Annotated in this window: 51 protein-coding genes, 2 tRNA genes and 2 pseudogenes (1 of these 55 cut by a window edge); 18 read left to right on the forward strand and 37 right to left on the reverse strand. The window is 56.2% G+C overall.

Annotation, left to right across the window (positions count from 1 at the left end):
• The 3 genes from recJ to ACR0IP_RS07095 all read left to right on the forward strand — a co-directional run.
• A protein-coding gene (gene recJ, locus ACR0IP_RS07085; RefSeq protein WP_480524641.1) for a single-stranded-DNA-specific exonuclease RecJ crosses the window boundary here: on the forward strand, positions 1-667 show its 3' end. It extends 1,076 nt beyond the left edge of the window; the window shows 667 of its 1,743 coding nt (coding positions 1,077-1,743); its start codon lies off the left edge, out of view; its stop codon occupies positions 665-667.
• Positions 668-775: 108 nt separating this feature from the next.
• Positions 776-850 (forward strand) — tRNA-Glu (locus ACR0IP_RS07090).
• A 26-nt stretch (positions 851-876) separates the two neighbouring features.
• Positions 877-951: transfer RNA gene (locus tag ACR0IP_RS07095), tRNA-Glu, on the forward strand.
• Positions 952-1,221: 270 nt separating this feature from the next.
• Here ACR0IP_RS07095 and ACR0IP_RS07100 read toward each other — a convergent pair.
• Positions 1,222-2,625, reverse strand: a complete 1,404-nt coding sequence (locus ACR0IP_RS07100; RefSeq protein ID WP_480524643.1) for an MATE family efflux transporter — start codon at positions 2,623-2,625, stop codon at positions 1,222-1,224.
• A 314-nt stretch (positions 2,626-2,939) separates the two neighbouring features.
• Here ACR0IP_RS07100 and ACR0IP_RS07105 point away from each other — a divergent pair, with 314 nt between their 5' ends.
• The 4 genes from ACR0IP_RS07105 to ACR0IP_RS07120 all read left to right on the forward strand — a co-directional run bounded on the left by ACR0IP_RS07105 (position 2,940) and on the right by ACR0IP_RS07120 (position 6,466).
• Positions 2,940-3,500 (forward strand): TRAP transporter small permease subunit, encoded by a 561-nt coding sequence (locus tag ACR0IP_RS07105; RefSeq protein ID WP_480524645.1) that lies wholly within the window; start codon positions 2,940-2,942, stop codon positions 3,498-3,500.
• A complete protein-coding gene (locus tag ACR0IP_RS07110) occupies positions 3,497-4,825 on the forward strand; it encodes a TRAP transporter large permease subunit (protein WP_170470302.1) in 1,329 nt (442 codons plus the stop codon). The genes ACR0IP_RS07105 and ACR0IP_RS07110 overlap by 4 nt, the downstream gene beginning before the upstream one ends.
• Before the next feature lie 65 nt (positions 4,826-4,890).
• Entirely contained in the window at positions 4,891-5,931 is a 1,041-nt protein-coding gene (locus tag ACR0IP_RS07115; RefSeq protein ID WP_480524647.1) for a TRAP transporter substrate-binding protein, read from the forward strand.
• Between the two features lie 112 nt (positions 5,932-6,043).
• Complete coding sequence (locus tag ACR0IP_RS07120) at positions 6,044-6,466, forward strand: VOC family protein (RefSeq protein WP_170487806.1); 423 nt, start codon at positions 6,044-6,046, stop codon at positions 6,464-6,466.
• A gap of 86 nt (positions 6,467-6,552) precedes the next feature.
• On the opposite strand, the gene xylA is transcribed toward ACR0IP_RS07120, so the two are convergent.
• The 4 genes from xylA to xylF all read right to left on the reverse strand — a co-directional run bounded on the left by xylA (position 6,553) and on the right by xylF (position 11,051).
• A complete protein-coding gene (xylA, locus tag ACR0IP_RS07125; protein WP_170689821.1) occupies positions 6,553-7,860 on the reverse strand; it encodes a xylose isomerase in 1,308 nt (435 codons plus the stop codon).
• Between the two features lie 9 nt (positions 7,861-7,869).
• Complete coding sequence (locus ACR0IP_RS07130) at positions 7,870-8,667, reverse strand: ATP-binding cassette domain-containing protein (RefSeq protein WP_480524650.1); 798 nt, start codon at positions 8,665-8,667, stop codon at positions 7,870-7,872.
• Positions 8,667-9,965 (reverse strand): sugar ABC transporter permease, encoded by a 1,299-nt coding sequence (locus tag ACR0IP_RS07135; RefSeq protein WP_170765774.1) that lies wholly within the window; start codon positions 9,963-9,965, stop codon positions 8,667-8,669. The genes ACR0IP_RS07130 and ACR0IP_RS07135 overlap by 1 nt, the downstream gene beginning before the upstream one ends.
• A 66-nt stretch (positions 9,966-10,031) precedes the next feature.
• Positions 10,032-11,051, reverse strand: coding sequence for a D-xylose ABC transporter substrate-binding protein (gene xylF / locus ACR0IP_RS07140; RefSeq protein WP_170376202.1), 1,020 nt, complete (start codon positions 11,049-11,051; stop codon positions 10,032-10,034).
• Between the two features lie 153 nt (positions 11,052-11,204).
• Here xylF and ACR0IP_RS07145 point away from each other — a divergent pair, with 153 nt between their 5' ends.
• Both ACR0IP_RS07145 and ACR0IP_RS07150 read left to right on the forward strand, forming a co-directional pair.
• Complete coding sequence (locus tag ACR0IP_RS07145; protein ID WP_480524652.1) at positions 11,205-12,422, forward strand: ROK family protein; 1,218 nt, start codon at positions 11,205-11,207, stop codon at positions 12,420-12,422.
• Positions 12,412-13,923 (forward strand): CRTAC1 family protein, encoded by a 1,512-nt coding sequence (locus ACR0IP_RS07150; protein WP_480524654.1) that lies wholly within the window; start codon positions 12,412-12,414, stop codon positions 13,921-13,923. The genes ACR0IP_RS07145 and ACR0IP_RS07150 overlap by 11 nt, the downstream gene beginning before the upstream one ends.
• Here the strand turns inward: ACR0IP_RS07150 and ACR0IP_RS07155 are convergent.
• From ACR0IP_RS07155 to ACR0IP_RS07170, 4 genes are all read right to left on the reverse strand, one after another.
• On the reverse strand, positions 13,917-15,200 hold the full coding sequence (locus ACR0IP_RS07155; RefSeq protein ID WP_480524656.1) for a cytochrome-c peroxidase: 1,284 nt from the start codon (positions 15,198-15,200) through the stop codon (positions 13,917-13,919). The genes ACR0IP_RS07150 and ACR0IP_RS07155 overlap by 7 nt on opposite strands.
• Before the next feature lie 2 nt (positions 15,201-15,202).
• Positions 15,203-16,243, reverse strand: a complete 1,041-nt coding sequence (locus ACR0IP_RS07160) for an aldose epimerase family protein (RefSeq protein WP_480524658.1) — start codon at positions 16,241-16,243, stop codon at positions 15,203-15,205.
• A 194-nt stretch (positions 16,244-16,437) separates the two neighbouring features.
• On the reverse strand, positions 16,438-17,364 hold the full coding sequence (locus ACR0IP_RS07165; protein ID WP_170376192.1) for an aminotransferase class IV: 927 nt from the start codon (positions 17,362-17,364) through the stop codon (positions 16,438-16,440).
• Positions 17,361-18,092 carry a sulfotransferase-like domain-containing protein gene (locus ACR0IP_RS07170; RefSeq protein ID WP_480524661.1) on the reverse strand — a complete coding sequence of 244 codons (732 nt, stop codon included), beginning with the start codon at positions 18,090-18,092 and terminating at the stop codon, positions 17,361-17,363. The genes ACR0IP_RS07165 and ACR0IP_RS07170 overlap by 4 nt, the downstream gene beginning before the upstream one ends.
• A 270-nt stretch (positions 18,093-18,362) precedes the next feature.
• Here ACR0IP_RS07170 and maiA point away from each other — a divergent pair, with 270 nt between their 5' ends.
• A complete protein-coding gene (maiA, locus tag ACR0IP_RS07175) occupies positions 18,363-18,911 on the forward strand; it encodes a maleylacetoacetate isomerase (RefSeq protein WP_480524663.1) in 549 nt (182 codons plus the stop codon).
• A gap of 121 nt (positions 18,912-19,032) precedes the next feature.
• On the opposite strand, the pseudogene ACR0IP_RS07180 reads toward maiA, so the two are convergent.
• The 3 genes and pseudogenes from ACR0IP_RS07180 to ACR0IP_RS07190 all read right to left on the reverse strand — a co-directional run.
• Positions 19,033-19,524 (reverse strand): annotated as a pseudogene (locus tag ACR0IP_RS07180) (DDE-type integrase/transposase/recombinase); the annotation flags it as partial.
• Between the two features lie 162 nt (positions 19,525-19,686).
• Positions 19,687-20,094 carry a universal stress protein gene (locus ACR0IP_RS07185; protein WP_170551754.1) on the reverse strand — a complete coding sequence of 136 codons (408 nt, stop codon included), beginning with the start codon at positions 20,092-20,094 and terminating at the stop codon, positions 19,687-19,689.
• Positions 20,095-20,151: 57 nt separating this feature from the next.
• Complete coding sequence (locus ACR0IP_RS07190; RefSeq protein WP_480524665.1) at positions 20,152-20,529, reverse strand: phasin family protein; 378 nt, start codon at positions 20,527-20,529, stop codon at positions 20,152-20,154.
• A gap of 272 nt (positions 20,530-20,801) precedes the next feature.
• Here ACR0IP_RS07190 and ACR0IP_RS07195 point away from each other — a divergent pair, with 272 nt between their 5' ends.
• On the forward strand, positions 20,802-21,959 hold the full coding sequence (locus tag ACR0IP_RS07195; RefSeq protein ID WP_480524667.1) for a cation:proton antiporter: 1,158 nt from the start codon (positions 20,802-20,804) through the stop codon (positions 21,957-21,959).
• 15 nt (positions 21,960-21,974) lie between these two features.
• Here the strand turns inward: ACR0IP_RS07195 and ACR0IP_RS07200 are convergent, their stop codons facing one another.
• Both ACR0IP_RS07200 and ACR0IP_RS07205 read right to left on the reverse strand, forming a co-directional pair.
• The gene (locus tag ACR0IP_RS07200; protein ID WP_480524669.1) at positions 21,975-22,382 is read right to left on the reverse strand and encodes a c-type cytochrome; all 408 of its coding nucleotides are present in this window, start codon (positions 22,380-22,382) and stop codon (positions 21,975-21,977) included.
• Positions 22,383-22,542: 160 nt separating this feature from the next.
• A complete protein-coding gene (locus ACR0IP_RS07205; RefSeq protein ID WP_480524671.1) occupies positions 22,543-24,147 on the reverse strand; it encodes a Na/Pi cotransporter family protein in 1,605 nt (534 codons plus the stop codon).
• 416 nt (positions 24,148-24,563) lie between these two features.
• On the opposite strand from ACR0IP_RS07205, the gene ACR0IP_RS07210 reads away from it, so the two are divergent.
• Both ACR0IP_RS07210 and ACR0IP_RS07215 read left to right on the forward strand, forming a co-directional pair.
• Positions 24,564-25,808 (forward strand): APC family permease, encoded by a 1,245-nt coding sequence (locus ACR0IP_RS07210; protein ID WP_480524673.1) that lies wholly within the window; start codon positions 24,564-24,566, stop codon positions 25,806-25,808.
• Positions 25,809-25,851: 43 nt separating this feature from the next.
• A complete protein-coding gene (locus tag ACR0IP_RS07215; protein ID WP_480524675.1) occupies positions 25,852-27,468 on the forward strand; it encodes an MFS transporter in 1,617 nt (538 codons plus the stop codon).
• On the opposite strand, the gene ACR0IP_RS07220 is transcribed toward ACR0IP_RS07215, so the two are convergent.
• Together ACR0IP_RS07220 and ACR0IP_RS07225 are read right to left on the reverse strand one after the other, a co-directional pair.
• Positions 27,469-29,037, reverse strand: coding sequence for a trypsin-like peptidase domain-containing protein (locus ACR0IP_RS07220; RefSeq protein WP_480524677.1), 1,569 nt, complete (start codon positions 29,035-29,037; stop codon positions 27,469-27,471).
• A gap of 243 nt (positions 29,038-29,280) precedes the next feature.
• Positions 29,281-29,784: an Hsp20/alpha crystallin family protein gene (locus ACR0IP_RS07225; RefSeq protein WP_170376171.1), complete on the reverse strand. Its 504-nt coding sequence runs from the start codon at positions 29,782-29,784 to the stop codon at positions 29,281-29,283.
• A gap of 278 nt (positions 29,785-30,062) precedes the next feature.
• Between ACR0IP_RS07225 and ACR0IP_RS07230 the strand changes: the two genes are divergently transcribed.
• Positions 30,063-31,367: a ferredoxin reductase family protein gene (locus ACR0IP_RS07230; RefSeq protein ID WP_170660520.1), complete on the forward strand. Its 1,305-nt coding sequence runs from the start codon at positions 30,063-30,065 to the stop codon at positions 31,365-31,367.
• 335 nt (positions 31,368-31,702) lie between these two features.
• Entirely contained in the window at positions 31,703-32,266 is a 564-nt protein-coding gene (locus ACR0IP_RS07235; RefSeq protein ID WP_170689795.1) for a flavodoxin domain-containing protein, read from the forward strand.
• Between the two features lie 79 nt (positions 32,267-32,345).
• On the opposite strand, the gene ACR0IP_RS07240 is transcribed toward ACR0IP_RS07235, so the two are convergent.
• The 20 genes and pseudogenes from ACR0IP_RS07240 to ACR0IP_RS07335 form a co-directional block, all read right to left on the reverse strand.
• Positions 32,346-33,191 carry a universal stress protein gene (locus ACR0IP_RS07240; RefSeq protein WP_170689793.1) on the reverse strand — a complete coding sequence of 282 codons (846 nt, stop codon included), beginning with the start codon at positions 33,189-33,191 and terminating at the stop codon, positions 32,346-32,348.
• Positions 33,192-33,279: 88 nt separating this feature from the next.
• Positions 33,280-33,657, reverse strand: coding sequence for a SnoaL-like domain-containing protein (locus ACR0IP_RS07245; RefSeq protein WP_170689791.1), 378 nt, complete (start codon positions 33,655-33,657; stop codon positions 33,280-33,282).
• Positions 33,658-33,742: 85 nt separating this feature from the next.
• Positions 33,743-33,878, reverse strand: a pseudogene (locus tag ACR0IP_RS07250) (IS6 family transposase); the annotation flags it as partial.
• A gap of 83 nt (positions 33,879-33,961) precedes the next feature.
• Positions 33,962-34,969: a LacI family DNA-binding transcriptional regulator gene (locus ACR0IP_RS07255; RefSeq protein WP_480524680.1), complete on the reverse strand. Its 1,008-nt coding sequence runs from the start codon at positions 34,967-34,969 to the stop codon at positions 33,962-33,964.
• Positions 34,970-34,974: 5 nt separating this feature from the next.
• Positions 34,975-36,144 carry a dihydrodipicolinate synthase family protein gene (locus ACR0IP_RS07260; protein WP_480524683.1) on the reverse strand — a complete coding sequence of 390 codons (1,170 nt, stop codon included), beginning with the start codon at positions 36,142-36,144 and terminating at the stop codon, positions 34,975-34,977.
• 4 nt (positions 36,145-36,148) lie between these two features.
• Complete coding sequence (locus ACR0IP_RS07265; protein ID WP_480524685.1) at positions 36,149-36,457, reverse strand: Dabb family protein; 309 nt, start codon at positions 36,455-36,457, stop codon at positions 36,149-36,151.
• Between the two features lie 2 nt (positions 36,458-36,459).
• The gene (locus ACR0IP_RS07270; RefSeq protein WP_480524687.1) at positions 36,460-38,046 is read right to left on the reverse strand and encodes a GMC family oxidoreductase; all 1,587 of its coding nucleotides are present in this window, start codon (positions 38,044-38,046) and stop codon (positions 36,460-36,462) included.
• A 16-nt stretch (positions 38,047-38,062) separates the two neighbouring features.
• Entirely contained in the window at positions 38,063-38,821 is a 759-nt protein-coding gene (locus tag ACR0IP_RS07275; protein ID WP_480524689.1) for a 3-ketoacyl-ACP reductase, read from the reverse strand.
• Positions 38,818-40,308: a GMC oxidoreductase gene (locus tag ACR0IP_RS07280; RefSeq protein ID WP_480524691.1), complete on the reverse strand. Its 1,491-nt coding sequence runs from the start codon at positions 40,306-40,308 to the stop codon at positions 38,818-38,820. Before ACR0IP_RS07280 ends, ACR0IP_RS07275 begins: the two co-directional genes overlap by 4 nt.
• Entirely contained in the window at positions 40,305-41,417 is a 1,113-nt protein-coding gene (locus ACR0IP_RS07285) for a sn-glycerol-3-phosphate ABC transporter ATP-binding protein UgpC (protein WP_170639052.1), read from the reverse strand. The genes ACR0IP_RS07280 and ACR0IP_RS07285 overlap by 4 nt, the downstream gene beginning before the upstream one ends.
• 6 nt (positions 41,418-41,423) lie before the next feature.
• Positions 41,424-42,305, reverse strand: a complete 882-nt coding sequence (locus ACR0IP_RS07290; RefSeq protein WP_068340098.1) for a carbohydrate ABC transporter permease — start codon at positions 42,303-42,305, stop codon at positions 41,424-41,426.
• The gene (locus tag ACR0IP_RS07295; protein WP_170376146.1) at positions 42,305-43,198 is read right to left on the reverse strand and encodes a carbohydrate ABC transporter permease; all 894 of its coding nucleotides are present in this window, start codon (positions 43,196-43,198) and stop codon (positions 42,305-42,307) included. The genes ACR0IP_RS07290 and ACR0IP_RS07295 overlap by 1 nt, the downstream gene beginning before the upstream one ends.
• Before the next feature lie 101 nt (positions 43,199-43,299).
• Positions 43,300-44,538, reverse strand: a complete 1,239-nt coding sequence (locus ACR0IP_RS07300; RefSeq protein ID WP_170677839.1) for an ABC transporter substrate-binding protein — start codon at positions 44,536-44,538, stop codon at positions 43,300-43,302.
• A 68-nt stretch (positions 44,539-44,606) separates the two neighbouring features.
• Positions 44,607-46,130 (reverse strand): aldehyde dehydrogenase family protein, encoded by a 1,524-nt coding sequence (locus ACR0IP_RS07305; protein WP_170689777.1) that lies wholly within the window; start codon positions 46,128-46,130, stop codon positions 44,607-44,609.
• A gap of 4 nt (positions 46,131-46,134) precedes the next feature.
• Entirely contained in the window at positions 46,135-46,902 is a 768-nt protein-coding gene (locus ACR0IP_RS07310; protein WP_170376140.1) for an enoyl-CoA hydratase/isomerase family protein, read from the reverse strand.
• Positions 46,899-48,470 (reverse strand): acyl CoA:acetate/3-ketoacid CoA transferase, encoded by a 1,572-nt coding sequence (locus ACR0IP_RS07315; protein WP_480524694.1) that lies wholly within the window; start codon positions 48,468-48,470, stop codon positions 46,899-46,901. The genes ACR0IP_RS07310 and ACR0IP_RS07315 overlap by 4 nt, the downstream gene beginning before the upstream one ends.
• Complete coding sequence (locus ACR0IP_RS07320) at positions 48,470-49,471, reverse strand: Gfo/Idh/MocA family protein (RefSeq protein WP_480524696.1); 1,002 nt, start codon at positions 49,469-49,471, stop codon at positions 48,470-48,472. Before ACR0IP_RS07320 ends, ACR0IP_RS07315 begins: the two co-directional genes overlap by 1 nt.
• A 212-nt stretch (positions 49,472-49,683) precedes the next feature.
• The gene (locus tag ACR0IP_RS07325) at positions 49,684-50,508 is read right to left on the reverse strand and encodes a TauD/TfdA dioxygenase family protein (RefSeq protein WP_480524697.1); all 825 of its coding nucleotides are present in this window, start codon (positions 50,506-50,508) and stop codon (positions 49,684-49,686) included.
• 43 nt (positions 50,509-50,551) lie between these two features.
• Entirely contained in the window at positions 50,552-50,959 is a 408-nt protein-coding gene (gene gloA2 / locus ACR0IP_RS07330; protein WP_480524699.1) for an SMU1112c/YaeR family gloxylase I-like metalloprotein, read from the reverse strand.
• A 612-nt stretch (positions 50,960-51,571) separates the two neighbouring features.
• Complete coding sequence (locus tag ACR0IP_RS07335; protein ID WP_480524750.1) at positions 51,572-52,549, reverse strand: serine hydrolase domain-containing protein; 978 nt, start codon at positions 52,547-52,549, stop codon at positions 51,572-51,574.
• Between the two features lie 205 nt (positions 52,550-52,754).
• Here ACR0IP_RS07335 and ACR0IP_RS07340 point away from each other — a divergent pair, with 205 nt between their 5' ends.
• Positions 52,755-53,735 (forward strand): hypothetical protein, encoded by a 981-nt coding sequence (locus tag ACR0IP_RS07340; RefSeq protein WP_480524701.1) that lies wholly within the window; start codon positions 52,755-52,757, stop codon positions 53,733-53,735.
• A 207-nt stretch (positions 53,736-53,942) separates the two neighbouring features.
• Here the strand turns inward: ACR0IP_RS07340 and ACR0IP_RS07345 are convergent, their stop codons facing one another.
• Positions 53,943-54,647 (reverse strand): helix-turn-helix transcriptional regulator, encoded by a 705-nt coding sequence (locus ACR0IP_RS07345; protein ID WP_170689770.1) that lies wholly within the window; start codon positions 54,645-54,647, stop codon positions 53,943-53,945.
• A 106-nt stretch (positions 54,648-54,753) separates the two neighbouring features.
• Between ACR0IP_RS07345 and ACR0IP_RS07350 the strand changes: the two genes are divergently transcribed.
• Both ACR0IP_RS07350 and ACR0IP_RS07355 read left to right on the forward strand, forming a co-directional pair.
• Positions 54,754-55,191 (forward strand): VOC family protein, encoded by a 438-nt coding sequence (locus ACR0IP_RS07350; protein ID WP_170689768.1) that lies wholly within the window; start codon positions 54,754-54,756, stop codon positions 55,189-55,191.
• 41 nt (positions 55,192-55,232) lie between these two features.
• Positions 55,233-55,589 carry a VOC family protein gene (locus ACR0IP_RS07355; protein ID WP_170376129.1) on the forward strand — a complete coding sequence of 119 codons (357 nt, stop codon included), beginning with the start codon at positions 55,233-55,235 and terminating at the stop codon, positions 55,587-55,589.
• Positions 55,590-56,464 lie beyond the last annotated feature (875 nt).

A 56,464-nucleotide genomic window follows, 5' to 3' on the forward strand; every position in this document is an offset into this window, starting at 1 on the left:
CTGGGCCGCTGGCGAGGGCTGGCATCCGGGCGTCGTCGGTATCGTCGCCTCGCGCCTGAAGGAAAACGCCAACCGACCAGCCATTGTGATCGGCTTTGACGGCGATGAAGGCAAGGGATCAGGGCGGTCGGTGTCGGGCGTTGATCTGGGGGCCTCGATCCAGCGGCTGGCGGCTGAGGGGTTGTTGGTCAAAGGCGGCGGTCACAAGATGGCGGCCGGGCTAACCGTGATGCGCGATCAGTTGGAACCGGCCATGAAGCGCCTGTCAGAACTTCTGGAAAAACAAGGCGCAGGGCAAGGTGGTCCGGCGGACATGAAGCTCGACGGGGCGTTGATGCCCGGCGCCGCGACAGTGGATCTGATTGAACAAATTGAGAAAGCCGGGCCTTTTGGGGCCAGCGCCCCTGCTCCGCGCTACGCCCTGCCCGACCTGCAGGTGCGTTTTGCCAAACGGGTGGGCGAGTCGCATTTGAAACTCTCGCTTGCGGATGGCCTTGGCGGCGGGCTGGACGCGATCGCATTCGGAGCCTTTGACGGGCCGATGGGTGAAAAGCTCTCAAATCACGGCGGCGCGCGCTTTCATTTCGCCGGTCGGCTTGAGGTTAACACATGGGGTGGTCGCCAAAACGTACAGCTTCGTCTTGAGGACGCGGCCGAGGCAAAATGACCGGTTTCAAGGCAACGGCGGGACAGGTCAAAAAACTTTCGCATCCCTGCATTTTTCGGCTTGCGGGGGTCGGGGTGAAACCGTAAAAGGCCCTCCACAAGCTAGCGTGGCCCGTTCGTCTATCGGTTAGGACGCCAGGTTTTCAACCTGGAAAGAGGGGTTCGATTCCCCTACGGGCTGCCATTTTTGCTTGTGAGCCAAGACTCAGTGGCCCGTTCGTCTATCGGTTAGGACGCCAGGTTTTCAACCTGGAAAGAGGGGTTCGATTCCCCTACGGGCTGCCACTTCACCAGTATTCAATTTTTAAAAGAAAATCAGAAGTCTGGCTTCAGTCTTAAGCTGCTTTCTCTTTGATGCTTCTCTCTTTGATTTCTATCGGCGCTTTTTCAGTTGTGGTTGCCACAGGTTTTTTCGTGCGGAACACTAAGGCAACCTTTCGTTCCAGAGCCCCAAACCTACGCCAGCGTGTCATGCCCCTCGAGCGTTTCGATCTCAAACAGATCGTTGCACCGACGGCAAGCGCGGCGCCATGGTTCACCCACAAACGCCTCGTGCTACCAGCCGCGACGGCCGAACAGAGAATGCAAGCGGTTCTGACCCGCAAACGGGTCGATCGCCTGCGAGCGCTCCAGACCAGAAACAACGCGACCGACCAGAATCCAACTGATCGCGGCGAAGATGATGCCCCCGAAAGCCTGCCCCAAAAGAACTCCGGACGCCCCGGCCAGTGCCGATCCAATTGAGGCGAAGACCCAAGTGCCCACAGTATGGCGACCCCAGTTGATCCATGTGGAATAGACCGGGTGGCCAAGGTTGTTGAAGCTGGCATTGGCGACAAAGATGACACCGTTGAAGAAAGACGCCAGCGCCAGAGGCCCGCAGAACAGGTAGATCAGCACGCGGGTTTCGCCCTCGGCCGCGAACAAATCCGCGATTGGTGCGCGCAACAGGAAAAGGACCGCCGCCATCCCAAGAACGTAGATCGCAGTAAATTTGATGCCGGCCAGAAAGGCTTCGCGCACGCGGGTGAACTGCTCGGCCCCCAAGTTTTGCCCGATGATGGGACCGATTGCCCCAGACAGCGCAAAGATGACCGAGAACGCCACGGGCAATAGCCGCCCGATCACAGCCATTCCGGCCACCGCATCCGTTCCGTACTCGGCGATTTCACGCACGACGATGGCATTGCCGATCGGCGTTGCCACATTGGTCAGCACAGCCGGGATCGCGATGGCCCGGACTGGTTTAAGATCGGATGCGACTTGCCGCAGCGATGGGCGGGAAAAGCCTCGGTGGACGCGCAGGGCGGGCCAAAGCGCAGCGGCGAGCATGCAAATCCGCGCCAGCACCGATGCAATCGCTGCACCGTCTAGCCCCAAACCAACCCCGAAGATCAGGATCGGGTCGAGAACCGCATTCACCACGCCGCCATAGATCGTGGCCATCATGGATCGCCGCGCATCCCCATGCGCCCGCAGAACCGCCATTGCAACCATTGCAATCGCCATCACCCACATGGTCGGCAAAATGATCGACACATAGCGTGTGGCGAGCCTCAACACCTCGCCTTCGGCCCCCAATAACGACAACAACGCGCTGAGGTTCCAAAGCACCAGAACCGGGGTTATCAGCCCGACGCACAGACCCAGCGTTGCAACGCTGGAGGCATATTTTCGCGCCTCCTCCGATCGCCCTGCTCCCAAGGCCCGTGCCGTTAACGCTCCGGCCGAGATCGACAGACCGATATTTATCGCATTGGTGAAGAACAGCAGCGTTCCGGCATATCCCACGGCGGCAGCCAACGCGTCATTGCCGAGCATCGAGATGAACACCATATCGACAAAATCGACTGCAAAGATCGCCATCAGACCGATGCTTGTGGTCAGAGACATGCGCGTAACATGTCGCATCAGACTGCCAGTCAGGAAAACGGCTTCGCCTTGGGATTGATTGGCCATGTCCTACCTGCTCTGCGACGGCGTTTTAGTTCTGTCACCTTCTCAGATGGCGGCGCTGCGTCAACTGTTTCGTTTCGCCCAAAAGGCAGGCCATTTCCGGGCGGTCACCACTGAGTCGGGTTTTGCAAGCCCTGAGCCGAAGCCGTGCTTGACAGAATCCAACCATCTCGTTCTGATACCAGCGTGAGCAAAAACACTGAATCAAACCAATGCATTGCCCGGATCACGCGCTGCTGTCAGCATCGCTCTCGGCATGGTTGCGTTCGGTCTGATGACCCCAAACGCCTGAAAGTCTACCTCTCGTGACAGGACCCATGATGACTTATGTGCGGTTCATCGACCGCGCCAACCGGATGCTGGGTCGCGTGATCATGTATGGCATCTTCGTGATGATGGCGATCCTGCTGTATTCCTCGGTTTCCAAGACATTCTTCGTGCCGTCCCTCTGGACGCTGGAAATGGCGCAGTTCGCGATGGTGGCCTATTACATGCTGGGCGGGCCCTACGCGATGCAGATGGGCGCGAACGTCCGGATGGACCTGCTCTATGGTGAATGGACGAACCGCAAGAAAAGCCAGATCGACGCGCTAACCGTGTTGTTTCTGATTACCTACCTCGGCTTTCTGCTTTGGGGCGGCTGGGACAGCCTGATGTATTCCTTCCAATATGGTGGAGAGCGCTCCTCCTCGGCCTGGCGGCCCTATATCTGGCCGATCAAGACCATCATGGTTATCGGCATCTTTCTGATGCTGCTTCAGGCGATCTCGGAACTCTGCAAGGACATCCTGCGCCTCAAAGGCTTTGACATGGGCAAAAAGGATGATGAGCCCGTCCACATGGCCCCGGAAGACCTTGAAGGAGGGCATCGCGGGTGAGCTACGAACTGATTGCCGCGCTCATGTTCTCGACCATGATGCTGATGCTGCTGACTGGTCAGCGGGTCTTTGGCGCTATTGGCTTTGTTGCTGTGGTTGCAGCATTCTTCCTATGGGGGGACCGCGGAGGATACGATCTCGGCTTTGCGGCGGCGATCAAGGTGATGCGCTGGTATCCCCTTCTGACCCTGCCGATGTTCATCTTCATGGGTTACATCCTGTCGGAGTCACGGATTGCCGATGACCTCTATCGGATGTTCCACGTCTGGATGGGCGGCCTGTCCGGAGGGCTGGCCATTGGCACAATCGGCCTGATGGTTCTGATCTCAGCCATGAACGGACTGTCTGTGGCTGGTATGGCGATCGGAGCCACCATCGCCCTGCCCGAGCTGCTACGCCGCAACTACGACAAGCTGATGGTCACCGGCGTGATACAGGCCGGATCGTCACTGGGCATTCTGGTCCCGCCGTCGGTTGTGCTCGTTCTCTATGCCATGATCGCACGTCAGCCCGTCGGGCAACTCTGGCTGGCCGGCGTGATCCCCGGACTGATGATGGCCACGATGTTCATCATCTACATCGCCATCCGCTGCCGCATAAATCCGGCACTTGGCCCCGTGATGAGCGCGGAGGAACGCGCAGAGGTTACATGGGGCGAAAAGATGCGTCTGCTTGGCGCTGGCCTGCTGCCGCTAGGCATCTTCGCGGTGATGATGGTGCCCTTTGTCAACGGCTGGACCTCCCTGGTGGAAAGCTCCGCCCTTGGTGCCATCGCCGCCTTTCTGGCAGCCGTTCTGAAGCGGCGCATGACTTGGCAGGTCTTTGAAACGTCGATCAAGCAGACGCTGGGCATTACCTGCATGTTCATGTGGATCATCCTCGCCGCACTCGCCTTTGGGGCCGTCTTCGACGGTCTGGGCGCGGTCAAAGCAATTGAGAACCTGTTTACCGTTCAACTCGGCCTGAACCCGTGGATCATCCTGATCCTGATGCAACTGAGCTTTCTGCTCATGGGAACGTTCCTTGATGACACGGCCATGCTGGTCATCGTCGCCCCCCTCTATGTGCCGCTGGTCGGCGCGCTTGGGTTTGACCTGATCTGGTATGGCGTGCTCTACACGATCACCTGCCAGATCGCCTATATGACACCGCCTTTCGGGTATAACCTGTTCCTGATGCGGGCCATGGCCCCGCCTGAGGTAACGATCAAAGACATTTACCGCTCAATCATCCCGTTTGTCTGCGTGATGGCTGTGGCACTGGGATTGGTGATGGCCTTCCCCGACATTGCATTGTGGCTTCCGGGCATCGTCTACGGAAACTGAGCATACAAGAGAAGAAGCCGGAAAAACTGGTTCGATTTCAACAAAAAGCACAGGAGAGGAAGACTATGACAACAACAAGACGCAGATTTTTGCGCACTGCTGCTTTGGCCGCGCCTGCGACACTGGCAGCGCCCTCAATCGTCAAAGCGCAGGCCCCGATCAAATGGCGCTTTCAGACCTACGCAGGGGGGGCGTTGGGTGAGCATGTGACCAAACCGGCCATCGATTACATCAACGCCAATGCCAATGGCGAGCTTGAGATCGAGCTGTTCTATGCCGACCAGATCGTCCCCACCGGAGAGCTGTTCCAGGCGCTTCAGCGCGGCACCATCGACGGCGTGCATTCGGACGATGACTCGATGGCCTCGCCCACGCCGCTGCGCGTGTTCGGAGGGTACTTCCCTTTCGCAACCAAGCACATCCTCGACGTTCCTGTCCTGTTCAACCAGTACGGTCTAGCCGATATCTGGCGGGACGAATACGCCAAGGTCGGTGTGCAATGGCTGTCCGCCGCAGGTCAGGACCCATGCAACTTTAACACCAAAAAGGAAATCACCTCGGTCGCCGACCTGGATGGGTTGAAGCTCTATACCTTCCCAACGGCTGGTCGCTTCCTTGCCAAGTTCGGCGTGGTTCCGGTGAACATCCCCTATGAAGACGCCGAAGTGGCCGTTCAGACGGGTGAGTTGGATGGCATGGCATGGTCTGGCATTACCGAGGATTACACGGTCGGCTGGGCTGATGTGACCGACTACTTCCTGACCAACAACATCTCGGGCGCGTGGATCGGATCGTGGTTCGCCAACCAAGAGCGTTGGAACGAGTTGCCGGATCACCTGAAATCTGTCGTGATGGCCGGGATCGAAGCCGGGCACACTTATCGGAACCAGTGGTACTGGGGTGGCGAAGCCGCGTTGCGGGCCAATGGTGACAAGCTGGAGTTGCGCTCGGTTCCACCCGGCGAATGGGCCGAAGTCGAGAACGCGGCCAAGGAATTCTGGGACGAGATTGCTCAGGAAGGCGAAGTCCACCAGAAGATCATCGGCATCTTCCAAGAATACAACAGCGTCATCAATCAGGCTGGCGTGCCCTACAACTTCGAATAAAGAAAACGGGCGACCCCGCGGAAAGGGGTCGCCTTTCCAATTTGTCATCCACAGAAACGAACCGACATGCTAGAGGTCCTGAGACACCGAATGTTCAGGGCAAGGGCAGAGTATGAAACTGGAATTCCATCACATCAACTTCGTCGCCGATGATGTTGATCGCATGCACGATTTCTACACCAACGTGCTGGGGCTGGATGACATCCCGCAGGACAATTTCCCGAGGACCGAGGCCGATGAGGACAGCGGTTATGACGGCAAGATCCGCTTTGCGACCGAGGGCCATATGCAGATGCATCTGGCTGAACGCGCCTTTGACGTCGCCTTCAAGAACGGGCAAGTGATCAACCCGGTGGAACGCGGCCATATCGCCTTTCGTACCGACGATCTGCCAGCGTTCCTGAAGCTGCTGGACGAGCGCGGCATCCCCTATTCTGACTACGGCACCACCTTCGCGAAAGAATGGCATCAGGTCTTCTTTCAAGACCCCGAGGGCAACGTGATCGAGGTTCATCAACAGGTCGACCCGAGCTAATAATCACAAAAAGGCCCGCGCACTCAGGTCGTGCAGCGGGCCTTTGAAAGAGTAGTTGGGCGGGAAGTCCGACCAAGCGTGGCGGTTCAGACGAATCTGTTGACGTAGTTCTCGAGAATTTCCTGACGACCGGAGCGAGGCTGCGGGTTAATATCCTCGGCCAAGACGCGGGCCGTGATTTCATCCAGACCAGAGGACAGCATGGATTGTGCAGTGTCCGACGACCATCCCGCGTATCTGTCCACCAGCGCGGCTTCTAACCCGCCATCTTCGATCATGGCGGCGGCCGCTTTCAATCCGCGCGCGCAGATATCCATACCACCCACATGTGCGGCGATCAGATCCTCGGCGTCGATCGACTGACGCCGGATCTTCGCGTCGAAATTGGTGCCGCCCGTGGTGAAGCCTCCGGCCTTGAGGATATGATAGTAGGCCAATGCGACCTCGGGCGTATTGTTAGGGAATTGGTCCGTATCCCAACCCGACTGATAGTCGTTGCGGTTCATATCTATGGAACCCAGCATGCCTTCGGCCGTCGCAGTTGCGATCTCATGCTCAAAGCTGTGACCGGCCAGAATGGCGTGCCCCTGTTCGAGGTTCAGCTTGACTTCGTCCTCAAGGCCGTACTTGCGAAGGAAGCCAATGCAAGTGGCAGCGTCGAAGTCATACTGATGCTTGGACGGCTCCTGCGGTTTGGGTTCAACCAGAATGGCGCCCTTAAAGCCGATCTTGTGCTTGTACTCGACCACCATGTTCAGGAACCGGCCCATGTGATCAAGCTCAGCCCCCATATCGGTGTTGAGCAACGTCTCATAGCCTTCACGCCCGCCCCATAGGACGTAGTTCTCGCCCCCCAGCTTGTGGGTCGCGTCGATGCAGGATTTCACCGTGGCGGCAGCAAAGGCAAACACGTCCGGATCAGGGTTCGTGCTGGCACCGCCCATCCAGCGGCGATGGCTGAACATATTGGCCGTTCCCCAAAGCAGCTTGGTTCCCGAGACCTGCATCTTCTCACCGATATAGTCAGTGATCTCTTCCAGAGTTCTCAGGTTATCAGCGTAGTTGCCCTGTTCAGGTCGGATGTCCGCATCGTGCCAGCAGAAATAGGGCTGCCCGAGAATGTCGAACATCTCGAACGCGATGTCGGCTTTCATCTTGGCCCGGCCCATATCATCCTGCGGATGCCAGGGACGCTCAAGCGTCGGGCCGCCAAATGGATCGCCGCCTTCCCAGGCAAACGAGTGCCACCACGCGACGGCGAAACGCAGGTGATCCTCCATGCGTTTGCCCATGATGACTTCATCCGGATCGTAGTGACGGAAGGCGAGCGGGTTCTTGCTGTCTTCGCCCTCGTACCGGATCTTTTCGATCTCTTGAAAAAAACCACTCGCCATTGTCTTCCCTCACTCAGTCTTTTCGCCGGGCTTTTTGCCCAGAATGATCATCGACAGCAGGTCATCATCGGTGACATCGGGGATGTCGACGGTTCCGACCAATTGACCGTTCTTCATGACCGAAGCCCGATCACACAGTTCCATCACAGCATGCACATCATGGTCGATCAGGAAAATCCCAATCCCCTGCGCCTTGAGCTTCTGGATCAGTTCCGCAACCATCTGGGTCTCATGCGGTCCCAATGCGGCTGTGGGTTCATCCATGATCAGGATGCGCGCGTTGAAATACACCGCCCGGGCAATCGCAACCGACTGACGCTGACCGCCAGACAGGGCCGAGACCGGGTCATTGAACTTCTGGAAATTCGGGTTCAGCTGGCCCATGATCTTGCGGCACTCGGCCTCCATCGCGGCATCGTCGACCAACCCCATCGGTGTCACCATCTCGCGCCCCAGAAACAGGTTCGAGCTGGCGTCGAGGTTATCGGCCAAAGCGAGCGTCTGATAGATCGTCTCGATATTGTTGGCCCGCGCGTCCCGAGGGTTGTTGATCTCGACCTTTTCACCGTCGATCCGGATCTCGCCGCTGTCCATCTGGTAGGCGCCGGACAGGACCTTGATCAGCGTGGACTTCCCTGCCCCGTTATGGCCCAGCAGGCCCACAACTTCGCCGGGGTAGAGGTCGACCGACACGTGATCCACCGCCTTGATGCCCCCGAAGGAAATCGAGATGTCGTTCATTTCGACCAGAGGCGGCTTGCCAGAGCCGCGACCCGAATTTGTGTTCTGCGTTTCTTCAGCTTGCATCATTTCGCTCCCAAACGTTTGCGATAGACGATGTCGATGTAGACAGCCAGGACGAGCACAGCACCGACGACGATGTTCTGGAACGGTGCATCCACACCGACCATCGCCATCCCCGATTGCAGCGCCTGCATGATCAGGGCCCCCAGGATCGCACCATAGATCGTCCCCAGACCACCGGACAGGGCGGTCCCGCCAATGACGGCTGCAGCAATTACACGAAGCTCATCCAGCGTACCAATGTCGTTCGAGTGGTTGGCCAGACGGGCGGAAGCCACAACAGCGGACAGCGCACACAAGAAACCCATCAAGGCAAAGATCTTAACGGTCATCATACGGGTGTTGATGCCAGAAAGCTCAGCCGCGTCGGGGTTGCCGCCAGTTGCAAAGATGTAGCGACCGAACCGGGTCTTGCGGGCCACGACGGTCAGTGTGACTGCCACCAGGATCAGGATCAGAACCGAGATCGGGATGCCGTAGCCGACGACCAGACCCTCGGGCATGATCTCACCACGCGCTTCGAACATACGCTCGAGCCGACGGGTCGGGATGGCGTAGCTGTTGACGATGAAGACATAGCCCATGATCGCGATGCCGATGATCCCGGCCAGCGTTGTTTCCGCCCAGACGGGCTTGACCGGGAAACCATGTGCGGCCTTGGACCGGCGCGCACTCCACAGCGCCCAGATCGCGGCGGCTGTGGCGGCAAGGCCGAACAGAAGACTGGCCGTGGTGCCAAGCGTTCCGTTGGTACCGCCAAACATCAGGAATGTGCTGTCCAGCGGGCCAATGGTCTGGCCATCGGTCATATACCAGGCGACGTTACGCCAAACCAGAAACCCACCGAGGGTCACGATGAAGGCGGGAATTGTCAGGTACCCGATCATCCAGCCTTGAAAGGCCCCGATAAGGGTTCCAACCGCAAGCCCAACGACCAGAGTGATCGCCCATGTGGCCGGGTTGTTCAAGCCCATGCCCAGCATGTTCGGCAGAAGCTCGGTCTGGGTCATAGCCATCACAGCGGACGTCGTCGCCAGCAAAGCGCCGACAGAAAGGTCGATGTGGCGCATCACGATGATGAACACCATGCCACAAGCCATGATCGCAACCGACACGGTCTGAATGGACAGGTTGAACAAGTTGCGGGGGGTCAGGAAACGCCCTTCCGTGACTATATTGAACCCGATGCAAAGGATGATAAACGCGCCGATCATACCCAATAGCCGCATATCCAGCTCAAGCTGCTGGAACAAGTTTTGCTTGCTTTTCTGGGGTACCGGCTGAGACGAAGTTTCGGTCATATCCGATCTTTCATGTTCAGCGATTGGGATCCCGGCCCGCCTGCGCAGGCCGGGAATTATGGTAGTTTAGTTACAGGGGGCTGGGCCGTTTTCCACGCCCTGGCACAGGTCTTCCAGCGGAATCCAGCCTGCGTCCACAACAACCGAGAGGTTGTCTTTTGTGATCGGAACCGGTGCCAGGAAGACCGAAGTCATCTCGGTGCCACCGGGCGACGTCCAGCTGACCGCGCCTTCAACATCTCCTGCAGCAGTGCCACCGCTCAGCGCGACTGCGATCTCGCCTGCGGCTTTGCCCAGTTCACGCGCGTCTTTCCAGACGGATACGGTTTGAGTGCCCAGTGCGACGCGGTTCAGCGCGGCATGGTCACCGTCCTGACCCGAGACAGGGATACCTTCCATGCCCTGCGCCGTCAGCGCAGCAACAACACCACCGGCAGTACCGTCATTCGAGGCAACCACGGCGTCCACGTTGTTTTCGTTTGCCGTCAGGATCTGCTCCATGTTGCGCTGTGCGTTCGCGGGCAGCCAGCCATCGGTATAGGCTTCGCCGACGATCACAACATCACCACTGTCGACAGCGGCCTGAATGATCTCTTGCTGACCGCCACGCAGGAAATCTGCGTTCGGATCAGTCGGAGAGCCTTTGATCATGACGTAGTTGCCCTTGGGCATCTCTTCGAACACCGCGCGGGCCTGCATGCGGCCAACTTCGACATTGTCGAAGGTCAGGTAGAATGCGCGGTCATCTTCGATCAGGCGGTCATATGCGATAACCGGGATACCCTCGTCTGCGGCGGCCTGAACAGCCGGGCCAATCGCCTGTGAGTCCTGCGCGAGGATGATCAGAGCGTCCACGCCCTGCGCGATCAGGCTTTCAATGTCCGACAGCTGTTTGGCAGAAGACGACTGCGCGTCGGCAGAGATATACTCGGCCCCACCTGCCTCAAGCGCGGATTTGATCGCGGCTTCGTCAGTCTTCCAACGCTCTTCCTGAAAGTTCGACCAGCTGACGCCGACGACGGTTTCAGCAAAGGCAGCAGTGCCCATAAGGGCCGCTGCGACTGAAATGCTTAGGAATTTCTTCATGCTTTCCTCCCGGTTGTTCGAGTCCCTTCGAAGTGATTCGAGGACTTCACCTACCTGAGTAGCACATTTATTTCAGTCGGCAAAATATTTATGCTATCGCTAACATGGGAATCTGACTAAGGTGAATGCCAAGATGAGATTCGCGAGGGCAAGATGCTGAAAAACAAAGCCTCTTCTATCTCTACCGAGCAGCGGAACGTAACGCGGCTGCGCGTGCTGGAGCATATCCGCCGCAAGGGGGCGATCTCGCGCATTGATATTGCCGGTGCTTTGCAGACCAGCCCCGCCACCGTCACCACCGCAACGGCAGACCTGTTGTCTGCAGGGCTGATCCACGAGGTTGAAGGCGACCCTCAATCCGGATCTGCGCGGCGCGGGCGGCCCCGTGTTTTGCTTAAATTGAACGGTGGATCATTGCTGATCGCGGGATTCAAAGTCACACGCCACTATGTCTCGGTTCTGATCGCAGATTTCGAAGGGCTCGAGATTGCGTCGATCAAATACCCTCTGGTCGAAGCCTGCATGACCCCGCTCGACTTTGCCCGAACCATCCGAAAAGCGCTGGAAAGCGCCTGCGCGGCTACGTCCGTTTCAATGTCGGATATCGCAGGGGTCTCGATCGGGATCGCGGGCCTGATTGATGCCGAGCATAACTTTGTCCATTGGTCCTCCTCGATCTCGGAACGGAACGTGCCACTTGGCCCGCTTCTGCAGCAAGAGGTTGATTGCCCAGTATTCATTGAAAACGACGCCAATCTCGTTGCAAAGGCGGAACAATTGTTCGGGCTCGGCAAAGGTTTGCGGAACTTCCTTGTCATTACGATAGAACACGGAGTCGGCCTAGGGATCGTGCTGGGCGGCAAGCTCTACCGGGGTGAGCGCGGATGCGGGGCTGAATTTGGACATACCAAGGTGCAACTGGATGGGGCGCTCTGCCAATGTGGACAGCGCGGGTGTCTTGAAGCCTATGTCGGGGAATATGCCCTGATCCGAGAGGCCTCTATTGCTGGTCAGGATCGCGACCAGATCACCATTGCCGATCTGCTTGACAACGCGCAGTCCGGTGATCAACACGCCTTGTCCGTGCTAGATCGGGCCGGTCAGATATTCGGCATGGGCGTTTCGAACCTGATTAATCTATTCGATCCCGAATGTATCATCATCTCGGGCAGTCAGGTCAGCTTTCAGCATCTCTATTCCGACAGCGTGATGGAGCGGATACGTAAGGGGGTCGTTCACGTCGATGCCCCCTTGCCCGACATCAAGGTCAACCAGTGGGATGACACCATGTGGGCCAAAGGCGCCATTGCCTATGCCATCGAGCAGGTCTCAACCTTGAAGATTCGCGAGATGCCGGCCCATGCATCGTGAATGCGTCCTCCTACTGGCAAGCACCACTGTTGTTGCGGCCGATCAGCCCGTACCAAGCTTTCAGCAGATCGTGGTTGCCGAACATGTCTATGACGGCGGTTGGGAACACTTCGTGGGCGGAGGAGTTGCGGTGTTCGACTGCAATGGCGACAGCCTCCCCGATTTCTTCACCGCTGGTGGGTCAAACCCGTCTCAACTGTTCCGCAACACCTCGGACGGCGACCTGTCTTTCCGCGTCGACACGCCAGAGGCCCTGTCCCTGACCGGTGTGACCGGGGCTTATCCTTTGGATGTCGACGGCGACGGCTTTCAGGATCTGGCGGTTCTGAGGGTTGGTGAAGACCTTTTGCTACAAGGCCAGCCTGACTGCCAATTTGCCCCTTTTGCCGATTTGAACTTCCAATCAGATGATCATTGGACCACTGGTTTCTCGGCCACGTGGGAGGACGGCGAGACGCTGCCAACGCTGGCCTTCGGAACCTATGTCGACCGTTTTGATCCTGAGGGGCCGTTCGAGACCTGCGGTCCGACGCTCCTCTATCGTCCCGAAGGATCAGGATACGGCGCACCAACGCCGCTGGAGCCCGGCTACTGCTCTTTGTCGATTTTATTCTCCGACTGGGCACGCACGGGTCGGGCGGACCTGCGGGTCAGCAATGATCGCCACTACTACGTGCGCGGCGGGCAGGAGCAGCTCTGGGCGATGGAGGCTGCACCGCGGCTGTACACCGAAGACGACGGATGGCTGCCCTACTCGATCTGGGGAATGGGGATCGCCTCGCGCGATCTGACGGGGGACGGGTTTTCCGATGTCTACCTAACGTCGATGGGCGACCAGAAGTTTCAAGTGTTTGACCCCTCAAACGACAGCCCGACCTGGCGCGATGCGACCTATGAGAAAGGCACCACCGCGCACAGACCGCATGTCGGCGGCGACGGGAGACCTTCGACCGGATGGCATGCGCAATTCGGAGACGCCAACAACGACGGGCTGGACGATATTTTCGTGACAAAAGGCAATGTCGAACAGATGCCTGTCGCGGCTTTAAACGACCCGAATAACCTGATGCTGCAACAGCCTGATGGCTCGTTTGTCGAAGCCGGCGCCGAGGCGCGCGTGGCCTCGATGGCCAAGTCGCGCGGCGGCGCTTTGGTTGATCTGAACAATGATGGCCAACTGGATCTGGTGGTCGTCAACCGGGGGGCGCCGTTGGAGGTTCACCAGAACACAACTACCGCTGGAAACTGGGTTCTAGTCGATGTCTCTCAGAACACCTCCAACCGTGCTGCGGTGGGCGGGTTTATCGAGATGCGAACGCCGTCGGGCTTGCAGACCCGCGAAATCACCATTGGCGGAGGCCATGCGGGGGGGACGTCAGGCCTGCATCATTTCGGATTGGGACCGGCTGAGGCAGTCGAACTTCGGATGATCTGGCCGGATGGTTCCACAAGCGACTGGCATGCGTATGACGCCAACCAGATCATCCGCCTCCATCACTGATCCACAGGCAGCCCACTGGGAACGGTTTCGGGAACACCAAGCCTCAGGGCTGGGTCTTCAAGGGTGTTCAGAAAACTGAGGATCGCGTCGACCTCATCATCGCTCAACGCAACCGGTTCAAGGCTGTTGGCGGCGGCGATTGCTTCGGTTGTTTCGTCCAAGGCACGCTGATCATTTGCACCCTGAAACGCGGGCAGACGTGCCTGTTCCAGCGAATACCGCTGCAACGACCCCACCGGATCAAGGTGGTGGCGCACCACATCCTCCAACTCGGCATAGGCACCGCTGTGACCATACGGGGCGGTCAGGGTCACATTGCGCAGTGACGGTGTACGGAAGGCAAAGGCATCGTCGGCCTCACCAGTCACCCGCATGCGACCATCGTCGCGCGAGTGATTTTCGAACCGCGCAGCTTTGCCCGGCCCGATCTGAGGCATCGCGATAGCATGGAACGCGTGATCCGTCTGGAGCCATCCGGAATGGCAGGAACTACACCCAGCCTCGCCATAAAACAGATCCAACCCTGCCTGCGCCTCGGGCGGCAGCTCGGCTTCTCCGCGCATCGCCTGATCAAAAAGGCTGTTGTCGGCCCGCCATTCGAAGGCAATGAAATCAGCTATGACGTTGGCAATCGTCGTGAAGGTGATCTCCTCCCCCGGCAGAACGTCTTCGAACCGCTCCTGATATTCGGGAATGGCCGCGACACGCGCGGCGATCAGGTCCCAGGCCCCGCCCTCTTGCGCCAGCAGACCCAGACGCACTGCTTTGCTGATTTCATTCTCGGAGTAATGCCCGGCCATCTCGTCCGGCGACAGCACCGGGAACATGGCCTGCGCCGCGAGGGCGGATTTGAACCCTGGCCGCATATGCGTGCCCAGCGGAGTGCGGATGCCGTTGGGACGGCTCGGGTCGGCCTCAAGCCGTCCGTCATGGAAAAAGACCGTGAACTCGTCCGCGCCGAGGTTCCACAAGGCCGGAGAGTTGCGGGGAATGCGCTGTTCCGGGCGGTTTTCGGGATCCAACGCACGTGTCACTCCCAGCCCGATGCCGCCCTCACCCACGCCCAGCGACAACCCGTCGGACGTGCCCAGACGCGGATGGTGACACGACCCGCAGCTGATGTTGCGATTTCCCGACAGGATCGGATCGTAAAACAGCAACTGCCCCAGCTCGACAACGGCGAGATCGGGTTCCGCGAATTCGGGAGGTGGGCCAAGCTCTAGCGCTTGTGCGGCCGAGGCCAATCCCATCATTCCAATCGCCGAAAATACCCTCATGCCTAAGTCCCTGTGAGTTTGAGTGTAAGTGTCTGATGATAGGGCCGCTCAGGTGAGAAAACCATGCTGGGGAACGCGTCGATATTGGGCGCGTTGGGATAGCCTGATGGCTCAATACACAGACCAGCGCCTGCGTGAAACGGTGCCCCCAGTGAACCAGCAGTATAGACCTGCGCCCCGATCTGATTAGAGAATACACGCACTCCAAGCCCATTTGCGGCGTCAATCGTAACGATTGGCTGCTGCGCATCGCGATTACTGTCGAACACGTAGAAATGATCGACCTTTTTGTCCGGGCCGCCCGGTTGCGTGAAATCCAGCGGCGTGTGTTGTACGTCTTGCATGTTGCCGGTCGGCACACCCTGCGCATCGGTCTCCAGCACATGCGCTGCATTCACCTGCAGGGTAAAATCCTCAACCCCCACAAGACTGCCCAGCGTATAGTAGTTATGCTGCGCAATGCTGATCGGCGTTGGCCGGTCCGGCTGGGCCGTAATGGTATAGGTCAGATTGGGAAAATTGAGCGAGACGTGCAGCACGAACCTGACCTCGCCCGGAAAGCCGCCTTCGCCATCGGGTGAAAGGTAACTCATCACCGCCTCACGATCCGAAAGCTGCTGCAGTGTCCAGATTTGGCGAGACAGGCCCTCGTCCCCACCATGCAGTGTGTTGGCACCCTCGTTCGGACCCAGCCGGTATCGCGCACCCGCGAGGTCAAAGCTCGCGCCCTTGATCCGGTTTGCCACCCGCCCAACAATCGCCCCGTGATAGAACGGATCTTCCAGATAGGCCTCAGGTTCGTCATAGCCGAGGATCAACGACGTATCACCAATCCACCACCCTTGGGTGATCGCGCCATAGTTAAGGAGGCTGACGGACATGTCTTTGTCTTGCAACCGCACCTGTTCAATCTGCAAATCGCCTCCCCTTTTCCCCAGCGGGTCGCGCAGTGTCGCGACAACTCCGGTCCTATCCAAAGGCAAACTTGAAGACCGACCCAAGTTACTGCGCTCATATGACCGCCGAACAGGTCCCAACTCCACCCAAGGCGGCGGATGCCTTAGCGTTTACGTCTGAATGGCGGCTGCTCGCGCCTCAAAGTTAGCGCTATCATAGATATTGTTGAACGCCTAGACCAGATGAAAATTGCTTTTTTATCCGCACTAAATGGCACTTACTTTCCTTGAGGCAGGGCACCCCAAACAGCGCGATCACGACCCCGCTGGTTGGCCAAGGATCACGTTTGCGCGGCCACGTTCCGGGCGACCAGTTCCTTGTAGAGCGCGCGAATCTGCAATGTCATCGGACCAGCCTTGCCCTCTCCGATCTGTTTGCCGTCGATCTCGGCCACTGGGGTTTGCGCGCCGAAGGTGCCGGTCAGAAACGCCTCATCCGCACCGTAGGCCTCGTAGAGTGAGTAGTTCTTTTCTAAAACCGGTATGTCATTGGCGCGGCACAGGTCGATCACCTTCTGCCGCGTCACCCCGTTCATGCAGTAGTCCCCGGTCGAGGTCCAAACCTCGCCCTTGCGCACGACAAAGAAATTGCAGGCGTTGGTGGTGTTCACAAACCCATGAGGGTCCAGCATCAGCCCCTCATCCGCGCCTGCCTGTTCCGCCTGCAAACAGGCGATGACACAGTTCAGTTTGGAGTGGCTGTTGAACTTCGCGTCCTGGCTGGTCGGCAACCCCCGTACCTGTGGCACGGTCGCCAAACGTATCCCCCGCGCGGTCAGCGCTTCGGCGGGTTTGGAGTGTTCGACGATGGCCACAATCGTCGGCCCCCAGCGCGAGAGCTTGGGATGCTGAAACGGCTTGGCCTTGCGACCGCGCGTGATCATCAGTCGCGCGTGAGCATCGGTTGTCGCACCATTGGCGGCAGCGGTGGCGTCCAGAATCTCGCGAATATCCTCACGCGTTTTGCCGATGTCCAGAGACACGGCCTTGCAGCTGTCAAACAGCCGGTCCATGTGTTCGTCAAAAAAGGCCCAGCATCTATCATAGAGCCTCAGCCCCTCCCACATGCCGTCGCCCAGCATGAAGCCGGAATCATAGACCGAAACCTTGGCCTCATCCTTGTGAACCAACGCGCCATCAACCCAGATTTTCAGGTCCTCGTTGCGGGCATCGTATTCCGCGTCGTGGGTTGAGAGTTCAGTTGTCATGCATCACCTTCCAGAACAAGTGCATCCGCTTTGAGCCGCTCATAATATGGCATCGCCGCATCGCAGACGGATTGCAGCGCAGGCGGCAAGGTCGGTAACTCCCCCTCAGCGCCCGCAAAACCGGTTGAGGCATGCACGGCCCCGTACCAGTGGCTGGCCCACACACCGTCCGACGGATGGCCGCCCACAGGCCACGACAACATGGCCGGGTCAAAGGGCAGATCAATTGCCGCACATAGTTTCCGCAACATCTGTTCGGGCGCCTGACGGATATCATAGCTGTCGACGACCACGCCTGCTCCGGTTCGCGCGCGGATCAGATTGTAGATCTCGGCCTGTTGCACAAAACCAATATCCTCTAGCGTCGGGTTTTCGCGTTTTGCGGCATAGCTGGCCAGCACACGCGCGGGGTGGCGGATCAGAAAGATATGTTTCAGCCCATCCATCCAGGGCTGATCCAAGCCCCAAACCATATGCTGGGTCATGTGTTTCTGGTAGATATGCGCCTTACCTTCGGGCGGCTGAGCTGCACAACCCCGCCCGACCTGAAGGGGGTCCGTTTCGCCCTCGGCGATGATCCGATCTCCCATCGGATGATGCAGCCCGGTCTCAGCCAGATAGGCCGCGTAGAACGGCTCATCCCAGACGGCGCAATCGGCGCGCGCGCCAAAGGCATACATCATCGCAGTGGACAGATTTCTGGGGCCAGACCAGCAGGCTATGTTCATTACTCAAGACCCCTCAATCGGCTTGACGGATGGTATCGCGGGCGGGCCGCAGCCCGAAGTTTTAGTATGCGCTACGGTTACATAAGGGCACAACTTCAAGTTCACACATGCCCCCTCTGCTTGTCACAGCAACACCCTGATTTTGTCAACATCGAGTATTCAGACGGACACTGAACCCGGCCTCAAGCAAACGCCAGGTTCACGTCACGGTTTTTCAGGTTGAATTTCGTTACAAATGTAACAATGCTGCAGCAACGACGGGACAATATCATGAAACTCTATTCCTACTGGCGCTCAACGACTTCGTTCCGAGTTCGCATCGCCTTGAATCTCAAGGGCCTCAGCTACGATTACTGCCCGGTCGATCTGGTCGCCGGAGAGCAAGGCTCGGTCCCATATACCGCGCTCAACCCCGGCAAGGGTGTTCCAACTCTGATTCTCGAAGACGGCACGGCCCTGACCCAGTCGCTTGCGATCATCGACTATCTGGAGGCCATCGCCCCAGAACCTCAGCTGCTGCCCGCCCAACCCCTGTTGCGCGCACGAGTCCAAGCCGCTGCGTACACCATCGCGATGGACATCCACCCGGTGAATAACCTGAGGGTTATGACCTACCTCAAATCTCAAATTGGAATGGACTCCGCCGGGCAGACCGCTTGGTTCGACCGTTGGATGACCGAAGGATTTGCCGCCTACCGGGCGCTGTTGCCGCAAAACACCTACTTCAGTTTCGCAGACACCCCAACCCTCGCCGATATCTGCCTTGTCCCCCAGCTCTATAACGCGCATCGCTGGGGGGGGGGGGGGGGGTGGACATGACACGCTTTCCGCGATTGCTCGAGATCGAAAACACGCGCTGTCCCTTACCGCTTTTGATCAGGCGCGCCTGGAAACCCAACCCAGCGCAAGCTGACAAGTTTAAGTAACGGCAATCGGATTATTGTCGTCGGAAAGGAAAGTGCGAATTCTCAACGCGGTTGTGGAGCCACCTGCTCGTTTGTTGTTTTCCCTTGGCACCAAGTTCCCTGAGAACTGTCCGAAATGATACGAAACGATCCGTGGCCACATTCTTCGCAACACCGTAGCGTTTCCAAAATTTCTCTATTAATTTCTATGCTTTCCGCCTGGTTCGGCGATTGGTAACGACAGTTTCGAACACCTCTCTTTCGTGATCAACGACGCTCCGCAGGTCTAGCCGCTTTCCATTGATCTAAACAAACACTTCGTCGACATGCCATTTCAATTTTGGGTATGCCCGCAACTGCTGGATCCGTTTTATCCGAATTTCCGATGCGAAAATCGGGCTAAACCAGTTCCACCACTACCGCACGGTCTTGTGGCTGACTTCGATGCCACGCTCATGCATCAGGTCTCCCACATTCCGAAGCAACAGAGGAAACCAAACACATAGAATCACCGCAAAGAGAATGATTTTTGGGCTGGTTCTAAAACACTTGAAGGGAGCTCGCCTTTAGTGAGCAGGAGCTACGAAAGCCCCTTGCCCGACCCTAGACTAGTTCCTCCTACAAGACCTTTATTTTGGTTCAGCAAGTAAGGGGCCACTACAAAAGAATCTCGTATCGCTAGCTTTGGATCACCGAATTACGTGAACCGAACACTTGGCATGATGCACGACTCTGTTCGCAGTGGAGCCTAGAAATATGTCCTCGAATCCTGGCTTGTGTGACGCTAAGACGATGCAATCAACGTCGTTCTGATTTGCGAAGTCGACAATAGCCCTACCCGCGTGCCCAGAGATGAGCTGTACCTTCGCGTCTGAAATTTCAGAGGCAGTCTGATGCAGGTTTTCCAATATCTCATGCCGCGTATGTGCCAGCACTTCGCTTGGAATCTGAGACCCTACATATGCCGGAATAGGTTCTTGGACGTGCACAACGGTGAAAACAGCGTCGGCATCAGCCAATTGGCGCGCGGCCTCAAACGATGCTTGTGTGTCGTGTTCTTTGTCCAGAGCAACCGGGATCAGGATATTCTTGTACATTTGACCTCCTATCTACTGCTCAGATGACTTCAGTTTGGTATTTCGGCAGCAGGAAACCTACACAGGCTCAGACTTTGAAGATTTCCCCGCACTCTTTGTAGCGGCTGCAACATCGCCAACTGTTTTCTCGACAGCTTCAGCTTCGGTTTCAGCGACATAAGATGCACAACGGGACACGGTTTCGAACCATTCCTGCGCGTCAGCAACCAACCGCTCAGCCGAATGGCGCTGCCATTCTGCCATGCTCTGAAAGGCTTTCGATGGATCGGACGGGTTTGCCGAAGACACATTGCGTGCAGCTTGCAAAGCCGTCCGAACCGCTTCATGACGCCGTTCGAACCAATGCTGCGCAAAGGCCTCTGTTTCCTCGAGCAATTTTTCTTGCGCGTCCCAAAATTGTTCGATCTGGGCTCCGAAGGCCGGATTGCCAGACATGGGTGGCTGCATTTGCCTGAAAACTTCCAATAGTGAGGTCGGGCTATTTGTGTTGGATTTCTTTGTCGGCATCGAAAGTTCCTCCTCATTTCCTGAATGAGTTATTGTGCCACTTGCGGCGCGCTTTCGCCTTAATACAGATCAATATCCCTTATTTTTCGGGTCTTCGGCTTAAGCTGCGACAAGACACTCGCATTCTCTCCGACATCGGTTCCTAGAAGGCAGGGTTGGGGTTAGAGTAGTTTAGACAAGAACTTAACGCTCGGATTTCTATGCACATTGCCGGCTTTCTGATTACTCTTGGCGTCCTCTTTCTAGCCGGATTGGCGGCCGACCAAGTAGGTCGGGCCACGCATCTTCCTCGTGTGACAACTCTACTGTTCCTCGGTCTGATCGCCGGGAACGCCGGAATAGGGTTGATCCCACTCGACGTTGCGATGTGGTTCGACGAGATTTCCATTGTGGCCTTGACGATGGTCGCGTTCCTTCTTGGAGGATCTTTGACCCGCGAGAACCTGGTTCGGCACGGCCGAGCCATTCTGACGATTTCGATTTCAATCGTGATTGCAACTCTTGTTATCGTGTCTGCTGGATTGACCGCAATCGGCGTACCCTTCGGGCTGGCATTGGTGCTGGCGGCAATTGCCACGGCTACAGCTCCGGCCGCCATGACAGACGTGATCAAGCAATCTGGAGTGTCTAACAGCTTCACTGAGACACTAAAGGGCGTCGTCGCAATTGATGACGCTTGGGGTCTGATCGTTTTCAGCATCGCCCTGGTTCTGGCCGGTCATTCGGACGGTTGGACCACCGTTACGACCACAGCGATGTGGGATTTCGGAGGGGCTATTTTGTTGGGTACTGCACTAGGCGTGCCATCCGCTTACCTGACCGGCCGCTTGAAACCGGGAGAGCCAATGCAGGCAGAAGCAGTGGGCATAGTTTTTCTTACGGCGGGCCTTGCGCTTTGGCTGGAGGTTTCATTTTTGGTAGCAGGCATGGTCGCGGGGGCCGTCATAGGGAATCTTGCCCGCCATCACGACCGTGCCTTTCATGAGATCGAGCACATTCAGTGGCCATTCATGATTCTGTTCTTCCTGTTGGCTGGCGCCACGTTGGATATCGAAGCCTTCGGCTTGATGGGTTGGGCTGGTGCACTCTTCCTGATCTTGCGCGCCGTGGCCCGCGTTGTCGGGGGTTATTGCGGAGCGAGACTGGGCGGCCTGCCCCGCCATCAGGCCCGCTGGTACGGCCCCGCTTTGTTGCCACAGGCTGGTGTCGCGGTAGGAATGGCCCTCGTCGCCGGAGAGCAATTTCCGAACTGGGCATCGTCCATCATGGCCTTTACTCTTGCTAGCACTGTGGCCTTCGAAGTGTTGGGGCCGCCACTGACTCTCATGTCAATCAGACGCACGGCTGATACGAACTAGCAGATTGGCCAGTGACTATTCAGCCTGAATCGATTCCAAAAAGGCGAGCAAATTCGCCAAGGGCAAGCCTACCATCATTCGTTGCCCATTGGGCAAAGCCACCGCGATTTGTTGGTCTGTCTCAAACACCGCGCCAAAGATCGGCATCTCGCCCCCATGGGCGAGCAATTGTGAACGACCATCAATCTGCTCAGCTATGCGATCTATCGGAAATACTTCGTCGTTTGCGCCCGCCAACTTGGTGAGATCGGGTGTTCGAATAGCCATCATTTCGGCCATCGGCCCGTCTCCAGTCGCTTCGAAACCGTGACATTGCCAGCAATACGTCCGGTACAAATCCCGTCCCTCATCGACGCTGATGTCCTGCGCTAAAGCAGGTCCCGTGACGAACAGTGCCAGTAAAATCCCGCGAACAATCTGCATATGCTCCTCCAATTTGCTGCCCCGGATACAGATCTTATTAAACCGCATCCTTAAGAAACTTCTTTGACCTTGCTCATGTTGCACGCTTAAGCACGAAGATTGCCGTTTCAGCCGAAGAACGTTTGAGCTAGTGCCGTATCTAATCCAGGCTAGCCTCCAACTACGCCAGTTCGTCATTGACCTCACCACCCCTGCGCCCAGACGGCGCTCCTTCCAATGCGTTCAAATGCCAACGAATGCGCCAGAGGTGATAAGACACGCGATGTAACCATCTGAGGGCATCCAGCCGAGCCCAAACCACGTCGTCCGGCAGATTGTCAGTTGCAGCGTCGGAGATGAGCAAGTCTCTGCGAAGTTTCCTCTGTCGCCGCAGAAAACGGCGAAGGCGGTTCAGCGTGTTTTCACACTGCACCGGATCGTCGATCTCTAAATAGCCGTCAGTTGCTGAAATCAACACCGAAGCAAGCCGCTTCAAACGCCGGTCTTTTGGTAGCTCACTTATCCGATCATCTTGGCTACACCGGTAAAGCAGCCGGTCAAGATGGTCGAGGACATGGTACATACCCTTGATGCTGGATATCTCTGCCTCGGACCTGCTGGGCAGTTCAATCTTGTCTAGGTACGAGCGCGCCTCAGAAACAGCTGTCTCAATGTTGTCCCGCCCATAGCCGGGTCCGCTTGGCAGAGATGCCCCCATACATGACCGAAGGTGCCCCACTTCGGCCCTTACAATTTGTTCGACTGAAGCTTTTGCTGCATCCACCGCTATTTCCGGCACCCCAAGAACCAGCGGATCCAGAGATCGCGTTAAGTCAGCACCCCTGTCGGGTACGAGCGCCTCGATAAATCTGGCGAAGGGTTTCGCGAACGGCAAGATCAGCGCTACGCCTATGGCGTTGAAGAAACTATGGAACGCGACAAGCGCAGTCAGTGAGTTTCCGGCCCCCGTCCCACTTACAAAGACCGAAGTAAACGGCCCCAGCAGAAAAAATGCCATTACTCCTGTCATCACATTGTAGATCACATGCGCAAAACCGGTTCGACGCGCCATCGTGCCCCCACCCAAGGTGGCCAGAACAGCGGTGAAAGTTGTCCCCACATCCATTCCAATGACGAGAGCCGCTGCTTGAGGGAAGTTCACGGCACCCGCGCTTAACGCAGCCAACGCTGTTGCTACACCAGCACTCGAAGACTGCGTCACCATCGTGAAAACGACACCGATCAATACAAGCTTCAGCCTGCCCAGTAGTGTATCTGGCGGAAAATCGGCAGGGGTAACTACGCCGCGAAAGGCGTCAAGCCCGGACTTGAGTTGTTCGATTCCAATGAAAATCAAGCTGAACCCGGCCAACGCCAGCCCAAAGCCGGCAACCGCTTTTTTTCCCGAAAGCGCCAGCAAAGCCCCAACAAAAACAACGGGCAACATCACTTGCCCAAGGTCCAGCTTGAACCCCAAGAGCGCGACGAGCCAACCTGTCATGGTCGTTCCGATATTGGCCCCAAAGATGATCCCAAGCGCTTGGGGAAAGGTGAGTAGGCCAGACGCGACAAATCCGACGGCCGCGACGGTCGTCGCGCTCGACGACTGGATCGCAGCTGTCGTAACCGCGCCTGTTACCGCCCCGGTAAACGGTGTCGACGTGAACCGGCCCAAAATATCTCGCAATCGCGCCCCTGCCAACGCCTTCAAACCGTCCGTCATCAACAGCATGCCGATAAGGAACAGGCCGATGCCGCCCAGGGCTGGTAACAGGTTCCAGAGCATTATGAATTGCCTTCCACCCTAAATCTCAAACCGCCTGACATGTTTGCTTTGCCGTTAAGTTCGACGGCAAACGACAGTTGGTTGGGATTCAGCCTCGCAGACCGGCGACCGCTAGTTGATTGACATAGATCAAAGCACCAATAGGAATCACATAGTGAAATACGAATGTTTCAGCTTGTTCTACGTTCACCGGTCTGTCCCCAAGCAAACACAAAGGTGAACGGAATTCTGAAGGAGTGGAAGTTCCACCCACTGGGGGCTCGGCAGAAGTGGTGGCGAGCCCCCAGTTAGTTTATTGGCGCCCTATGCGCGCAAACGTTGAGACACAAGGCATTCGGTGCAGCTTTGACCATCGGATCGCGCCGCTCCGCCAATCGCGGACAAAACTGGGAAGGACGCCACTGACGACGTTCTGAATGAGCAGTTGGTGGAAATCGCTTATGAACTCTGTTGATCCAAACGAACAGAAACTCAGACGAGCCCTTACTACCCCGTTGCTCACGCTCTATGGCCTCGGGGTAACGGTCGGAGCGGGCATTTATGTTTTAGTCGGTGCAACAGCAGACATTGCCGGACCGTTTGCAGCGTTTTCGTTTGTTGTAGCCGCCCTCGTCGTATCACTCACCGCGCTTTCGTATGCTGAACTCGCAACACGGTTTCCCGTCAGCGCAGGTGAAGCAGCCTATGTTGAGGCGGGATTTCAGAAAAGATGGATGGCGGTATTCGTCGGGCTCGCGGTCGCAGCTTCGGGGATTATCTCTGCCTCTGCAGTTGCAATTGGCGCAGCGTCATACCTGCACGCTTTAACCGGTTTTGCGATCCCTGTTTTGACCGTCAGCGTCGTTTTGATCATGGGTCTAATCGCGCTCTGGGGGATCACTGAGTCGGTCTTTGTTGCGGCTGTCATTACGATCATCGAGATCGCAGGCCTTCTCTTTGTGATGGGCTGGGGCATGTCGGTTCAGGATCCGCAGGGATACGGGATCAGTTCGATGCTTCCGCCGCTTGAACTCGACGCGTGGAGAGGAATTTTCGCGGCATCACTTCTCGCCTTCTTCGCATTTGTTGGCTTCGAGGACATGGCCAACGTCGCGGAAGAGGTCAAAGACCCCGTGCGCACCATCCCAAAAGCGATTTTACTAACCCTCGTTCTGGCCACCGTATTGTATCTAGGAACCTCAATGACTGTTCTACTTGTTGTTCCGATCGATGTTCTGTCGACATCTGCAGCCCCCCTCGCGCTTGTGTTTTCAAACGCACCCGAGGTGATCAAACAAGGCTTTTCCGCAGTCGCGATTGTGGCGACAGTCAATGGAGTACTGATCCAGATGATCATGGCCTCACGGGTGATCTACGGCCTAGCTGACCGTGACCATTTGCCGAAGGTTCTGGCGATTGTCCCGAAAGCCACTCAGACACCTGTTGTCGCTACTTTGTTGGTCGTCGCAATCATCGTTCTCCTGACCCAAACTATACCGATTGGGACTCTGGCAGAGCGCACGTCTCAGATCGTTCTAGGTGTCTTTGTACTGGTCAATGTCTCGCTGATCCTGCTGAAGATGAAGCCGGACGAGGCCGCCAAACACTTCCGCGTTCCTCTTGTGGTACCAATCCTTGGGGTGATCACCAGTGCATTGCTTTTCGGATCTGGATTTCTCTAACTAGATACAACGACCCAAAGGCCTCAACGAGCTGCCACGGCATATGACGACTGACCAAACTTCCATAGGATCAAAGCTTTCGGCCTGGTGGCATAGAACGTTTGTGGATCTGGCTCAGCAGCTGCAATGGTCTTATTTGCCGCCACTGATGGTCTATTTCGCGGCTGGCGTGTCCGGCCTGACCTCGGTCGTAGGCGCTTTTTTTCTAAAAGATTATCTCGATTTATCCGCCTCTTTCGTTGCAGGACTTGCATTTTGGGCCGGTCTCCCTTGGATCCTCAAAATGCCACTTGGCCATGTCGTGGACTTGTTTTGGCGTTGGAAGTCCTTGCTGATCTTGTTCGGCGCATCCTTGATCACATTGTCTTTGCTCACAATGTACGGTCTCGTGACCGCGCCTGCACAGATGTCCAAGTTCATGCCGTTGGAAGACTGGTATGTTGTTGCCCTCCTCTTGGCGCCTTCCGGCTATGCCATTCAGGATGTTGTCGCTGACGCCATGACTGTTGAGGCGGTCCCAAAGGTTGACCAGCGCGGCCTACCGTTTACGCCAGAAGAAACCCGTGCTCAGCACACGACGATGCAAACCTTGGGCAGAGTTTCGATCATTTCCGGGTTCGCGGCGGTTGCGGCTGTAAACATCTGGATATTCTCTGGAACCGAAGAACTGCAAAAATCTGAACGCCTTGCGCTTTATGGCCAAGTATACCTGATAGCTCTGGCCATCCCGGTGTTGTCCGTCAGTGGAGTGGTTCTTCACAGCTTTATCCAGCGTCAGCTTGTCAAGCGCGGCCACCCCCCTCACACACCGGATGAAGTCACCGAAGTCAAATGGTCCATATTGCTCGGCGGTCTTGCATTCGTTTTACTTAGCATCGTGCTGGGAACCGCGGATTTCGAATTTGCGCAAGAGACCGTTTTTGCGGTTTCCCTGACGGTGATCCTTTACCTCATGTCGCGTCTGCTGAAAGAGCTGGAACCGGCCCAAGCCAAAGCCCTTATCGGGACAGCGACAATCATTTTTGTATTCCGCGCCGTTCCTCTGCCAGGACCAGGCCTGACATGGTTTGAAATCGATGAACTGGGGTTCGATGAACAGTTCCTGGCAATCCTGGCTTTGTTGACTTCGATGCTGGCCCTGCTCGGGTTAATCGTCCTTCGACCATTTATGGCCAATCGCTCCATTGCGCATGTGGTGGTGTTGCTGACGATTGCGGCGGGCGTACTCGCCCTACCCAACCTTGCCCTCTACTACGGCGTGCACGAATGGACGGCGGCGCGTACCGGCGGAGTTGTCGACGCAAGATTCATAGCCATTCTTGACACAGCCGTTGAGTCGCCGCTTGGACAGATCGCCATGGTCCCGATGTTGGCTTGGATTGCACGCAATGCCCCTGTTCAGTTGAAAGCGACTTTCTTTGCGGTGATGGCATCATTCACAAATATGGCATTGTCGGCCAGCAGCCTCAGCACCAAATACCTCAACCAAACATTCGTCGTCACACGCGCTGTCACAAACCCGGAAACCGGTGAGGTCACGTCAATCGCTGACTACAGTCAACTTGGATACTTGCTGATCTCCGTGGCCGTGATCTCGGTGATCGTTCCACTGATCACAGTGTTTTTCGTTCAAAACTCGCGCTTCCGAACGAGCGAATGATCACTGACTTTCCACCTCTCCCAGCAGAGCTCTGAGATGTGAGACCGGGACGCCGATGTTTGAGCCACCAAACTCGGGCAGGATCGCAGCATTGATGGCAACGACCTCACCCCGCCGATTCAATGCTGGCCCCCCGCTCCCACCGGTCGTGGTCTCGGCGTCATAAACGATGGCGCTCCCACTTGTCCGCGCAACAATCCCCCGGCTTGCTAGCGGGTGTATCTTGCTTTGTGTAGAAAGCCGGGACGCGATCGACCAGAAGTTCAACGTTCCTTCTGCTTCCAGTTCCTCTAGAAAGCCCGGACCGGCCTGCGCGATCAAAGCTTTCAAACCCGTTGGATATCCCAACAGATACAGCTCTTCACCTACGCGCGACGTGGCATCCGCCAAAGGAATTCCGAGGTCCTGAACGCGGCTTGGCTCAACTGCCAAAATCGCCAAGTCTGCCGCGTCGCTGAATCGGACCAGACGCGCCTCTATTGGTTCCGTTTGATCAGGCAAGTAGGCCAGCAGCCTCAACATCTCTGGCTCAAGACCCGCGTCCATCAGCGCTTGCTCTCGGTTCCCTGAAGTCCAAGGCAAAGCGACATGGCGATTAGTGGCCATCAACGGTACCCCAGCAATCAAAAAGCCCGTTCCGGTGAATTGAAATTCTGCGGGTTCGCCGGTCCCGTCCGGTTCGATCCAAGGCTGGCCAAACGGAGTTTTCAGGTTTTCTCCGTTCGGTCCCAACACATGCCGCAAAATTTTGCCGCTTTCCACGTGGCGCAGCCCATAAGCCCCCTGGAGGAAAGCGACGGATCGAATTGACGCAGCGATCACGCGCGTGGGTGCTCCCGCCCGCTGCTCCAACGTTCCAAGACGCTCCTCGGTCGATAAGACCTGGTTCTCAAAAGCGTCACGCAACGAAGCCAGGTCATCAGGGGTAAGTGCGTCTTCTCGCGTCTGGGCGAGCATAACCGCGATCGCTTCGATCTTGCGGGACTCCTGTTCGATACTATCCTCCAAGCGCCGGTCGTTTTGGTAAAGCAGGTACCCAAACCCCGCGACCACAAGAAGCGTCGCAAGAACCGTGATCCTGAACAATATCGTGGTTTGAGAGGCAAGCCGCCGCCCGCTATCGCGTAGGGCACCAGACATCTTTTTAGCGAAAGGTCGGCGGCTCATTCGGGTGTAAGCATATGCATCACTGAGGATATCCTCGACTGTATGGTGCGCGGGAAATGAGTGATCGCACAGCCTGTATCGAGACATAGGACCCTTTTCACCGAACTCGATCATGTCGCCATGCCTAAGAGACGCTAACGAGGCTTTTTCCCCGTTTACCCACACATTGCGCCCAACGGACGCGGTTATCGTGTAACCGTCGTCAGCCCACTGCAGTGTGGCAATATCGTTATCATGTGGAGGCAGGTCGTATTTGGGTCGAATGCTTAACACCCTGCCATCGTCAACAGAAACGGTCAGGGCACTATCGACCAGCCAGTTCACGTTTCCGCGCGAAGGTCCGGTCAGGCTCTCCAGAAAGGCCCGCACCTCACCTTCACCAGCATGTCCTGAGGGTGTCATGCCACTCTCTTCTGGTTTTCGCATTGTGGCCCCCTACCCAAACGCGTGAGGGCATTCTACCACGCTTCAACGCCAAACCCATGGTCTGGTACGAATGTGCAAGAAACACGTTTTTACAAACACTTAAGATGTCCGCCCGGATTCAACCAAAGACACTTTTCAGGCCGCAACTCTAAGAAGGCCGATCCATGATCGACCCTCTACCTTGGCATTTTTATGCACGGCATCGAGCCACCAGACCGTCTATTTCGAAGATACCTTGATCTTACGGCTTGGATCCTGAGGTTCAGTCTTCGGCATTTCTACATGCAGAACGCCCTTGTCGAATGTGGCTGAAATCCTGTCGATTTCTACAGTGTCCGGCAGCGACATGGCTCTGGAAAAGCTGCCATAGCTTCTTTCGCTGACACGCAAATCGCCCGTTTCACCATGCGCAATCTTCTTCTGACCGCTTAAGATAAGCCTGCGGTTCTTGATTTCAATTTCCACATCATCCTCTTCGAGCCCCGGCAATTCAGCCGTCAGGACAATCGCAGAATCCGTTTCTTGGACATCGATTGCCGGTGAAATCGCGCCCGTCATATCAAGAGACGGAAAACCCGTGCGTTGCGCAGCCGTTTCCATCGGCAGGAAGGGTGATCCTCCCCCCAAAAAACGCGACATCAAGGTTTCCATTTCACGCCGAAAGTTGTCAGAGAGCGGATGCATTCCAGTGAAAAGTTGCGGTGACTTTTTGTCTTCCAACATTTTGAGCCTCCTCCTTTGGTCGGATTTCGCGCGCGCAACATTATGACAGGAAAAGCGGTCAAGGACCTTGATCTTGCGCAAGCATGCAACCTCAGCATCAGCCAGACCGAACGCACCGGCTGAACGAACTGAAACGGGAAACTTCGCTCACTAAACTTGCCTCGTCGCGCCGGAGTTAACACCAATCTCAGTAGTCTTGATCGGAATCCCAGGTCAGCTTAGCGTTTGTTTTGAATGAGCCCGAGCTGCCTAGCTTTAGCACAGTGGAGCAAAACCGTATGAAATGGCCTTATCTGGCGCTGATTTACGTTTTGCTGATCTTGGCTCCCTTGGGTTTTTCTTGGTCTTTGGGATGGCCACCACGATCGTTTCATCAAGAGATCGCGTCCGGGCTTGGGATGCTTGCTTTTTCAATAATCTTAGTCGAGTTCCTGCTGTCTGGGCGGTTCAGGTTCATCTCTTCCGGTCTTGGTATGGATGTAACCATGCGGGTGCATCAGTTGATGGCGCGTACAGCACTCGGCTTTGCGCTGATACACCCGCTGCTGTATCAGGGCACGCCTTCAGGCGGACGCCGCCCGTGGGATGAAACAAACCAACTTACGATTTCGACCGACTTTTCTACGCTGGTATCGGGCATCGGCGCATATTTTTTGCTGTTCATTCTGGTCGCCTCGGCAATTGCCCGCAAATCCCTTGATTACAAATACGAAACATGGCGCCTCTTACACGGGCTGGGAGCCTTGGTGATCGCATGCTTGCTGTTGCATCACACGGTCTATGCCGGGCGCTATGGTGGGCATCCGCTATTGACGTATCTCTGGCTTACTCTGACCAGTATAGCAGTCGGGACTTTGCTGTATGTCTATCTCGTTCGCCCTTTACGTCAGAAGAAAAGGCCATGGCGCGTCACCTCTTTGTCTCGACTAACACCGAAGCAATGGGAGTTGCGCCTCAAGCCCCATGGTCACAACGGACTAAACTTCGAAGCAGGGCAATTTGCTTGGCTAAACGTCGGCCACAGTGCTTTTTCGCTGCATGAGAACCCATTCTCGATTAGTTCGGCACCAGCCGAAGGCCCTGAGGTTTCATTCGTGATAAAGGAGCTTGGGGATTTCACATGCGGCCTCGGACAAATCGCTCCGCAAACCACGGCCTATCTGGATGCCCCGCACGGGAATCTGTCGATCAGCCATCGCCCTGAGACAGGCATTGTCCTGATCGCAGGTGGCGTCGGGATCGCGCCCATGTTGAGCATTATGCGTCAAGTTCGACTGAGTGGAACACAGCATGATCTCAAGCTTATCTATGGCAACCGGGTGGAGGAGCAGATTGTTTTTCGTCAGGAGTTGTCCAAAGAAGACACAGTTTTTGTTCTATCCGAACCGCCAAAGGATTGGTCCGGAGAGAAAGGCTTGATCGACGGTCCTCTGTTGGACCGCAATTTGTCTTCTGAACTATTTGAAAGCTGGCTTTTTGTTCTTTGCGGCCCCCCTGCCATGATGGACACCGTCGAAGATCATCTAATTGAGCGGGGCACCGCGTCACACCGGATTTTGTCTGAAAGGTTTGACTATGATTAGACCGCTCAGAAACCTGCCCGCGCGCCAACAAGTGAAACTCGCAGTTTGGTTCATCAGTTTTATAGTCTTCGTCGCTGTCTTGGCCTTTTGCTTAAGGTAGCAAGCTAGACCACAAGGGATTGGCTAGCTTCAAAGCTGCCGGCCGAAAGGGCAGGTTTTCTTGGAGATGGATGTCGTCGCGAACTTCCTTAAAACATGCCCTGCGTAAACAGCCAAAGCGCACAACAACGATCTCAATGTGGTCTCAAGAAACGCCTTTGATGGAGATCAAGGGCAACACACGTCACTTATTCATAATAAGCAATCTATTCAGACCGATTTATGGGAGGATCGGAATGACTGTACTTATCGCCTTCGCCACGGTCGAAGGCCAGACAGCAAAGATTGCGCGCTTTATCAGCGATGTCGCGAAGAATGCCGGTTTCGACGCAAAGCTGATCAATACCGATGAAATACCCAGCCACGTTTCGCTTGACGATGTGGTCAAGGTTATTCTCCTAGCCCCTGTCCACGAGCGTAGGCACCCCAATTCATTCGAGGCATTTATCGCTTCAAATAGAGATGCCTTAATGAAGCGAAGGTCTCTCGTGCTTTCCGTCGGTTTAAAAGCTGCTTTTGCGTCAGGTCGAGAAGAAGCCCGTGACTATCTTGACGAAATGCTTCTGCGAACAGGTTTTAAACCAAATACGACGGCTTTGATCGCAGGCGCGGTGAGGCCCGAAAACTACGGGTATTTTGAGAGGGAGATCCTTAAGCACGTCGTCTTGCTCGGTCGAAAAATCGATCCACGAGAAGGAGCACGAGAGTTTACGGACTGGGATGAGCTAACGTCAATTGTGATAGAGTTCCTTGGCGATAACGGTCGGGCAAACACGCTTCAACCTCAAGCAAACTCTTAAAAAAGTGGTTTCTCAATGATTTACCGATGAATTTAAATAGCTATGCCTCCCAGAAAGTCACAGTCTTCGGCTCACTTGATCAGTGTCCGAAAAGCACTGGTAAACTTGGCTGCTCCAACATTGCTTGCGTAGTGCCCCCAAAAACTGACTCTCGCAAATGGGAATGCCCGTAAGCGCCCATAACAACGAGATCGGCCCGCGCTTCGCTTGCTCGTTCTTGAAGGCAGTCTGCAATTGAATTCCCCCCGCACTGAAACTGCGACACGGTCACGTTGCAACCGTGATGGCCGAGCCATTCAGCTAGGTCCGTTCCGGGCACGCTACTTTCTAGGTCCTCAGGCGACGGCAAATCAAAACACCCAATCACAACTTCTTTGGCCGCCACAAGAATGGGTAAAGCTAAATGCGTTGCCCTAGACGCAGGCAAGCTATCATTCCATGCCAAAAAAACGCGCTCGCGTTGGGCAAACGGGTCTCCATTGATCATCAGAGCGACAGGTGAATGAAACAACACTCCGCACGCGATCTTGTGAAATAAATCGTGGTCTCTTCGCAATCCAGCGTCTAGACAAGCGATATCAGAGCATTTGGCTTGTTCTGCTGCAAGTTGCTGCAACTCTGCTCCAAGTCCCATGAAGCCAGTTACATTAGCAGATACGCCCTGCCCAGCAAGAAGCGCTTCAACTTCAGTGGCGCGAGACTTCAAGGCGGCATTTTTCGCGTGAAGAACGTCCAACCAGTTAGAGGGAAGACCCGCCTCAACGAACCTGTTTGATCCATACTTCAGGTAAGGCAGGTTTGGTAATGCCCCGGTCACTACGCAATTCAAGTGGTCGTTCTGGATACGGGCATTTTCAGCGCATTCCAGAATCGACGCGTCTTCAGCATCAACTCCTACAAAATATGCCACAGTTCTGTGTTGCATTCCCGACCTCCGTCCGGAATTTAACTCTGCCCAAAAGCGGTGTGTACTGATTGAGCCAACAATTAGCTGATGTTGTTAGTAACTCTTCTCACTTCGGCAACATGAAAAACTCTTCCAGCACAATCTTGCCTTCCGCCACCGAATACACTGCGATCTCGCGTAGGGTCATACGCTCACCCGTGGCCTTCTGAACGACTTCGGCCCTGAAACGGACTCCAAAGCGGTTGGGTGGGTGGACGTAGGGGCCATCCACTTCTAGATCTTGGATTTCATGCGATGCCAACCAATCCTCTCTTTTTCCCTTGATGGCTTCGCGACCCTTTGAAACGCGGAATTGTCGAACCGGAGGCACAACGGCCTCTATCGACTGTGCGTTTTCGGCATACATTTCATCAACACTTCCAAGGCCCCGGCGCTCACGCATGGCCTGGACAAAGGATCTACCGATTTCAATCAACTCTTCCATGAATCCCCTCCCCTAGATTGCCATTGATTGTACCACTTCTTGCCCGCTCAATTCTTGACAAGGATCAATAAACACATTGGTGGAAAGTTTCGGGACTCGCGTCGATGCCTCGCTCGTGCAGCAGATCCTCTACACTCCGATGCGAGAACGGCAAGCGAGTGTATAGCGTCTCCGCACTCGGGACTAATCTCAGAGTATTTGAATGAGGCTGGTCTGGTCATGGCAAAAGCACGCGACCGCTATGTCCCGCTCGACCAAAGCTCTTCTGACAAGACCTCTCGACAAAGGCTGGTATAGTCTTTTTCTACACCGTGTCTTTCGTAGTTTGCCTCAATATCAAGCGCGTTGTAGTTCGCGTGTGTTGCGCAGGCGCGACACCATCCTGCAGCCACAGCAAAACAGTGTCCGCAACTTGTTCTCCAAACTCAGAGACGCCGCAGTGTACTGTAGACAAAGCTGGCCAGCACTCTGATGCTTCCCTGATGTCGTCGAAACCGACAATCTGAAACTCCGTGCCAATCTTAACCTGAGTTTCATGGCAGGCATTGATCATTCCAAAAGCAACGAGATCATTGAAACAAACTGCGGCATCGCATGCAGGGTGTTCTTTGAAGAGGCTAACCGTTGCTTCATGTCCAAATGATCGGCTGGATTCCCCTGTTTTTACAATAGGCTGCAAGTGGTTGTCTTTCATCGCACTGATATAGCCGGACAGCCTTTCCTGAGTGACTTCGGCACCATCCAGACCACCGATAAAGGCGATGTTTCGCGCGCCTGTTTCGATCAGGTACTGTGTTGCCGCGCGTCCACCCTCTGCGTAATCAGGAGCGATAAAGGGAAACCTGCCCGTTTCGCTTTCAACCTGTCGCAAGACTTGCATCAACGGAATGCCAGCTCGCTCTACCGCGGAGAGGGTGTTTGTGACATCGCCATAAGCTGGCGAAAGGATCAAGGCAGAAACACCGTGCTCGAGCATTGCGCCCACCACCTGATCCTGAAGTTCGGGTTCTTCGTTCGTGTTAGCCAACACAACCGCATAGCCTCGGGACCCCAGCGCCATTTGCAACGAAGTCGCAAACTCAGTGAAAAACGGGTTGGTTAGGTCGTTGATCACCAAACCTATTAGCGCCGTTCCCGTGGCTCGCAGATTTGCCGCCGATCGGTTGTAGACATACCCAATCTCTTTCATCGCGGTATGGACGAGCTTGCGTGTCTCCGGCTTCACCTGTGGGCTGCCCTGCAACACAAGGCTTACCGTCGACTTGGAAACGCCCGCACAGTTGGCGACATCTATGATCGTGGGTCTTCGCATTCAGGCTATTGTTCAACTCCATGCAAGCTGAGAAGCGTGGTCATCCGTGCTTTAGCTAGTTCAGGGTCCGAGAGTAAACCGGCCTGATCTGCCAATCGGAACACTTGCGCGTAGTGGCAGATGTCACGGCTGGATTGGAACCCACCCGGCATGATGAAATGAGACTGGGCTCCGTTCAGCCATGCCAGATAGGCAATCCCGGCTTTGTAGAACCGCGTCGGAGCCTTAAAAATCTCTCGACTGAGGGGAATAGTCGGTGCGAACAGCGCGTTGTAGCGATCCATGTCGCCCATAGCCAACGCCTCAAGCGCCTGGCTGGCGGCGGGGGCGATAGCAGCGAAAATGCCAAGCAGAGCGTGGGAAAAATGCGTCCCATCCCCGGCAATGAGATCGGCATAATTGAAATCGTCACCGGTGTAGAGGCGCACGCCGTCCGGCAACCGCACACGGAAGGCTTCTTCATGTGCCTTATCCAGCAGGGATATTTTTATCCCATCAACCTTGGCAGGATTTTCGTTGATCAGGGACAGCACAAAGTCGCTGGCCGCGTCGATATCCGTGCTACCCCAATAGCCCGTCAATGCAGGATCGAACATATCGCCCAGCCAGTGCAGGATTACAGGCTCCGCAGCCCCATCGATCAACGCGCGGTATACATCATGGTAGGTGTCCGGACCCGCGTTGATCGCTGGAAAGGCGCGTGACGCCATCAGGATCAATTGCCCTCCGGCGGCTTCGATCGCCTCGGCCTGATGCTCATAGGCTGACAGAATTTCGCCTGCTGTGTTCAACGCGTTTAGAGGCAGATGATCGGTCCCTGCCCCACAAGCCACCCGAGGCGACAATGGATGCGCCTGCGCAGCCTTCATTGTGCGCTGGATCAGCTCCAACGCGGTCTCCCAATCGACGCCCATACCCCGTTGTGCGGTATCCATAGCTTCGGCCAGACCCAGCCCCTGATCCCAGAGCCCCTGACGAAAGTGCAGGGTCGCTTCCCAATCAACCGTGGGACGCCCATCCCAGGGATTACGTTCTGCCAGCGGGTCTGAAACCACATGAGCCGCCGCAAAGGCCGTGCGCGATAGAGGCACCTGCGGCGCGCGCGGAACTAACGGCGTTCCGGTCAGCGCATAGGGTTCCAGCTGCCCCTCAGGGTTTGGCAAAATCAGTTGCATTGTCTCAAACCTCCAAATCCAAAACCAGAATGCCGTCGATGCCACCCACAGCGTTCTCGACCAGTTGTGCGCCCAGCGCCTTGTGCGTTTCGTTGTTCTGATAGGTCTCCAGCGCGGCCCAATCGTCGAAATCGATCACGAACCCATGCATGTATCCGCGTTCGATCTGCTCGGGGCTTTCACTTCGGCCACCGGTGAACCCGCTGGCTCCTGGAAGGACCTTGGACACGTCCTCGAGGCCTTTGTAGATGGCTCCGATTGTCTCTTCGGTCACGTCGGCGCGGAATTTGGTCAGTACGATGTGGCGGATCATTTTTAGAAACCCTGATCTTGTTTGATCATGTCGGAAGCTTTTTCCCCGATCATGATTGTAGGTGCATTGGTGTTCGATGAATTGACCGTCGGCATAACCGACGCATCCGCGACGCGGAGCCCTTCGATCCCATTGAACCGCAGGCGCGGGTCCAGAACGGCTTCGGCATCGCTGCCCATACGACAGGTACCAGCGCAATGGTGCGATGTTTTGGAATGTACGCAGATAAAGTCGAAATACTCCTGCTCGGTCCGCACGTCCGGGCCCGGCAAACGTTCGGCCAAGATGTACGGCTTCAGCGCATCCTGTGCGAGGATGTTCTGCACCAATTTCAGCCCCCGAATTGACATCTCGCGATCGTAAGGATCCGCCAGATAGTTGGGATCAATAAGCGGCATCACTGTGGGGTCCGAGCTTTGCAACCGGACGGTTCCGCGTGACCTGGGGCGCAGGAAACAGGCGTTCAGTGTCACCCCGCCGTTGGGCATCGCCTCGACCCCTGCCTCAATGCCGGTACCAAGCCCCAGATGCATTTGAAGATCCGGCGAACGCGCATCCGGGTCTGCGTACCAGAACCCACCCGTTTCAAACAGGCTGGACGCGACCGGCCCCTTGCCGGTGAAAAGGTATTGCAGGCCTGCGAAGGCTGAAAGGTGAAGCTTGGCGAAACGGTCGTAGGTGTGCGGGCCGGTGACTTCACAAATCGAGTACAAATCCAAATGGTCTTGCAGGTTCGCGCCGACCTGAGGCTGATGATAAACCGCGTCGATACCTAGACTGTCCAAATGATCCGCTGGGCCAATTCCCGACAGCTGCAACAAGCGCGGTGAACCGATGGCACCTGACGACAGAATGACCTCGTTCGCGGCCAGGATCTTGTCCCCGTTCATCATCTCGACACCAGTCGCCCTGCCCTTGTCCACAATGATGCGGCGGACCTGTGCGCCGGTGCGCACCGTCAGGTTCGGTCGGCTGCGGTTTGGCGCGATAAACGCCATCGCGGCAGATGAGCGTCGCGCATTGCGCTGGGTCAGCTGATAGTACCCCGCGCCATCCTGCTTCGCCCCATTAACATCGCGCGTTTCAGGAATCCCCACTTCCCCTGCGGCCTTGATGTAGGCATCGCAGATTGGCAAAGGTGCTGCGGGCATGGACACGCCCAGCGGTCCGCCTTTGCCGTGAAACTCGTTGTCGTAGGTGTCGTTGTCTTCGGATTTTTTGAAAAAGGGCAGCACGTCGGCATAGCTCCAACCCTCGCACCCCATCTGTCTCCAGTCATCGTAATCCTGAGCTGCACCCCGTGTGTAGATTTGCGCGTTGATCGCAGACCCGCCGCCAATCACCTTGGCCTGCGTGTAGTTGAAGACCTTGTTCTGCATGTGCTTTTGCGGAACCGTGGACCAGCCCCAGCTGCCGATACCCTTGGTCATCTTCGCGAACCCGGCTGGTAGGTGAAAGAACGGGTGGCGGTCGGTGGAGCCAGCCTCCAGCAACAGCACACGCGCCGAGGGTTCTTCGGAAAGACGTGCAGCAATCACCGAGCCTGCGGAGCCGCCCCCAATGACAATGAAATCATATCCTTCAGACATTCTTATGCGCCCTGACTTACAGACGTGAAATCGACAAGCCGCCATCCACCGGGATGACAGCGCCGTTCGCAAAGTGCATCTGGCCCTGAACCAGTGGGACGACGACGGATCCAATATCCTCGGGCTCACCCCAGCGAGCCGCCGGAACAAGTCCGCCTTCGATACGGTCGGTGTACTTGTCGCGCACGCCAGCCGTCATTTCAGTCGCGATGATGCCCGGTCGCAGCTCAAAGACGCCGATGCCTTCGGGGGCCATGCGTACTGCGAACAACTGAGCCATCATCGCTGCGGCCGCTTTGGACGCGCAGTACTCGGCACGTTCGATCGACACCATTGTCGCGCTGACAGAGGTGACAAAGGTGATTGATCGATAGGTATCGTGCGGCTGCCCCAACATGCGCCGAGCCACTTCTTGCGCCAGAAAAAACGCGCCACGCAAGTTGATATTCTGCACGAAATCCCAATTCTCGGGCTTCAGATCCAGCATGTCGCCGCGCACCGGTGCCCCTACGCCTGCGTTGTTTATCAACGCGGTGATCGGGCCCAAAACGGCTTCGATCTGATCCAGTAGCGCCGGAACGTGATCAATGTCGGACACGTCGTGCTGCACATAAATTGCGCTTGGGCCAAGCTCTTCCAAAGCCGCCCTCACGACCGGATTGTCGGGTGCAGAGCGAGAGGCTATTGCGACCTTATACCCCGCCGCGATCAAGGCGCGCGCCACCCCTAGTCCAATGCCCTGTTGTCCTCCGGTCACCAATACTGTTCCGGTCATGCGGCGAACTCCGTTTCAATGATATGACGCCCCGCACGGAGTGCGAGTGCGGCTATCGTGAGGGCCGGATTCACCGCCGCAGATGTCGGAAGAATTGACGCGTCAACGATGAACAGGTTCTTGTGGTCGTGGCTACGACAGAACGTATCGACGACACTGCTTGACGGATCATTGCCCATCCGCGCTGTGCCGCATTGATGTGACGGAGTGCGCCGATCAAATGGTCGCGACAATACAACAGGAAAACCGGCCTGCTTCAGATGCGCCTTTAGCCGCGCAACCAAGGCCTCGTGCGCGGCCCAATTCGAGCGTTTCCAATCCAGCCTGATCTGGTCACCTTCGACCGTCACCCGGCTGTCTGGGTTCGGCAGATCTTCGGACATGGCATAAAAATCAAAACTGCGATTGGCGATCAGTGCTGCAAGTGGACCCGGAAGATGGGTTTGCGACGCAAGAATCGGTCCGGTGATTTTTCCCAACATCTGAATGTTGCCCAAAGGCAAACCACCCTGCCCGTCGCTGTTGTAATAGTCGTTGAACATCAATGTCTTTTGATAGACAGCTCTGTTGCGACGCAGCGGATGAAGGGCCAGCACCGCCGAGCAATTGTGGTTCATGAAGTTCCGCCCGACCTGATCGGACCGATTGGCAAGACCGGTTGGACAATTGTCGTTCGCGGACTGCAGCAACAGGACTGAGGACTGTACCGCACCTGCCGCGAGCACGATGACCGGCGCACTAAGGGCACCGTGGCCATCAACCTCGACGCTTGTGACGCGACCAACGGCATCAGCCTTCAGTTTTCGGACACGCGCGTTAGTTAAAAGTTCGACATTCTCGTGCTTCAATGCTTCGGTAAGCGCACAGGTTTCGGCATCCATTTTGCCGCTGCATGTGTTGGGAAACGCATCCCAAGTTGTTTGCCCAGCCTCTAACCAGGTCTCAATGTCCACGCCCAACGGTACTGAGGATGGCGTCAGGCCTGCATGGCTTAGCCGGTTCCTCAGGTCTGCAATATCAACTTCATCTGGCACAGGTGGGTGGGGGTAACCCCTACTGTGCGGCGGTTCGGTCGGATCTTCTTTGGTGGTTCCACGCGCGTCGTAAAGCTGTTCCGCAGTGGTGTAATCCGTCTCCAGCTCTTCGTAGGGCATGGGCCAGCCGTGCGAGTAGCCCCCCATATGCTGACGCGGCTCAAAATCCTCTTTCCGATAGCGTATCAAAGCTGCGCCGTAGAACTTGGAATTGCCACCCACGCAGTAGTAGTTTCCGGGGTTGAAAGGTTTGCCTGCTCCATCCAGCCATGTTTCATCGGGGCGAAAGTGCCCATTGGCAAAGATCGCCCTTGGGTCTCGATCCTGAGGTGAGGGCTGCAACCACTCTCCTCGTTCAAGGATCAGAATGCGGCGACCGGACGGAGCCAACGCGGCAGCCAGCGTTGCCCCCCCGATACCCGACCCAATGATTATGACGTCAGCCCGATTCATGGGAGGATCCGCATCTCGCTTTCGGGATCAAAAGCCACGGCTTTTTCCATGTTCACAGCAAAGTTGAAATCCTGACCCGGTGCGACTTCGGCATCTGAACGCATACGCGCGATCACATCTCGTCCGCCCAATTGCATCGAGACGAAGGTGTCCGATCCAGCGGGCTCCGTCACCACGATACGGTTGGTCATCTGCGCGATGTTCGACGACTTTCGATCCGCACCATCCATATCGGTGATAGTCTCTGGGCGGATTCCCAACAAGATCTCGCGCCCATCCCATGCGGCCAAGTTGTCTTGGCTGAACGGAAGTTGCGCCATAGATCCGTCGTGAACGGCGACCTCTGCATGGGGGCGGCCATTCAAAACCGTAACCTTGGCCGGTAACACGTTCATCGCAGGCGAGCCCATAAACGTTGCAACGAAGATATTCGCAGGCGTGTCATAGATTTCCTGCGGCGTGCCCAGTTGCTGGACATAGCCGCCGTTCATCACGGCGATGCGGCTTGAAAGCGTCATCGCCTCGATCTGGTCATGCGTTACGTAGACGATGGTGGTCCCGAGATTTTGATGCAGCTTCTTGATCTCGGTTCGCATGTCGACGCGAAGCTTGGCATCGAGGTTCGAGAGTGGTTCATCGAACAGAAAGACATCCGGGTTTCGCACCAACGCGCGACCCATTGCAACCCGCTGACGCTGACCGCCGGACAACTGCCCGGGCTTGCGATCCAACAACTGCTCTATCTGCAAGAGCTTGGCAACTTCTTGCATCGCTTTGTCACGTTCGGGCTTAGGCACCCCGTGCATCTCAAGCCCGAAAGTGATGTTTTGCCCGACCGTCATATTGGGATACAAAGCATAGCTTTGGAACACCATGGCGATGTTGCGGTTGGACGGGTGCACCCCATTCATCACCTGATCCTTGATTCGGATTTCGCCGCTGGTGATCTCCTCCAACCCCGCGATCATGTTCAGCAGAGTGGATTTGCCACAGCCCGAGGGGCCGACCAGCACCAGGAACTCTCCTTCCTGCACCGAGATATCGACTTTGTGCAGAACCTCGACCGCCCCGTAGGATTTGGTCGCGTTGTCTATGTCTAGAAAACCCATGAGGTCTTATCCTTTCACCGAACCCGCCATCAGGCCGCGGACGAAGTATCGACCGGCCACGATGTAGACGAGCAGAGTTGGCATGGCCGCCAGAATGGCGCCTGCAAAATGAACGTTGTATTCCTTCACACCGGTTGACGACTGCACCAGATTGTTGAGTGCGACTGTCATGGGTTGGCTGTTGGCATCGGCAAAGGACGCGCCGAACAGGAAGTCATTCCAGATGTTGGTGAACTGCCAGATGATCGAAACCACGGCGATCGGCCCGGAACTGGGCAGAAGAATACGCCAGAAGATCTGGAAGAACCCGGCACCATCGATCTGCGCTGCCCGGATCAGCTCGGTCGGGAACACCGCGTAATAGTTGCGGAAGTACAGCGTGGTGAAGCCAATCCCGTAGACAACGTGGACAAGCGCAAGACCCCAAGTGGTGCCAGCCAGCCCGATTATGCCCAACATCCGCGCCATTGGGATCAGAACAATCTGGAACGGGATGAAGCAGGCAAACAGCATCAGCCCAAACAGGATGGTGTCGTATTTGAAGCGCCATTTCGTCAGTACGTAGCCGTTCAACGCCCCAAGAATGGTCGAGACGATCACCGCCGGAACCACCATCTTGATCGAGTTCCAAAAGTAAGGCTTCAGCCCTGTCGGATCGACACCGATCTGCGCCGAAGACCACGCCTTGAGCCACGGCTCAATCGTGAACACCTGCGGCAGGTTCATCATGCCGCCGCCGGTGATCTCTTCCAAAGGCTTCACCGAGTTCACCAGCATGACGTAGAGGGGCAGCAGGTAGAACAAACCGAACAGCAGTAGCACCAGGTAGATCAACGTGCGCGTAACGCGGCCCGTTCGGATTGCGGTATCCTGAGTTGCTTGAGACATCAGCGTTTCTCCCGCAATTCGGCGTAAAGATAGGGGATCATGATCGCCGCAATGGTCATCAGCATGATCGTGGCCGACGCCGCACCGATCCCCATCTGGTTCCGCGTGAACGTGTAGGAATACATGAAGGTTGCGGGCAGTTCGGTGGCACGACCGGGCCCACCCCCGGTCAGGGCGATCACAAGGTCAAAGGTCTTGATCGCCAAGTGGCTGAGGATCACGAAGGCCGACAGGAAGGCTGGTCGCAGTTGCGGGATAATGATCCGGCGATAGAGGTTCCAGTTCGAGGCTCCATCCATTTGCGCAGCCCGCAGGATCTCGTTGTCGATCCCACGCAGGCCAGCCAGAAACATTGCCATTACGAAGCCGCTTGTCTGCCAGACGGCCGCTAGAACCACCGTGTAGATGGCGTAATCACGGTTTTTTATCCAGTCGAACTCGAAGCTGGTCCAACCCCATGTATGCATGACGTTTTCCAGCCCGATGCCAGGGTCAAGGAACCACTTCCAGGCTGTACCGGTGACGATGAAGCTCAGAGCCATCGGATAGAGGTAAATCGGACGCAGCAGCCCTTCCCCCCGGATTTTCTGATCAAGGAAGATCGCCAGACCCAGGCCGATACAGGTGCAGATCACGATATAGAGGCTTGCGAAAATCCCCATATTGATCAACGAGGTTTCCCAATGGCTCAGCCGCCACAATTTGTCGTAGTTTTCCCATCCGACCCATCCAAAGGACGGCAGGATGCGACTGTCGGTGAATGATAGGTAGACCGAAAACAGAATGAACCCGTAGACAAAGACCAACATCATCGCCAACGACGGTGACAGGACCAGCTTGGGTATCCAGTTCTGAAGGCGTGTCTTAAAATCCGCGTCGGCTGAAGCAGCCATGGCGCGCCCTCCTCGTTCGAGTCGTGTTAGATCGGAGCTTTTGCGCCCGCTTGGTGACAGGGCGGCCAGACCGCCGCCCCATCGGGAGGATCACTTATGGATCACTTGGCGATTGAAACGGCATCAACCAGTTCGGTCACGGCATCTTCGCTGCCGTACTCGCCGTTAAAGTGGGCGGTCACCACGTCATAGACGGCGTTCTTGACTGACGCAGGCGCGGCATGTCCGTGTGCCATCGAGCCGAACAGGTTGCCTGACGAAGCCGCAGCAGCCAAATCCTTCATGCCTTGCTGACCACACGCATCCAGATCACTGCCGTCCACGTCAGTACGAGCCGGGACAGAGCCCTTCACCTTGTTGAAGGCAATCTGGAAGGATGGCGACAGGATCGCGCTGGCCAGCGCGGCCTGCTCGGCCGATACCGTACCGCCCTGATCAAACATCATGAACTGATCAGCGTTAAAGGTAACCTGATCCTGAGTACCCGGGAAGCGGAAACACAGGAAGTCCTCACCCGGCACTTTGCCCGCGTTCAGGAATTCGCCTTTGGCCCAGTCACCCATCATCTGGAAACCGGCTTCACCGTTTATGACCATTGCTGTCGCCAGGTTCCAGTCACGACCCGAGAAGTTCTCATCCACGTTGTCACGGATAAAGGCCATACGGTCGAACGCCTCTTTCATCGCGTCGCCACCCAGCGTTTCCTCGTCCAGGTCGATAAAGGCCGCTTTGTAGCCGTCAGGCCCCAGCGTCGACATCGCGATAGCATCGAACACGGTCGCGTCCTGCCATGCCTGACCACCATGCGCGATCGGAGTGATCCCGGCAGCTTTCAACGCCTCAACCGCTGCGACGAATTCGTCCCAGTTGGTGGGCTGAGCAATGCCGTTGGCGTCCAGCACCGCTTTGTTGGCCCAGACCCAGTTGGTCGAGTGCACGTTCACAGGGGCCGAGACCCATTTGCCGTCATGCTTGGCGAAGGCTTTCAGCGCATCTGGGACGACGTCATCCCAACCTTCCTGGGCTGCCACTTCGTTCAGATCGGCCAGCGCGCCCTGATCGGCCCAGTCCAGAATGTCAAAGCCCAGAGCCTGAACGGCTGTAGGAGCGTTGCCTGCGGTGACGCGGGCGCGCAGAACGGTCATCGCCTGCTCACCACCGCCACCTGCTACAGGCATATCGGTCCAGCCGATGCCCTGTCCGGACAGGTCGTCCTTGAGTACGTTCAATGCTGCGGCCTCACCACCAGACGTCCACCAGTGCAGAACTTCCACGTCTTCAGCGTGCGCAAGGCTGGTCGTGCACAGTAGACCTGCCACAAACAGCGATTTTGTCTTCATAAATTTACGCATTCTTGTTTCCTCCCTTAATGCGTTATTCTCACTCGGGACCAATCTGGTGCCCGGTCTTAGTCTTGCGGAACCCATGGCGCCCGGCTGTTGCCTATGCGCATGACCACAGATTTCACTTCGAAGAATTCCTCGAACCCATATCTTCCGATTTCCCGCCCCTGCCCGGATTGTTTGACCCCACCGAAAGCGACCTCGGGGAACCCGTCCATCCAGGTGTTGGTCCAGACCGTTCCCGCTTCTGCTCGGCGGGCAAACTCTAGGCAGGTGTGAACGTTTTCGCTCCAGACCCCTGCCGACAGACCGTAAGCGCTATCATTGGTGAGCGCGATGGCTTCGTCCAGTGTTTTGAAAGTCAAAACAGACAGAACGGGCCCGAATACTTCATCGCGGGCAATGGGCATATCAGGCGAGACGTCAGAAATCACCGTCGGCTGATAGAACTGAGCGCCGAGGCCTTCGACCTCCAGCGGCTCACCACCCAGATCAATAGTCGCACCCGAAGCCTGCGCCTGTTTGACATATGCGTCGATTTTTGACTTGTGCTCGGACGTTACGATAGCCCCAACCTGCGTCGTCGGGTCCAGAGGATCGCCAAATTTGACTTTGCGCGAAAGGGCGACGACACGTTCGCGGAAGTCGTCAGCTATTTCCTCATGCACGATGATGCGACTGCTTGAATTGCAGCATTGGCCAACGTTGAAATAGACGCCGAACACAACGGCATCAGCGGCTGCATTCAGATCGGCGTCGGGAAAGATGACCTGCGGGTTCTTGCCCCCAAGCTCAAGCGCGACCTTCTTAAGTGTATCCGATGCTACTGCGCTGATCGTCTTGCCCACAGCGGTTGAGCCCGTAAAGCTGATCATGTCCACGCTGTCATGGCTCGTCATCACGCTGCCAACGGGAACTCCGTAACCCAGAACGATATTGCATACACCGGCGGGCAATCCGGCTTCGATCAACAATTCGCCCAGCATCAAGGTTGTCGACGGTGTCATCTCAGACGGTTTCACAACAACTGTGCAACCAGCCGCCAACGCGAAGGGCAGCTTCTGACTGAGAATCCAGAACGGAAAATTCCAAGGCGTGATGATGGACACGACTCCGATGGGTTCCTTCAGCACGACACCCATCATATCTGCGCCAAGAGTGTTATGACTGTCGCCGTGCGTGCTGCGTGCCAATGAGGCCGCATAGCGCCAAAGGTCGGCTGCACCGCCGACCTCGCCCTTGGATTGGCTGATCGGCTTACCGCTTTCCAGCGTTTCGATCAGTGCAATCCGGTCGACATTCTGTTCAATCAGGTCGGCAACCTTAAGCAAAACGGTGGCCCGCTCTTTGCCCGATGCCCGACTCCACACACCGCTGTCAAATGCCTTACGCGCCGCCAGGATCGCAGCCTCAGCTTCAGCTTCGCCACCCAAGGCTGACCGGCTGACAATATGCCCGTGCGAGGGCGAGCGCCGTTCGAACGTCTCACCCGACGCGCTTTTCTGCCACCTGCCATCGATGAGATGCCGACCTTCGAACAACGGCGGCAACTCGAAAGGGATAGCAGGGTTGATGGTGATATCTTTCATATCGTCAAAGGCCCGAAAATGTGGGGTTACGTTTTTCCATGAACGCAGCAACGCCTTCTTCGCGGTCCGCTGAGGCCGCAATTGCTGCACTACCAAGGGCTTCGACCACGGCATGAGAGTCTTCACCGACCGCTGCATGGATCATGTTTTTTGAGACTTCGGTAGCGCGGGGCGAAAGGTCGCTTAGTTCGGTTGTGATCTCAAGCGCGCGCGCCAGAACGTCGTCAGAAACCTCGGTCGCATAGCCCAAGGCCACGGCGCGGTCGGCACCAATACGGCGCCCGAAGAGTGCCATCTCTTTCACCGCAGCTTCGGGGACCAGCCGGGTCAACCGCTGTGTCCCGGACCAGCCGGGCACAATCCCAACCCGAGCTTCGGGCAAAGCCAGCGTGGACCGCGGGGTCATCAGGCGCAGATCACAGCAACTGGCCAGCTCTAGCCCGCCGCCGAAGGCGTGACCGTTGATCGCTGCAATTGTCGGCTTGCCGATCCGCGCCAAGCGATCAAATATACGATGTCCATCACGGACCCAATGTCGCGCGAATTCGGCGGGGCTCAGACCACCCCAAGCGCCAATATCGGCCCCACAACAGAACGCTTTTTCGCCTGCACCAGTCAGAACAAGCGCACGAATTGACGTGTCACGCTCGACCTCTTTCAGGCCAGCCTCCAGCGCGTGCAGCATGTCCACAGTTAGCGCATTGAGCTTGGCCTCGTTGTCCAAAGTCAGGACGGCGGTTGCTCCCTCGATATGAATGCGCAGCTTGCTCACAGGGTCATCCCCATTGGGCCAACTGCGAATAACGATTTGGGCATCTGAACCGCGTTTTCTGCGACTTTGACGCGACCGCCCGAAGCTTCGACAATATCGCGCTGCGCCTCAATGCCGGGCATGATTTCCGTCGCAACCAGTCCCTGATCTGTTTGGCGTATAACGCAACGCTCTGTCACATAGAGTACGTCCTGACCGGTTTCACGGGCACGGCGGCCCGAAAATGTGACATGCTCAACCTGATCCACCATCTTGGTGAACTTTCCGGGGGCATTCACTTGAATACCGTCATCCGTCAGGTCGATCTTGGCACCGGCTTCGAACCAGCCAGAGAACACGATCTTTTTGGCACGCGCGGTGATATCGACAAAGCCACCGCATCCTGCAGTCAGGTAGGGCTTCTTGCCAAGTTTGGAAACGTTCACATTGCCTTCTACATCGACCTCGAGGAACGAGAGGAACGACATGTCGAACCCGCCGCCCTGGAAATAGATGAATTGCTGTGGTGACGGTACGAAAGCATGTGCGTTGGATGCGCACCCAAAGGCAAACCCGGTCAATGGGATGCCACCAACGGCCCCCTGCTCGATCGCCCATGTCACCGCCTGAGGATGGCCCTCCTCCAACAAAACACGCGGGACCATTGCGCTGATGCCGAAGCCCAAGTTGGCGCTCATGCCGCTGCGCAGTTCTTGGGCGGCGCGGCGCGCGATGACCTTCTCGACACCATGCTCGGCCAGCGAAAAACTGTCCCAAGGGCGCATAATCTGGCCAGAGATCGCAGGGTCATAGGGCGTCTCTGTCGTTTGCATCTGCTCTGGGTCTTCAACGATCAGGTCGACCAAGTGACCTGGCACGCGCACGTCATGGGGGCGCAAGCTACCCGCGGCAGTCACACGTCGAACCTGTGCGATCACGAGTCCACCGTGGTTGCGTGTGCAAATCGCTTGCTCCAATCCGCCCAGATAGGCACCTTCATGTTCATAGGTCAGGTTGCCAAACTCATCCGCCGTGGTTGCGCGCAAAACGCACACGTTCGGATTGATGTTTGGGAAGTGCAACCAAGTCTGACCGTCGAATTCCTTTCGGTTAACAATTGGAGCCGCCGCACCACGCGCGTTCATCGCGCATCCTTCTCGAACAGGATCCACGAAAGTCTCAAGCCCGACCTGCGTCAGTACACCGGGTCGATGCGCTGCGGCTTCGCGGTGCATATCGAACAGAATTCCCGATGGTACGTTGTATGCGGCCACTCGATCTTCGACGATCATTTTCCAGATTTCCGGCATCTCAAGGCTGGAAGGACCCGACGGGTATGAACCGGCGAGAACGCGGCTTAGCAGTCCATCCTGCGCCAGATAATCCATTCCCCTCACGCCATACATATCCCCGGCAGCGATAGGGTGCAGCGTTGTAATGTTGCGCGGATGCCCTTCAGTGCGAAACCGCTCTCCAAGTTCCTTCAGCACGAGGTCTGGGCACCCCAACGCAGAGGACGACGATACGGTGACAACCGCATTGTCTGGGATACGAGAAACGGCCTCGGAAACGGAAACAAGCTTGGTCATCAAAAACCGCCATAATCTATGTTGATACGATCACCCGAAGCTGCGGCCTCACGAACGCTCAGCGCGATTGACAGCGATTTCACTCCATCAGGTCCGTCGGCAGCAGGACGGCCTTGTCCCGCCGCTGCGGCGACAAATTCCGAAACGCCTTGAACATAGAGAGAGTGGCCCGAAAACGGGATCTCTTCACTTCCGGCTTCAGTCACCAGCTGTATTGCCCCAACCGGGCGCTGCGTCATGATGCCATCCGCAAATATCGAACCCTCGGTTCCATGCACCTGCAGGCCAGACCCGGCAAAGGGGTGCGTAAAGCTCTCATGCGTCATGACCATCGCGCCTGAGGGCATAGTCCAAACGGACATGCAGGAGTCTTCGACACCTTGCCCCATCCCAGAACTGGCCATTTGCGCAACGACAGACACCGGGTCTTCATTGAGCAGGAAGCGGGTGACATCCGCGTCATGAACAACGATGTCAGGGATCACGCCACCACCAGCATCGGCCGAGTTGATACGCCACCCCTGCAAGTTTTCGGGCAAATGAACTGCGTGATGGATGCGCAACGAAAGAACCTCGCCGACGCGCCCATCTGCGATCAGGTCACGAATGGCACGATGACTGCCAGAGCATCGCAGGTGGTGATTTGTAGCAAAAGCCACGCCAGCCGCGTCTGCCCCGCGCACCATTTCGATAGCTTCCGCTTGCGTCATCCCGAGCGGCTTTTCGCAAAGGACATGCTTGCCAGCCGAAATGGAAGCCATCGCCTGACCGTAGTGCTTCTCATTCGTGGAAGAAATGTAGACGGCTTTCACGTCATCGTCAGACAGCGCCGCGTTCAGGTCTGTGGTTGCATTGGGAATACCGTGCTCTTTAGCCCAGGTTTGCACCCGGTCAGAGGAATTACTGACGACCCAGGTCACGTCGTTGCCTGTCTGCTGACGCACCGCGTCCAACATATATTGCGAAGCTATCGTACTCGCTCCGACAAATGCCCAGTTCATCTGATTTCCCCACAATTGGAACGTTCCAAAATGTGTAATGGAACGTTCCAAATTTGACAAGAAAAAACTCTGCCTTTTCTTTAAAGGCCAGAAAATATGGCTAAAAACGCGACGCTTGCAGCCTCATCCAAAACAATCACAGGGAATCGAAGGGATTCACGGCGTGTCGGTACTCCGACTGAGTCGCTGAAATACGCCGCGCGCTACTTACATCAATGCGTCAGAGCGACCCCTTCCACTGTCACCCTGTGCATAAGACGTCGAAACCCATGGTAGTCGTTGATCGCTTTGTGCCACGTCGCTCTGTTATCCCAAATGGCGATATCCCCTTCCTGCCAACGCAGGCGACATTGGAATTCAGGCTGCTTGCAATGATCATAAATCATACCCAGCACTGCGGCAGACTCATTCACGCTCAAGCCTTTGATTTCGGTCGTGAACACAGGGTTGACGAACAACCCGCGCCTACCGCTGAGAGGATGCGTGATGACAACGGGGTGCAAAGCGTCTTGCGTGGCAGCTTCGGCGTTCCCCAAACGGCCGCTTTCTGCGGCTTCTGTGTCCATGATGCTGGCTCCAAAGACATGGCGAGAGGAATGAACCGCCTTCAAACCATCTAAGAAACCACGCATCGTGGGCGACAAAGCTTCGTAGGCGGCAGCCATCGACACAAACAACGTGTCGCCACCATGGGGCGGAACCTCCAGGGCGTGCAGGATCGAGCCCATAGCAGGCTCCTGATCATAGGAGTGGTCAGTATGCCACCCCTCTCCCACAGCTTCTTTCTGATCCTTCTCTTTCAACACCGTGGCAATCTCAGGATAGCCGTCCACCGGTTTGAAAAATCGGTTCACGTTGATTGGGCCGAACCTTCTCGCAAAGGTCAAATGCTCTTGCGGACTAACGCTTTGGCCCCTCAGTGCGATAACGGAGTACTTTGCGAAGGCTGACTTAATTGCGTCGAATTGATCTTCACGCCGGATGTCCGCCCCGACGATTTCCGCACCCAATCCACCGGTGAGAGGTTTTACTTCCATGCGCCTTCCTCCCTGCTTCGCTCAGCCTAAAAGACGAGAAATATCACTTCAAAGCAATCGGCTTGGCTTCATACAACTCCAATGGAAGATCGTCTGGGTCGTTGAAGAAAGTGAACCGATGGCCGGTATATTCATCGACACGGATATCTTCGACGAGGACACCTTTCTGTTCCAGACTGTCTTTCAGCGCTTCGATATCATCCACAACAAACGCAAGATGCCGCAGACCTCGCGCTTCGGGACGAGACGTGCGTTTGGGCGGGTTGGGAAAGGAAAACAGTTCAATCTGAGAGCCGTCCGGCAATGCCAAATCCAGCTTCCAAGATTGCCGCTCAGCCCTGAAATTCTCAGCAACGATCTTCAAACCAAGCGTCTCTGAATAAAACGCCTTGGACCGTTCATAGTCCGAACAAATGACTGCAGCATGGTGGATTGCTTTCAGACTGGTCACGAGCAGTTATCCTCATTAAGTCAATATTTTAAACCAAATTCTTAAGGTAATTTTCACTTCACCTTCGAATCTGATCGAGAAAACCAAGAGCTGTTTGGCCAAATTTGGCAACCGAACAATACAGGAAAACAGAGCAGTATTCATCAAGCGTCTGTGGGCTCAATGTCAACGTTTTAGGCAACTCGTGCCAGTGGCGGCTCGGGGCCCGAAAAACACCTTCAAAAAACATACTTCGTGATTTCCGAGTTGAGAGCCAATGCCGCCATTCTCGGCTGCGCACGAACTCGCTTGAAAGAACTGAGTGTTGCTCTAAGGCAAATTCGAACCGGACTCAGTTGCGCCAATTGGGAATGCACTCAATGCCGTCCATAAATCGCGCCACACAAGCAATTTCAATCTGAACTGGCTCTTTGACCGACCTGCCTGGACCGGCAAAGCTAGACTTTGGGAACTTAGTCAAGCTGGTCACCGCCTCTTTCACCTTTCAGAAGAGTAATTTGATCGGCTTTCCAGTTGCTCCACCGCACCGGCGAAGCAAAAAACTGCTTGATAGTCCACCACCGTTGAGGCCAAACGTGACCAACCCTAAGCAGTGTTAATGAACAGGCCGCCTTAGGTAGCGTTCAATATCGGACCATCTAACAATCTGACCAGTTCTCCAAAATAGCCTCCAGAACGCGCGGGACGCGTGGGATCAGATGTAATTGCGACAGCAAGGTTTTGCTCAGGATGGGCCGCTATGATTTGGCCTCCGTACCCACGCGCCAATGCATAGCCGGATGGGGACAGAAACCAGCCATAGCCATAATCCAATCCAGAGAAAGGTGAACGGCCGTGCGGCTTGGTCGATTCCAAGACCCAACTCTCAGGAATGATTTGCCTGTTGGCAAAAGTCCCGCGGTCCCGAAGCAACACCGCGATCTTCAACATAGACCTCGGCGTAATCGCCATCTCATTGCCACCCAAGTAGTAACCCTGTGGATCCCTCGTCCAAGCAGGTATCTCGATACCAAGTGGTGCACCCAGCCTCTCACGCGTCAGTCTCAATAGACTTTGGCCGGTCGCCACAGTCAATGCTGCGCCGAGCACGTGGGTCGATCCCGTGGAATAGAGCATCTGCTCTCCGGGTTCAGCAACCATCGGTCGCGTCAGCGCGTCCGCGATCCAGTTGGGAGAGTTGATCCATTCTCCATAGTTGCTGCCCGAGGTTCTTTCGAGACCTGCCCGCAGCGTCACCAGATCCTCCATCGTAATGCTTTCGGAACCGGGTGTCGCATTAGCGGGCAAAAGCCTCGGAGCGACCTCCTGCAAGGTGGCATCTACAGATGGGATTTCCTCCCGGTCGATCGCCGTCCCAAGCAACAAAGCCACAATGCTTTTCGAACATGACTTTATATTGGCCGGCCTATCCAGGCCTGCACCGTGTTGGGCCTGCGCGAAAATGACGTCGTTTCCGCGTTGAATTTGAAGTGAATGCAACTGGGGAAGACCGCTGATTGCATCATTCAGTGCCACCGCTTGTCCCCGCGCAATATACGGAGCACAAATTGCGGTTGCGGTTGCCAACAGGAACTTGCGACGTGTGATCATGGCATTCATTTGGAAGCAAATCTCGGAATGTCCAGACACCTGCGCAACATCCTAGGACTTATTGTCCAAGATTTAATAAAGCCTCCGCAAACAAAAAGTGGGATTTGAGGCAACAGGAGGCTTCGCTTGTAAACCTGCCTAGCATCCTAGCCCGCAAGAACTGTGGTAGACTGAACCCGAGGACATTCTAGCAGGAGATCTCCCGTTGCTACCGAATTCACTCCGTCTCGCACTCTCGGTCATAACAATCGCCATGTCGGTGGGAGCCCTGCCGGACCGCGCCAATGCGATAACGCAAGATGTTCCAGCGTGGCTACAAAAGCACGTGGGTACAGGTGAGGGACAAATCGCACCAATCGTTCTGGAAAGGGCACGCGCGCTTTACATCAAGAAACTACGACGGGGCGAAGTCAGAAACCCCTGCTACCTTGCCAAGGACGCAACCCGCCCCAGCACTGCAAGAAACGGCAATCCGGGCAAGCGTTTTTATGTCATCTGCGAGTCACAAAAGTCCTTCCGTGCGGTTTCATCCGGCTATGGCAATGGCCGAAAACTACAGCGCGCCAATTTTTCGAATGGCCGACAATGCGCGAAGAACTTCAGCAATGCAGAGGGCTCTAAACTAACCGCCGGAGGCGCCTATGTGACGGCTGAAACCCGCACGTCCTTCAAAGGTTACCACAGTCGTTCCGGCAAAACGCAGCCGTTCTACCGCACGTTTCTTTTGTTTGATGGTCAAGGAGAAACGAGCAATGCCCGCGAGCGCGCCATCGGAGGCCATCCGGCTGTCTTCCTTAAGTGGCAATGTAGGTTCAAAAACCCTCAAAGCACACATGCAGACAACGATGGCTATGTCCCTTACGGAAGGCTTGTGAACTACACTGGTGGTCGTAGCAATGGTTGCACAACCTGGTCACAATCCGCCTCAAAAGAGATTTTGGCGCTTGTAGAAGGCAACCCGACAACCCTGTATATCTACCCAGAATCCAAAGACATAAACGCTGTCGCCAAGGCGGTAAAAAAGGGAAAATCACTTTCTCGAGCTGGAGTTTACTGGAACGCAGCTTGCCTAAAAGCGATTGGTGAACCAAAGTTTTGGCCCAAAAGCAGCCTACAGCCGATCATAAATAGTTGGAGAGCATCTTTGCCCAAACAGCCGCCGTCGGAATTGCCGATCTGCAAGTAAATTGCAAAGCAGAACCTAGGCGCGCTGCCCTTCAAGCCTTTGTGCTGTGGGCTCGATGCTGGCGTTCAGCGAATTTCGCTCAATATCTTCTTTGCGGACGAAGCCAACCTTCGGTCCACTCCAAGAAACTGGCGGTTCCGGCCCAAACGAGCCGTTGCTAAAGCAGCGCTGCAGATTTCGCAAAGCGGTCCTGCGGCAAGCCCCGCCCTATGCCCCTTCTTCATAGCGCTTTCGTTCTGCATCACCTGCATCGCGCCATTCGGCGCGGAGTAGGTCCATTCGCCGAGGAATACTGTCTTCGAGGACCTCCGCGTCAATGATCCGCTCTGTCCGAAAGTAACGAAAACCTTCTCGCATCTCGCACCATGCGGCGATGATGCGGCTGGTGTCTCGATAACCCAGCAGTATGGGCCATATCACGCGACGGGTCTTTTGGCCTGAGTTATCTGAATACTTCAAGGCTATCTTTTTGCGACACCGAATGGCCAGACGAATTGCCGCCGCGCCGAGTACTTCATCCGGCTGAGTGACGGGCGCGACGCTGACCGCCGGCTGAAGAAACGACGTCCGGTACTTGTCAGGTGCGACAGCTTCCAGCTTGGTGATCAGCTTCTCAGCCGCTAGCGCAAGCTCGGGTTCGCCTCGGGTCTGGACCCACAGCACACCAAGCGTAACGGCCTCGATCTCATCCGGGGTGAGCATCAGCGGTGGAATATGAAAGCCGGGCTCCAACACATAGCCGACCCCCGCCTCGCCATTTATTGGCACGCCCTGCCCCATCAGCGCAGCAATATCGCGATACACCGTGCGTTTGGTCACGCCCAGTTCCTCACCAATGGACTGGGCTGAGATCGGGCCTTTGGCGCGCCTCAGAATCTCGATGACTTCAAATAGCCTGTCGCCGCGCCTCATGTGATCTCCTTTCTAAGAAACAGATCATACTGACACCATGCTGACAACACGCTGTCAGCATAGGCGAGGTAAAAGCAGGAAAGGCTTCAACCAAGGAGATTAGAATATGAGACGTTTCATTGCCTTAACCCTCGCCGCTGTTCTGCCAACAACACTCGCAGCGGAGTCTTCCGAGCGGCGGGGAACTGCGACGATCATGGCCATGGGCGCCTATGTGCCGACCGACAACATGGAGGAATCGGAGGCTTTCTACCGCGCCCTGTTCGACAGTGAACCGACAATCGGGCTACCAGAATTCGTGGCGTTCGACGTGGCTGGTGGCTGGTTCGCGATCGTGTCACGGGATAAGTACGCACCGGGGGCCGAGGCAGGTTCGGGCGCGGTTCCCTACCTGCAATCCGCCGATCTGGAAGTCTTGCACGCCCGTGCCATTGCCGCCGGCGTGGCCGCTCCAAAGATCATCGAAGAGCCGGGCATCCACCTGCTCAAGATCACCGATCCGAACGGTCAACTGATCGAGTTCTTCAGACTGACCCATCAGTGACGCTCTCAACACTCCGCGCTATCTTCAAAGGACATCGCACCATGCAAATGAACTACTTCGTCGTCGGTACCAACGACATGGCCGCCGCAACGCACTTTTATGATCAGCTTTTTGGTCAAACGGGTATGGAGCGTGTCTCGCCCACCGACAGAATGACGTACTGGCTCGGACCTGGCATTGCCTTTGCAGTAGCCATCCCGTTCGACGAAAACCCTGCCACCAATGGAAACGGAACCATGGTCGGCTTCAGCGTCGGGTCGGCTGAAGAGGTCGAAAGGCTGTATGCGTTGGCCATCGAGCTAGGTGGCACGAGCGAAGGCGAGCCGAACCAACGGGGACCGCGTTTCTCGGCCTACGTCAGGGATCCGGACAGCAACAAGATTTGCCTCTCCGCCTGAGGGCAGGTCGCAAGTGCAGTTCCTGATCGAAAGGAGAAGGTTTTTTAGCCCGTTCTTTTGGGCGTGAATGGGTGGAGAGGTAAGCTTGTCCTCGATGCTGCGCTCGCAGAGGATTTAGTCGTCACAGCGATCAATCGTTCTGCAGACAAGGCACCCGATCTCAAAAAAGACTGCACGTGGATGTCGGTGAACCCTGTGACCCTATGTTCCTCGCATCAGTGTTTCGCAACCATTACGCCGTCACTTCGAACTTGGACGGTCGGCTGCCTTCGAAAGGCGCGACGTCGGTGTACTACCGATCTGCAGCTACGATCCTCAAAGCTGCGTCTCTGGTTAGCCCTTCGACCCGTAAGGCCAGATTAGGTTCAGAATTAAGATTGCAACGAATAGGGTGACAAACTTAAGCACTGTTGCTTTTCGTTTCGGCATGTTCGCAAAAAGTGTCGTCTGGTCGAGGCCCCAGAGGACAGCAAAACTGATTGCTACGGTGACAATTATATGTGGAATATCAAGGCTCACAGCGTCCCTTTCAAATAACAGAAATGATGTCTACTGGCGTCGACTTATGCGACGGCAAAGCAACGTTAGGATTACAAGATTGAGCGCCGGAGCCAGACTCGCAAGCCACGGGCGCCAAGTCTCCGGAAAACCATCTGTCAAAAGACCCCATAGCAAGCCTAGGGGCAGCAGGAAGATACCGGACAAAGGGTCTCGCTGCTGACCAAAAAGCCCGAAGGTGCCGACCAGAAACAGCGCGAGTGCTATGAGGTACAAGACCCCTACGGTTCGAACAACCCAACGACAGGCGGTTGCCGAACCTGACACTGCTTAGTCCTTTCGGCATGTGTAAGTGAGATTCACCGCGCGCCGCTGTC

The organism is Ruegeria sp. AL11 (genome assembly GCF_056540865.1).

What these genes read in the sequence shown, in the direction of transcription:
- ACR0IP_RS07100 (WP_480524643.1), bottom strand. Translation starts at nt 2,625, where the DNA reads ATGGCCAATCAATCCCAAGGCGAAGCCGTTTTCCTGACTGGCAGTCTG.
- ACR0IP_RS07105 (WP_480524645.1), top strand. Translation starts at nt 2,940, where the DNA reads ATGATGACTTATGTGCGGTTCATCGACCGCGCCAACCGGATGCTGGGT.
- ACR0IP_RS07115 (WP_480524647.1), top strand. Translation starts at nt 4,891, where the DNA reads ATGACAACAACAAGACGCAGATTTTTGCGCACTGCTGCTTTGGCCGCG.
- ACR0IP_RS07120 (WP_170487806.1), top strand. Translation starts at nt 6,044, where the DNA reads ATGAAACTGGAATTCCATCACATCAACTTCGTCGCCGATGATGTTGAT.
- xylA (WP_170689821.1), bottom strand. Translation starts at nt 7,860, where the DNA reads ATGGCGAGTGGTTTTTTTCAAGAGATCGAAAAGATCCGGTACGAGGGC.
- ACR0IP_RS07130 (WP_480524650.1), bottom strand. Translation starts at nt 8,667, where the DNA reads ATGCAAGCTGAAGAAACGCAGAACACAAATTCGGGTCGCGGCTCTGGC.
- ACR0IP_RS07135 (WP_170765774.1), bottom strand. Translation starts at nt 9,965, where the DNA reads ATGACCGAAACTTCGTCTCAGCCGGTACCCCAGAAAAGCAAGCAAAAC.
- xylF (WP_170376202.1), bottom strand. Translation starts at nt 11,051, where the DNA reads ATGAAGAAATTCCTAAGCATTTCAGTCGCAGCGGCCCTTATGGGCACT.
- ACR0IP_RS07145 (WP_480524652.1), top strand. Translation starts at nt 11,205, where the DNA reads ATGCTGAAAAACAAAGCCTCTTCTATCTCTACCGAGCAGCGGAACGTA.
- ACR0IP_RS07150 (WP_480524654.1), top strand. Translation starts at nt 12,412, where the DNA reads ATGCATCGTGAATGCGTCCTCCTACTGGCAAGCACCACTGTTGTTGCG.
- ACR0IP_RS07155 (WP_480524656.1), bottom strand. Translation starts at nt 15,200, where the DNA reads ATGAGGGTATTTTCGGCGATTGGAATGATGGGATTGGCCTCGGCCGCA.
- ACR0IP_RS07165 (WP_170376192.1), bottom strand. Translation starts at nt 17,364, where the DNA reads ATGACAACTGAACTCTCAACCCACGACGCGGAATACGATGCCCGCAAC.
- ACR0IP_RS07170 (WP_480524661.1), bottom strand. Translation starts at nt 18,092, where the DNA reads ATGAACATAGCCTGCTGGTCTGGCCCCAGAAATCTGTCCACTGCGATG.
- maiA (WP_480524663.1), top strand. Translation starts at nt 18,363, where the DNA reads ATGAAACTCTATTCCTACTGGCGCTCAACGACTTCGTTCCGAGTTCGC.
- ACR0IP_RS07185 (WP_170551754.1), bottom strand. Translation starts at nt 20,094, where the DNA reads ATGTACAAGAATATCCTGATCCCGGTTGCTCTGGACAAAGAACACGAC.
- ACR0IP_RS07190 (WP_480524665.1), bottom strand. Translation starts at nt 20,529, where the DNA reads ATGTCTGGCAATCCGGCCTTCGGAGCCCAGATCGAACAATTTTGGGAC.
- ACR0IP_RS07195 (WP_480524667.1), top strand. Translation starts at nt 20,802, where the DNA reads ATGCACATTGCCGGCTTTCTGATTACTCTTGGCGTCCTCTTTCTAGCC.
- ACR0IP_RS07200 (WP_480524669.1), bottom strand. Translation starts at nt 22,382, where the DNA reads ATGCAGATTGTTCGCGGGATTTTACTGGCACTGTTCGTCACGGGACCT.
- ACR0IP_RS07205 (WP_480524671.1), bottom strand. Translation starts at nt 24,147, where the DNA reads ATGCTCTGGAACCTGTTACCAGCCCTGGGCGGCATCGGCCTGTTCCTT.
- ACR0IP_RS07210 (WP_480524673.1), top strand. Translation starts at nt 24,564, where the DNA reads ATGAGCAGTTGGTGGAAATCGCTTATGAACTCTGTTGATCCAAACGAA.
- ACR0IP_RS07215 (WP_480524675.1), top strand. Translation starts at nt 25,852, where the DNA reads ATGACGACTGACCAAACTTCCATAGGATCAAAGCTTTCGGCCTGGTGG.
- ACR0IP_RS07220 (WP_480524677.1), bottom strand. Translation starts at nt 29,037, where the DNA reads ATGACACCCTCAGGACATGCTGGTGAAGGTGAGGTGCGGGCCTTTCTG.
- ACR0IP_RS07225 (WP_170376171.1), bottom strand. Translation starts at nt 29,784, where the DNA reads ATGTTGGAAGACAAAAAGTCACCGCAACTTTTCACTGGAATGCATCCG.
- ACR0IP_RS07230 (WP_170660520.1), top strand. Translation starts at nt 30,063, where the DNA reads ATGAAATGGCCTTATCTGGCGCTGATTTACGTTTTGCTGATCTTGGCT.
- ACR0IP_RS07235 (WP_170689795.1), top strand. Translation starts at nt 31,703, where the DNA reads ATGACTGTACTTATCGCCTTCGCCACGGTCGAAGGCCAGACAGCAAAG.
- ACR0IP_RS07240 (WP_170689793.1), bottom strand. Translation starts at nt 33,191, where the DNA reads ATGCAACACAGAACTGTGGCATATTTTGTAGGAGTTGATGCTGAAGAC.
- ACR0IP_RS07245 (WP_170689791.1), bottom strand. Translation starts at nt 33,657, where the DNA reads ATGGAAGAGTTGATTGAAATCGGTAGATCCTTTGTCCAGGCCATGCGT.
- ACR0IP_RS07255 (WP_480524680.1), bottom strand. Translation starts at nt 34,969, where the DNA reads ATGCGAAGACCCACGATCATAGATGTCGCCAACTGTGCGGGCGTTTCC.
- ACR0IP_RS07260 (WP_480524683.1), bottom strand. Translation starts at nt 36,144, where the DNA reads ATGCAACTGATTTTGCCAAACCCTGAGGGGCAGCTGGAACCCTATGCG.
- ACR0IP_RS07265 (WP_480524685.1), bottom strand. Translation starts at nt 36,457, where the DNA reads ATGATCCGCCACATCGTACTGACCAAATTCCGCGCCGACGTGACCGAA.
- ACR0IP_RS07270 (WP_480524687.1), bottom strand. Translation starts at nt 38,046, where the DNA reads ATGTCTGAAGGATATGATTTCATTGTCATTGGGGGCGGCTCCGCAGGC.
- ACR0IP_RS07275 (WP_480524689.1), bottom strand. Translation starts at nt 38,821, where the DNA reads ATGACCGGAACAGTATTGGTGACCGGAGGACAACAGGGCATTGGACTA.
- ACR0IP_RS07280 (WP_480524691.1), bottom strand. Translation starts at nt 40,308, where the DNA reads ATGAATCGGGCTGACGTCATAATCATTGGGTCGGGTATCGGGGGGGCA.
- ACR0IP_RS07285 (WP_170639052.1), bottom strand. Translation starts at nt 41,417, where the DNA reads ATGGGTTTTCTAGACATAGACAACGCGACCAAATCCTACGGGGCGGTC.
- ACR0IP_RS07290 (WP_068340098.1), bottom strand. Translation starts at nt 42,305, where the DNA reads ATGTCTCAAGCAACTCAGGATACCGCAATCCGAACGGGCCGCGTTACG.
- ACR0IP_RS07295 (WP_170376146.1), bottom strand. Translation starts at nt 43,198, where the DNA reads ATGGCTGCTTCAGCCGACGCGGATTTTAAGACACGCCTTCAGAACTGG.
- ACR0IP_RS07300 (WP_170677839.1), bottom strand. Translation starts at nt 44,538, where the DNA reads ATGAAGACAAAATCGCTGTTTGTGGCAGGTCTACTGTGCACGACCAGC.
- ACR0IP_RS07305 (WP_170689777.1), bottom strand. Translation starts at nt 46,130, where the DNA reads ATGAAAGATATCACCATCAACCCTGCTATCCCTTTCGAGTTGCCGCCG.
- ACR0IP_RS07315 (WP_480524694.1), bottom strand. Translation starts at nt 48,470, where the DNA reads ATGACCAAGCTTGTTTCCGTTTCCGAGGCCGTTTCTCGTATCCCAGAC.
- ACR0IP_RS07320 (WP_480524696.1), bottom strand. Translation starts at nt 49,471, where the DNA reads ATGAACTGGGCATTTGTCGGAGCGAGTACGATAGCTTCGCAATATATG.
- ACR0IP_RS07325 (WP_480524697.1), bottom strand. Translation starts at nt 50,508, where the DNA reads ATGGAAGTAAAACCTCTCACCGGTGGATTGGGTGCGGAAATCGTCGGG.
- ACR0IP_RS07335 (WP_480524750.1), bottom strand. Translation starts at nt 52,549, where the DNA reads ATGATCACACGTCGCAAGTTCCTGTTGGCAACCGCAACCGCAATTTGT.
- ACR0IP_RS07345 (WP_170689770.1), bottom strand. Translation starts at nt 54,647, where the DNA reads ATGAGGCGCGGCGACAGGCTATTTGAAGTCATCGAGATTCTGAGGCGC.
- ACR0IP_RS07350 (WP_170689768.1), top strand. Translation starts at nt 54,754, where the DNA reads ATGAGACGTTTCATTGCCTTAACCCTCGCCGCTGTTCTGCCAACAACA.
- ACR0IP_RS07355 (WP_170376129.1), top strand. Translation starts at nt 55,233, where the DNA reads ATGCAAATGAACTACTTCGTCGTCGGTACCAACGACATGGCCGCCGCA.